At 42.1% G+C, this 57671-nt stretch carries 52 protein-coding genes, 1 rRNA gene and 1 pseudogene (1 of these 54 running past the window's edge); 48 read left to right on the top strand and 6 right to left on the bottom strand.

Going from position 1 to position 57671, the window contains the following annotated elements; translation table 11 throughout:
* Positions 1 to 220 carry the 3' end of a tetratricopeptide repeat protein gene (locus H539_RS0100305; protein WP_026691847.1) on the top strand. Its footprint begins 2246 nt before the window's first position, so only the last 220 of its 2466 coding nucleotides appear in the window; its start codon lies off the left edge, out of view; the stop codon is at positions 218 to 220.
* Between the two features lie 316 nt (positions 221 to 536).
* Here the strand turns inward: H539_RS0100305 and H539_RS0100300 are convergent, their stop codons facing one another.
* The 3 genes and pseudogenes from H539_RS0100300 to H539_RS0100290 all read right to left on the bottom strand — a co-directional run bounded on the left by H539_RS0100300 (position 537) and on the right by H539_RS0100290 (position 2035).
* Positions 537 to 842: a nucleotide pyrophosphohydrolase gene (locus tag H539_RS0100300; RefSeq protein ID WP_026691846.1), complete on the bottom strand. Its 306-nt coding sequence runs from the start codon at positions 840 to 842 to the stop codon at positions 537 to 539.
* Positions 839 to 1084, bottom strand: a pseudogene (locus H539_RS32670) (DNA/RNA helicase domain-containing protein); the annotation flags it as partial. The gene H539_RS0100300 and the pseudogene H539_RS32670, both read right to left, overlap by 4 nt.
* A 126-nt stretch (positions 1085 to 1210) precedes the next feature.
* A complete protein-coding gene (locus H539_RS0100290) occupies positions 1211 to 2035 on the bottom strand; it encodes a hypothetical protein (RefSeq protein ID WP_026691845.1) in 825 nt (274 codons plus the stop codon).
* Positions 2036 to 2431: 396 nt separating this feature from the next.
* On the opposite strand from H539_RS0100290, the gene H539_RS0100285 reads away from it, so the two are divergent.
* The 3 genes from H539_RS0100285 to H539_RS0100275 all read left to right on the top strand — a co-directional run bounded on the left by H539_RS0100285 (position 2432) and on the right by H539_RS0100275 (position 5339).
* A complete protein-coding gene (locus H539_RS0100285) occupies positions 2432 to 3262 on the top strand; it encodes an alpha/beta hydrolase (protein ID WP_026691844.1) in 831 nt (276 codons plus the stop codon).
* Positions 3263 to 3412: 150 nt separating this feature from the next.
* A complete protein-coding gene (locus H539_RS0100280) occupies positions 3413 to 4588 on the top strand; it encodes an ATP-grasp domain-containing protein (RefSeq protein ID WP_026691843.1) in 1176 nt (391 codons plus the stop codon).
* A 10-nt stretch (positions 4589 to 4598) separates the two neighbouring features.
* Positions 4599 to 5339: an esterase family protein gene (locus tag H539_RS0100275; protein ID WP_026691842.1), complete on the top strand. Its 741-nt coding sequence runs from the start codon at positions 4599 to 4601 to the stop codon at positions 5337 to 5339.
* Positions 5340 to 6060: 721 nt separating this feature from the next.
* Here the strand turns inward: H539_RS0100275 and H539_RS0100265 are convergent.
* Both H539_RS0100265 and H539_RS0100255 read right to left on the bottom strand, forming a co-directional pair.
* Positions 6061 to 6405 (bottom strand): hypothetical protein, encoded by a 345-nt coding sequence (locus H539_RS0100265; protein WP_026691840.1) that lies wholly within the window; start codon positions 6403 to 6405, stop codon positions 6061 to 6063.
* 548 nt (positions 6406 to 6953) lie between these two features.
* The gene (locus tag H539_RS0100255; RefSeq protein ID WP_051348368.1) at positions 6954 to 8402 is read right to left on the bottom strand and encodes a sigma-54 interaction domain-containing protein; all 1449 of its coding nucleotides are present in this window, start codon (positions 8400 to 8402) and stop codon (positions 6954 to 6956) included.
* 332 nt (positions 8403 to 8734) lie between these two features.
* On the opposite strand from H539_RS0100255, the gene H539_RS0100250 reads away from it, so the two are divergent.
* The 38 genes from H539_RS0100250 (at position 8735) to H539_RS0100040 (ending at position 51974) form a co-directional block, all read left to right on the top strand.
* Positions 8735 to 9424, top strand: a complete 690-nt coding sequence (locus H539_RS0100250) for a GntR family transcriptional regulator (RefSeq protein ID WP_026691838.1) — start codon at positions 8735 to 8737, stop codon at positions 9422 to 9424.
* A 1-nt stretch (position 9425) separates the two neighbouring features.
* On the top strand, positions 9426 to 10949 hold the full coding sequence (locus H539_RS0100245) for an aldehyde dehydrogenase (RefSeq protein ID WP_342663985.1): 1524 nt from the start codon (positions 9426 to 9428) through the stop codon (positions 10947 to 10949).
* Positions 10950 to 10968: 19 nt separating this feature from the next.
* Entirely contained in the window at positions 10969 to 12186 is a 1218-nt protein-coding gene (locus H539_RS27380; protein ID WP_081415732.1) for an LLM class flavin-dependent oxidoreductase, read from the top strand.
* Positions 12187 to 12238: 52 nt separating this feature from the next.
* The gene (locus H539_RS0100235; protein WP_026691836.1) at positions 12239 to 12652 is read left to right on the top strand and encodes a thioredoxin domain-containing protein; all 414 of its coding nucleotides are present in this window, start codon (positions 12239 to 12241) and stop codon (positions 12650 to 12652) included.
* Between the two features lie 53 nt (positions 12653 to 12705).
* Positions 12706 to 13896, top strand: a complete 1191-nt coding sequence (locus H539_RS27375; RefSeq protein ID WP_081415730.1) for an LLM class flavin-dependent oxidoreductase — start codon at positions 12706 to 12708, stop codon at positions 13894 to 13896.
* Between the two features lie 40 nt (positions 13897 to 13936).
* Positions 13937 to 14350, top strand: coding sequence for a thioredoxin domain-containing protein (locus H539_RS0100225; RefSeq protein ID WP_026691835.1), 414 nt, complete (start codon positions 13937 to 13939; stop codon positions 14348 to 14350).
* Positions 14351 to 14406: 56 nt separating this feature from the next.
* Complete coding sequence (locus H539_RS27370) at positions 14407 to 14967, top strand: NADPH-dependent FMN reductase (RefSeq protein WP_051348367.1); 561 nt, start codon at positions 14407 to 14409, stop codon at positions 14965 to 14967.
* A 13-nt stretch (positions 14968 to 14980) separates the two neighbouring features.
* A complete protein-coding gene (locus H539_RS0100215; protein ID WP_425414689.1) occupies positions 14981 to 15475 on the top strand; it encodes a flavin reductase family protein in 495 nt (164 codons plus the stop codon).
* A gap of 575 nt (positions 15476 to 16050) precedes the next feature.
* A complete protein-coding gene (locus H539_RS27365; RefSeq protein WP_051348366.1) occupies positions 16051 to 16386 on the top strand; it encodes a hypothetical protein in 336 nt (111 codons plus the stop codon).
* Between the two features lie 3 nt (positions 16387 to 16389).
* Entirely contained in the window at positions 16390 to 17619 is a 1230-nt protein-coding gene (locus H539_RS0100200; protein WP_026691833.1) for a CaiB/BaiF CoA transferase family protein, read from the top strand.
* A gap of 276 nt (positions 17620 to 17895) precedes the next feature.
* On the top strand, positions 17896 to 18801 hold the full coding sequence (locus tag H539_RS0100190; RefSeq protein ID WP_026691832.1) for a hydroxymethylglutaryl-CoA lyase: 906 nt from the start codon (positions 17896 to 17898) through the stop codon (positions 18799 to 18801).
* A 60-nt stretch (positions 18802 to 18861) separates the two neighbouring features.
* Positions 18862 to 19848, top strand: coding sequence for a 3,4-dihydroxy-2-butanone-4-phosphate synthase (locus H539_RS29925; protein ID WP_051348365.1), 987 nt, complete (start codon positions 18862 to 18864; stop codon positions 19846 to 19848).
* Between the two features lie 629 nt (positions 19849 to 20477).
* A complete protein-coding gene (locus H539_RS0100175) occupies positions 20478 to 23267 on the top strand; it encodes a bifunctional diguanylate cyclase/phosphodiesterase (RefSeq protein WP_026691831.1) in 2790 nt (929 codons plus the stop codon).
* Between the two features lie 14 nt (positions 23268 to 23281).
* Positions 23282 to 24916, top strand: coding sequence for a thiamine pyrophosphate-binding protein (locus H539_RS0100170; RefSeq protein WP_026691830.1), 1635 nt, complete (start codon positions 23282 to 23284; stop codon positions 24914 to 24916).
* A 224-nt stretch (positions 24917 to 25140) separates the two neighbouring features.
* Entirely contained in the window at positions 25141 to 25815 is a 675-nt protein-coding gene (locus tag H539_RS29920) for a hypothetical protein (protein WP_051348364.1), read from the top strand.
* Positions 25816 to 26018: 203 nt separating this feature from the next.
* A complete protein-coding gene (locus H539_RS29915) occupies positions 26019 to 26597 on the top strand; it encodes a cell wall hydrolase (protein ID WP_051348363.1) in 579 nt (192 codons plus the stop codon).
* A gap of 608 nt (positions 26598 to 27205) precedes the next feature.
* Complete coding sequence (locus H539_RS0100155; RefSeq protein ID WP_026691829.1) at positions 27206 to 27979, top strand: helix-turn-helix domain-containing protein; 774 nt, start codon at positions 27206 to 27208, stop codon at positions 27977 to 27979.
* 15 nt (positions 27980 to 27994) lie between these two features.
* Entirely contained in the window at positions 27995 to 29113 is a 1119-nt protein-coding gene (locus H539_RS27345; protein ID WP_051348362.1) for an XdhC family protein, read from the top strand.
* Positions 29101 to 29715 (top strand): NTP transferase domain-containing protein, encoded by a 615-nt coding sequence (locus H539_RS0100145; protein WP_026691828.1) that lies wholly within the window; start codon positions 29101 to 29103, stop codon positions 29713 to 29715. The genes H539_RS27345 and H539_RS0100145 overlap by 13 nt, the downstream gene beginning before the upstream one ends.
* On the top strand, positions 29716 to 32139 hold the full coding sequence (locus H539_RS0100140; protein ID WP_026691827.1) for a xanthine dehydrogenase family protein molybdopterin-binding subunit: 2424 nt from the start codon (positions 29716 to 29718) through the stop codon (positions 32137 to 32139). It begins immediately after the preceding gene.
* 4 nt (positions 32140 to 32143) lie between these two features.
* On the top strand, positions 32144 to 32593 hold the full coding sequence (locus H539_RS0100135) for an SRPBCC family protein (RefSeq protein ID WP_026691826.1): 450 nt from the start codon (positions 32144 to 32146) through the stop codon (positions 32591 to 32593).
* 20 nt (positions 32594 to 32613) lie between these two features.
* Positions 32614 to 33489 carry an FAD binding domain-containing protein gene (locus tag H539_RS0100130; RefSeq protein ID WP_026691825.1) on the top strand — a complete coding sequence of 292 codons (876 nt, stop codon included), beginning with the start codon at positions 32614 to 32616 and terminating at the stop codon, positions 33487 to 33489.
* Positions 33489 to 33971 carry a (2Fe-2S)-binding protein gene (locus tag H539_RS0100125; protein WP_026691824.1) on the top strand — a complete coding sequence of 161 codons (483 nt, stop codon included), beginning with the start codon at positions 33489 to 33491 and terminating at the stop codon, positions 33969 to 33971. Before H539_RS0100130 ends, H539_RS0100125 begins: the two co-directional genes overlap by 1 nt.
* 15 nt (positions 33972 to 33986) lie before the next feature.
* Entirely contained in the window at positions 33987 to 35546 is a 1560-nt protein-coding gene (locus H539_RS0100120; protein ID WP_026691823.1) for an AMP-binding protein, read from the top strand.
* 18 nt (positions 35547 to 35564) lie between these two features.
* Entirely contained in the window at positions 35565 to 36353 is a 789-nt protein-coding gene (locus tag H539_RS0100115) for an enoyl-CoA hydratase/isomerase family protein (RefSeq protein WP_026691822.1), read from the top strand.
* 124 nt (positions 36354 to 36477) lie between these two features.
* On the top strand, positions 36478 to 37821 hold the full coding sequence (locus H539_RS0100110) for an MFS transporter (RefSeq protein WP_051348360.1): 1344 nt from the start codon (positions 36478 to 36480) through the stop codon (positions 37819 to 37821).
* A gap of 64 nt (positions 37822 to 37885) precedes the next feature.
* Positions 37886 to 39352 (top strand): aldehyde dehydrogenase family protein, encoded by a 1467-nt coding sequence (locus tag H539_RS0100105; protein WP_051348359.1) that lies wholly within the window; start codon positions 37886 to 37888, stop codon positions 39350 to 39352.
* Positions 39353 to 39367: 15 nt separating this feature from the next.
* Positions 39368 to 40546 (top strand): iron-containing alcohol dehydrogenase, encoded by a 1179-nt coding sequence (locus H539_RS0100100; protein ID WP_051348358.1) that lies wholly within the window; start codon positions 39368 to 39370, stop codon positions 40544 to 40546.
* A 31-nt stretch (positions 40547 to 40577) separates the two neighbouring features.
* Positions 40578 to 41411: a R2-like ligand-binding oxidase gene (locus tag H539_RS27340; protein ID WP_051348357.1), complete on the top strand. Its 834-nt coding sequence runs from the start codon at positions 40578 to 40580 to the stop codon at positions 41409 to 41411.
* 11 nt (positions 41412 to 41422) lie between these two features.
* Positions 41423 to 42814 carry a UbiD family decarboxylase gene (locus tag H539_RS27335; RefSeq protein WP_035321686.1) on the top strand — a complete coding sequence of 464 codons (1392 nt, stop codon included), beginning with the start codon at positions 41423 to 41425 and terminating at the stop codon, positions 42812 to 42814.
* A gap of 31 nt (positions 42815 to 42845) precedes the next feature.
* Positions 42846 to 43409 (top strand): UbiX family flavin prenyltransferase, encoded by a 564-nt coding sequence (locus tag H539_RS0100085; protein ID WP_026691818.1) that lies wholly within the window; start codon positions 42846 to 42848, stop codon positions 43407 to 43409.
* A gap of 654 nt (positions 43410 to 44063) precedes the next feature.
* Complete coding sequence (locus H539_RS0100080) at positions 44064 to 45731, top strand: M14 family metallopeptidase (protein ID WP_026691817.1); 1668 nt, start codon at positions 44064 to 44066, stop codon at positions 45729 to 45731.
* Positions 45732 to 46226: 495 nt separating this feature from the next.
* Positions 46227 to 47126, top strand: a complete 900-nt coding sequence (qoxA, locus tag H539_RS0100075) for a cytochrome aa3 quinol oxidase subunit II (RefSeq protein WP_026691816.1) — start codon at positions 46227 to 46229, stop codon at positions 47124 to 47126.
* Between the two features lie 94 nt (positions 47127 to 47220).
* Complete coding sequence (gene qoxB, locus H539_RS0100070) at positions 47221 to 49176, top strand: cytochrome aa3 quinol oxidase subunit I (protein ID WP_026691815.1); 1956 nt, start codon at positions 47221 to 47223, stop codon at positions 49174 to 49176.
* The gene (gene qoxC / locus H539_RS0100065; protein WP_026691814.1) at positions 49173 to 49775 is read left to right on the top strand and encodes a cytochrome aa3 quinol oxidase subunit III; all 603 of its coding nucleotides are present in this window, start codon (positions 49173 to 49175) and stop codon (positions 49773 to 49775) included. The genes qoxB and qoxC overlap by 4 nt, the downstream gene beginning before the upstream one ends.
* On the top strand, positions 49772 to 50056 hold the full coding sequence (gene qoxD / locus H539_RS0100060; RefSeq protein WP_026691813.1) for a cytochrome aa3 quinol oxidase subunit IV: 285 nt from the start codon (positions 49772 to 49774) through the stop codon (positions 50054 to 50056). Before qoxC ends, qoxD begins: the two co-directional genes overlap by 4 nt.
* Positions 50057 to 50184: 128 nt before the next feature.
* Positions 50185 to 50460, top strand: a complete 276-nt coding sequence (locus H539_RS0100055) for a hypothetical protein (RefSeq protein WP_155889905.1) — start codon at positions 50185 to 50187, stop codon at positions 50458 to 50460.
* Between the two features lie 455 nt (positions 50461 to 50915).
* Positions 50916 to 51974, top strand: a complete 1059-nt coding sequence (locus tag H539_RS0100040; RefSeq protein ID WP_026691810.1) for a PrsW family glutamic-type intramembrane protease — start codon at positions 50916 to 50918, stop codon at positions 51972 to 51974.
* Positions 51975 to 52052: 78 nt separating this feature from the next.
* Here H539_RS0100040 and H539_RS0100035 read toward each other — a convergent pair whose 3' ends face one another.
* A complete protein-coding gene (locus H539_RS0100035; RefSeq protein ID WP_026691809.1) occupies positions 52053 to 52592 on the bottom strand; it encodes a helix-turn-helix domain-containing protein in 540 nt (179 codons plus the stop codon).
* A gap of 215 nt (positions 52593 to 52807) precedes the next feature.
* Between H539_RS0100035 and H539_RS0100030 the strand changes: the two genes are divergently transcribed.
* The 6 genes from H539_RS0100030 to H539_RS0100005 all read left to right on the top strand — a co-directional run.
* A complete protein-coding gene (locus tag H539_RS0100030; RefSeq protein WP_026691808.1) occupies positions 52808 to 53461 on the top strand; it encodes an alpha/beta hydrolase in 654 nt (217 codons plus the stop codon).
* Between the two features lie 14 nt (positions 53462 to 53475).
* Positions 53476 to 54261, top strand: coding sequence for a dioxygenase family protein (locus H539_RS0100025; protein WP_026691807.1), 786 nt, complete (start codon positions 53476 to 53478; stop codon positions 54259 to 54261).
* A gap of 23 nt (positions 54262 to 54284) precedes the next feature.
* Positions 54285 to 54716, top strand: coding sequence for a DoxX family protein (locus tag H539_RS0100020; protein WP_026691806.1), 432 nt, complete (start codon positions 54285 to 54287; stop codon positions 54714 to 54716).
* A 252-nt stretch (positions 54717 to 54968) separates the two neighbouring features.
* Positions 54969 to 55886 carry an HNH endonuclease gene (locus H539_RS0100015; RefSeq protein WP_026691805.1) on the top strand — a complete coding sequence of 306 codons (918 nt, stop codon included), beginning with the start codon at positions 54969 to 54971 and terminating at the stop codon, positions 55884 to 55886.
* Between the two features lie 235 nt (positions 55887 to 56121).
* The gene (locus H539_RS0100010; RefSeq protein ID WP_026691804.1) at positions 56122 to 56865 is read left to right on the top strand and encodes a cysteine hydrolase family protein; all 744 of its coding nucleotides are present in this window, start codon (positions 56122 to 56124) and stop codon (positions 56863 to 56865) included.
* A gap of 616 nt (positions 56866 to 57481) precedes the next feature.
* Positions 57482 to 57671, top strand: a 16S ribosomal RNA gene (locus H539_RS0100005); the annotation flags it as partial.

Here is a 57671-nt window from a genome sequence, read left to right as displayed (position 1 = left end):
TATGCAGGAGGAGGGTTCAGGATTAATTCAAGAGTATTACCATATGGCCCCAGCTTTAGTGGAAAAAATTGATTCCCGTAAAGATGCGCTCCAAATCTATCAGTATATATGGAATAAGTATATCCAAAACGGATACAAGCACCTCCTTCAACAGGATTTTCCAAAGGCAAAAGAAATCTATGTTCAGATGGTACTAGAGATACAGCAGCAATATTTGTAGCCTGCCGTTGTTAAAAATTGATTTGCAGTTAGTAGAATTATTTGCATTCAGTCTATCATTTCCTTTCTGACAAGGAAAGGGAAGAGTTATATTTGGAAACGCTCTAGGCGATTAAAGCGAGAGGGAATGACTCCATTTAACATTTCTTAAATTTTTTACAGAATGATAAAACCCAGCTTCTAAAATGGAGCAGGGTTTTATATTATATTAATTGAACACGGAAGGAAGAAAAGATGTTTGTTATTATATACAATTTACGTATCCTTTAAAGCGGTTTTTACACCCCTTTATCCATTTATTGGAAGAAATACCCTGCCTATTTACCAACCGGATACTTCTTCCCATTCTTCACAATCTTTTCCTCTACTATTTTTTTTACATTTAACCCGAGGTCAGAACATAGCATTAATGAATAAATCAGTACATCCGCAATTTCCTCACGGATGTTTTCTTCATTTTCTTTAAGTGCTTCTTCATTGCTGATCCATTGAAAGTCTTCCAGTAGCTCTGCTGCTTCGATGGAAATGGAAATGGCAAGGTCCTTTGGGTTATGATATTGTCTCCAGTTTCTTTCGTCTCTAAATTCATTGAGTTTGTTAATTAAGCCTTGAATATCGCTCATGATTGTTTTCCCCTTTGCAGTTGGAGTAGTCTCTGTCTTAACTTAGGATCTGTCGCATAAATGGTACAGGCCATGGATGACCGTTTCATCAGGACATTGATGGAATTTAAAATAATTTCTTGGTTCTTTTCAGAAGATAAATCCGTTCTTGAAATAAATGCACCTGTATCTTAGTATTTTGAAGGATCAATGACTAGCCGGTCTTAACCTTCATCATAGCTCACGGAAGGGCCAAGGACAACGTTTTTGGAAGGACGTTTGTTTCAATAAAATAATAGCATTTTAGCGGAGCTACTTTCATTAAATAAAAAACGGGCCATCCAGAATATCTGGATGGCCTTATTTGCATGCTGGGTTTTCTCGCCAAACTAAGCTGACTCTCGTTGGTTCCTTCTTGCCCTGCTTTCCTTGTTAACAGATTTGCGATTCCTTTTTGTTTTGGAAATTCTAAAAAACATCACCAGTCCAGCACTGCCAATCAGTACCCACTCAAGTGCAAATTGATTGCTGCTGAAATAGATCCCCGCTGTGGGGAAGACCAGCAAAAGGATGCTTTTGATATAATAATTTGACTTGGAATTGACCATCATCAAAACGGATAGTATGACAAGAACTGAAGGGATTAGGTGGCTCCTCATCAATAAAGTATGATTGGTATACTCACCATAAAGATAATATAGAAACGATGCTAACACTGCGAACAGAGAAAGAAAATACTTAATCCGGGACTGTTTGGCAAACAGAATCCAGACTGCTGCAAAGTTGATACCAACTGATATTGCCAGCTTAATCACCAATTCATTGAAAGTAAAGATGGCGGCCGGGTCTTTCATCAGACCTAAAATATATCTAACGTTGATGAGAACCGCAATGACTGCTGCGATTTTTATAACAAGATTGAGCTTCACTTTGGGCAGTTTCATATTTATTCCCTTAAGGGAAGGTCTGGATTTGGGGACGCGCTTGGAGCTTGTCATGCTTTGCGGAGTAACTCCCACTGTGTCCTCTGAATCTGCCGGTTTGTTTCTCCTCTCCATTCTTGAGTGACTGACCCTGCTTTCCCTTGTTTCCCGTGGATCAGGTCCCCTTTGGTCCGTCTCCCATTCTGTCTGCGGTTCCTCGGTCCGTGTTTGTTCTCTATATTGTTCGCCTTCGACTTTTTCTGTATGCTCGGAATCTGAATATAAGCCCAATGCATTTCACCTCTAATGTTTTTTGTTTAGGCTGTTTTAGCAAACTTTATTGCTATTGGAAGTGGAATGTGTTTTGTCAAAGAAGTTGGTTGAAGCGGAAATCAACTTATCCTCTTTTAAAAACAACAATTAGAAAACAGCTTTGTTTAACACTACCTAGAGATTATACAACTTCATCCGCAGAGTTTCTACCTGTATAAGATTAAAAAAGGTAAATAGGAAAAAATAGCAGTCCGTCGTTTTATTGAAAATGAAAAGCTCTCCACCCTATTTTCATTAAAGTCTTTTTGTTTTAATGGAGAGATGAAGCACTAGAAATGTTAATATAAACAAAAGGTTTAATGGAAAAGAGATTAGTATATTTAATGTAATATCATGGGAGTGAGGAGTGGCAAAATGAACAAATCCTATTTTTATTTAAAACTAGAAACACATCATTTACATATGTCCTATAAAAATGAAGAACGTCGCGTGCGTGTTTTATTGCCGAAAAATTATGATATAGATGAGGCTGAAAGTTATCCGGTCGTCTATATGCATGATGGACAAAATGTTTTCTACAGCAGTGAATCCTATAGCGGGAATTCATGGAAAGTAATTCCGGCAATTAAACAAAACCCCGATCTGCCGAGGATGATTGTTGTTGGGATTGATCATGGAGGGCAAGAGCGAATTAATGAATATACGCCCTGGAAAATTACTGAAAGCCCGCTTCCTGAAGAGTTTGAGCTGGGCGGGAGAGGCGCGGAGTTTGCAGAGTTTGTCATGACAGTGGTGAAGCCTTTTATCGACCAGCATTACCGAACGAAATCTGATAAGTATCATACTGCGATGATTGGCAGTTCCCTTGGAGGAAATATTTCTGCTTTTATGGGAATTGAATATAAAGATCAAATTGGCGGGTTAGGAATTTTTTCTTTAGCCAATTGGATTACAAGTAAAGCCTTTGACAGTTATATTGCAAGAAAAGAGCTGGATCCTGAACAACGCGTGTACATCCAGGTTGGGACACAGGAAGGTGATGAAACCGATCGGAAATTGATGTATGGCAATATGAAGCAGGCATATATCGATGGATCGCTTAAGTATTATAACCAGCTGCTAACAGGATCTGTTCCAATTGAGAGCATTCGTTTGAATATTTTTGCGGATGAAGAACATAATGAAAAAGCCTGGGCAAAACACTTACCAGAATGTTTACGTTTCTTAAGTGAGAAGTGGTCTTGATTGAAGTGAATCATTATATTTAATTGATAGTGAGAGGAAACTCTCACTCTTTTTTTGAATATATTCGCATTTAAATTGATTTAATATTTAAATAACTGTATCATTTGTAAAAACTAAGATTCTTGGATTCTAAGAAAGGAGCCTTTTTTTATGAATTATATTTTGATCTCGCCATATTACCCAGGTAATTTCCAGCCGTTCGCTCATCGTTTAAAAGAAGCAGGTGTCAATGTACTGGGAATTGGCGAAGAGCCATATTACCAGTTAGAATCCAAATTACAAAACTCTTTAACAGAATACTATCGTGTAAATAATTTAGAAGATATAGATGAAGTGAAACGGGCAGTTGCATTTTTATTCTATAAACATGGTCCAATTGACCGCATTGAGTCCAATAATGAGCACTGGCTGGAGCTTGATGCACAGCTGCGTGACCAATTTAATGTGTACGGCAATAAAACGGATGAGTTGAAAAAAGTTAAGTATAAATCTGAAATGAAAAAACTGTTTAGAGAAGCAGATGTACCCGTTGTAGAAGGAAGAGTTGTTAAAAGTAAAAGTGATTTATCTAAAGCTCTTGATGATTTAGGACTGCCAGTTATCGCTAAACCGGATAATGGAGTGGGATCAGCTGCAACCTTCAAATTAGATTCAGAAGAGGCAGTACGACGTTTTGAAGAAGAATGGGGAGAAGCACAGGTATACTTCTTAGAACCATTTGTCGAAGGAGGCGTGCTTTGTACATTTGATGGGCTGGTGGATCAAAAAGGTGATATTGTTTTCCAAACAAGCTTTACATATAATGTGCCAACTCTGGAACTCGTTAGCGGCCAGCTTGATATGGCATATGTGATCCAAAAAGAAATTGATTCAAAGCTCGAAGCATATGGAAAGGCGATCGTAAAAGCTTTTGGCATGAAAGAACGCTTTTTTCATATTGAGTTTTTTAAATTAGAAGATGGGGATTATGTTGCACTTGAATACAATAATCGCCTGGCTGGCGGCTACACGATTGATATGTACAATGCCGCGTACTCTATTGATCTATTTGCTCAGTATGCCTCAATTGTGACAGGAGGAGAATGTAAGGAGTCCAAGGCAGAAAATCAGTTTTGTGTCGGTGTAACACAGCGTGATGCGCATGAGTATAAGCATGGCATGAATGATATTTATGAACGATTTGGCGATCGTGTAAAGTTTGTTCAGCGCATTCCAGATGCGTTTGCGGTACTCCAGGGGAATCAAATTTATGCGATTAATGCAGATTCGCAGGAAGAAGTGGATGAGATTATCCGTTTTGTACATGAACGAATAAATGAGGGATAGGAGATTTTCTATGCATATTGAATACTTAAGCCATTGGAGCGGTGAATTAGGACGTGAAATGCTGTTGAACAGATATGGGCACAGCGGCATGCCGATCCTGGTTTTTCCTTCATCTGGAGGGAAGCACACTGAATATCATGATTTTGGAATGATTGATGCTTGCCAGGATTTTATTGAAACCGGAAAAGTTCAGTTTTTTACATTGTCCAGTATAGATAATGAAAGCTGGCTCCATGATTCAAAAACGCCGCATGACCGTGCTTTGGCTCATGAAGCATATGACCGTTATGTAATATCCGAAGCTATTCCATTTATTAAACATAAAACAGGCTGGTTTGATCCAATGATGACAACAGGGTGCAGCATGGGGGCCTATCATGCATTGAATTTTTTCTTGAGACACCCGGATGTGTTCCAAACAACCGTTGCACTTAGCGGTATTTACGATGCGCGATACTTTTTGGGGGATTACGGAAATGATCCGCTTGTATATCAAAATTCACCGAGTGATTACATATGGAATCAAAATGACGGCTGGTTTATTGATCGCTATCGTTCAGCAACTATCATTATTTGTACAGGGCTGGGTGATTGGGAACAGGATGGGCTGCCTTCATACTTCACATTAAAAGATGCCTTTAATGAAAAACAAATTCCGGTATGGTTTGATGAGTGGGGCGAAGATGTTTCGCATGATTGGATTTGGTGGCGGCACCAAATGCCGTATTATTTAGGGAAAATACTATACTAAAAAGTCAAAAAACATCAGAGTTGAGTGCTGGTGTTTTTTTGTCAATTGCATGGTTTTACCGCGTTTGAGAGAAGAAGGGGGCAGTTGTAACGAGCTGAGGAAACCCAATGTCTCTAAGATTGGGAAACTGATATTGAAACTGTAGAACCCATTTTTTAATTGTATTATGGGTTGTTCCATATATCCTACTACGGATCCCGTAACCGCCTTGATCAAATTTGAACAATTTCTAATTTCTTTTCGGCTGTAAATTTGGCTATAAAACACCCCGTAAATGTTACGAGGCAGTTCAAATGCCCCTGCTTTTTTCCTTTCCTTTTTTATGATTCATCTTTCAAAAATATGAGAGACCTTTAATAATTACATGTAGGTCCGGCTAGACCCGTACTATTATTTTCCTGCAATTCATTCACATCTATAAAAATATCTTTTATGAAAGGTTTCAAAAGATGGTCATCTGGTATCCCTAATTTTTGATTCATCCTCACAATAAAAATTTCCCATTGCTCCTGAGATGACGGACCTTTTACGGTTTCATCTCCAATAAAATAGATCATGACCAAAAAGGCAGGGACACTGTTCATTACCCTTAAAAAATACAAATGGGCTAGCCTGTTTGCATATTGATAATAAGTTTCTGTCCAAATATCGCTTGGCTCGGCACCTATATATTTTTGTGTTTCCCTTAATGACTGAGCGATAAGCTGCTTGGAGATGGGGGCTACTGAAGAGGATGGGGTGATATGAGCTCTTTCAGGTTTGCTTTAGCTTCAATTATGAAAACTCCATTTTCCCCGTATTTGGCTAATGCATCCCATCGGGGACCATTTGTCGGCCAAAACTCCTTTAATTTACTTGCCACTTTTCCATCTAGAGCGACCCTTTCAATAAAATCAACATCACTATATTCGGCATATTCGTCTTTTTCAAGAGGAGAAACCCAAATTATGTTTTCGTCTGTTACTAGTGAAAGTTTTTTGTTGATAACATGCACATGCTCATTAATTAAGGTTTGAATTAGTTTTAGGCTGCCTTTGCCGTCACTTCTTTGTTTATACCGACCCATATTTATCCCTCACTTATAAAAGAATATAGTTCTCTTTTAGTTATAACTTTCCTTATAAAATTATCTCTTTAGAAATAATGTTTTGCAGTAATTTGAACATTTAGAAGTAAAAGCTAAGTTGATCTATATTGCAGCTTCTTTTATTAAGTTCTGTTTAATTTGGAAGGGGCTGGATAAATCTTATTAATCTGGTAAATGTAAACCCATCTTTTAAAGTGGTTATAGGATATATCAAGTGTTTTTAATATGGAATAAAGAGTAAGCGCTGCGACTCGCTAAAAGGAGGAAGTCATTCAAGCTCAAGTTTCTTTTGTACATAAGCAGAAGCACAAGCAGGAGTTCCGCTAAACGATATTCGGGCAAAGGGGAATAAGTAAATGATATACCGAAAGCTGATGGAATCGAATTTGAAGATTGTACATGATGAATGCCCTTTTGTAGTGGTTTTTTCAGAAATCCTATTGTTCCCATAACTTTTAATCTTCAATACCTATTTCAGATCCAAACATGACTAATGTAATTTTAATGTCTAGATTAACATTGATCTATCAAAATTGTAATTCTAAATCTTCAATTTCATCTTTGTATTTTTTCAAACGTTCATAAAAAGAACGCCGGGATATACCTAACATTTTTATAGCATCTGATCGATTATGGTTTGAGCGTTTTAATGCTTCTTTCATTAATTTTATTTCTAATTCAGTGATATTTTGAGAAAAGTCCAACGAAGATGGTAGAGGAGAAAGGCTTGGTACTATTTCTTCATTGTTTTGCTGTGGTTCAGTATAAGGTAAGTCTTCAATATCCTTATATAGGTTTTTGGGTAGATCCATGATTTCTATTACATTTGTATCTGTTAAAAAAATGGCCTGTTCTAATACATTTCTTAATTCCCGTACATTCCCAGGAAAAGAGTAGTTTAGCAGAACATCAAAAGCCTCCTGGCTTAGTTTTATATCCTTATTATATTTCCAGTTAATTTCCTTGAGAAAATGGTGAATAAGAACCTCAATATCCTTTTTTCTCTTGTTCAAAGGGGGAATTGTTATCGTGAAACCATTAATTCTGTAAAGCAAATCTTCACGGAATGTTTCACTGATTATCATAGCTTCTAGATCACGATTAGTGGCTGCGATAACTCTTACATTGATTGGAATAACTTCACTGCCTCCAACTCGGATAATTTCTTTTTGCTGCAGAACCCGTAAGAGCTTTGCCTGTAGGTGATAGCTCATATCCCCGATTTCATCCAAAAATATCGTGCCGCCATTAGCCAATTCAAACTTTCCTTTACTGCCATTACGCTTGGCACCTGTGAAAGCGCCTTCATTATATCCAAAAAGCTCACTTTCTAATAATGATTCTGGTATAGCTGCACAGTTAATCGCAATAAAAGGTTTTGATTTTCGATTTGACCAATGATGAATGCTTTTGGCCATTACTTCTTTTCCAACTCCGCTTTCTCCTCGAATTAAAATTGAGAGATCCGAACGTGAAAGCTTTTTTACTTTTTTAAGATCAGCTGCCAGCTGGCTGTCTTGTGAAATGAAAAAATCATTTTCAGCTGGAGGAAGGGAGGGATCCAAGAGTAATTCATTATGTAAGTCATGACCATTCTGTTGGAAAGGGAAGTTAAGGCAAATTTTAAGTGCAGTTATGTCCTCTTCGTCCCGGTAAGTTGCAATAGCGCCAATGATCTTTCCGCGGTTCTCTATAGGGGCAGCATCTATGAGGAAGTCTTTCCCTATTATTTTGCTAATCCTGTTAACCTTCGGGCTTTTAGTAACCAGCGCCTCGTAAATGACTGAATTAGGAACGAAGCTTTCTATATGCTTTCCAATCCATACATTCAATGTAAGGTTCATTTTTCTTTGAGCAGCCTGATTAATGAACACGAATTTTCCTCTTTTATCTATTATTACTACTCCGTAATTCATAGAGTTGAAAATAATATCGAGATTATCTGGATCCAAATCACTTGTTTTGAGAACCGACAAAATATCACCACCTCTATTTTTGTTATCAAAAAAGTATTATAAATTTTGAATATTGTCAATATTGGCACATTTGTCTATTTTTTAGACAAAAAATGTGTTTCTTTATTATACAAATACTGAAATATCTATTTTGTATACAGTATATCATCTACGTTGTCTTGTCTTGAAAAATTGAATAAAAAAATAAAAATCCCTTAAACCAAAGTACTTTTACAACAATTTATAATAAAATTTTCCGCTGAATAAGAGTTGGCATGGTTTTTGCACTTTAAAAAGGTGAGTAGTCGACAGATTACAATATTCAAAATGATACAGGGGGTGATGAGTCGGACATGCATCCGGTTAAACGAGTTGACCCGCTTTACCAGCAAATTTATAAACGACTAGAGGCAGAAATATTAGAAGGGAAAATCATGCCCGGCGAAAGATTGATCGACACAAAAATAGCATCCGACCTGGGTGTGAGCAGAAGTCCGGTTAGAGAGGCATTTAGAAAATTGGAACGCGATGGACTTCTTGTTAATGATGAAGGGAATATTTCAGTTTTTACTCCTACTTTACAGGATGCAAAAGAGCTATATCAAGTCCGAATTGGATTGGAAGCAATCGCGGCGTATTGGGCTGCCAAAAACATGAAGGAAGATGAACTCGAATGCTTAAGCCAGGTATTAATCTGGACAGAGCAAGCTATAGAGCAAAAAAATACGCAAAAAATTATAGCTCTCAATACAAAATTTCATGAATCGATCATTACTTATTCAAGAAACAATCAGCTCAAAAAGATGATGGACAATATCCGTTCATTAATTCAAATTTGCAGAAACACCATTATTAAACAATATAACCGAAGTGATAGTTTTTTAGCAGAACATTATAGTATTTTCCGGGCTTTGAGCATTCATGAGCCAGAATTAGCTGCAAAAAAAATGGAACAGCATATCCAGCGTGATATGAAACATTTTGAGGATTCATACATTTGCCAAAACCAAATGGAATCCATAACAAACAGAGGAGGTTTTTAAATTGACTACAATAACAAAAACGGTTTATCAGCTGCCTTATACTGAAGTAAAAGATTATAAAATGTTCATTAATAACGAATGGGTGGAAAGCGCTTCCGGAAAAAGGCTTGAATCTGTCAACCCGTTTACAGGAAAGGTTTGGGCAACAGCACCAGCAGGTGAAAAAGAAGATATTGATCTTGCTGTAAAGGCAGCTAAAGCGGCATTTGAGACGGGTGAATGGTCTACATACACAGGTGCCCAGCGCGGTGCATTGCTCCGCAGACTTGGTGATTTGATCGCAGAAAATGCAGAGCATCTGGCTATTAGTGAAGTAGTTGACAATGGTAAATTGATTCGGGAAATGATCGGTCAAACAAAGTCCCTCCCAGGCTGGTGCTACTACTTTGCTGGTATGGCAGACAAAATTCATGGGGAAAGCATTCCGGTTGATGTACCCAATATGATTAATTATACGGTTCGCGAGCCTCTTGGTGTCATAGGCGCAATAGTTCCATGGAATTCACCATTGCTATTAACCCTATGGAAATTATGCCCGGCTTTAGCAGCAGGAAATACGGTTGTTGTTAAACCATCAGAAGTAACTCCTGCATCCCTATTAGAGTTGGCAAAATTAATTAAAGAAGCTGGCTTCCCGGCTGGAGTTGTAAATTTTGTCACCGGTTTTGGCCAAACAGCAGGTGAGGCATTGTCCAGGCATCCTGATGTTCGTAAAATAGCCTTTACTGGTTCTACAGCAACTGGCAGACTGATCACGAAAAACTCTGCAGACCACTTTGCCCGTGTAACATTAGAGCTAGGCGGTAAATCCCCAAATATTATTTATGAGGATGCCGACCTTTCAAATGCAGTCAATGGCGTTTTAGCGGGTGTATTCGCAGCTTCTGGCCAAACCTGTATGGCTGGGTCACGAGTGCTTGTCCATGAAAATATCTATGATCAGTTTGTCGAAAAGCTTGTTGCTAGAACAAGCCAAATCAAACTTGGAAATCCGCTTGATATGGAATCTGAAATGGGAACCGTAGCTTTTAAGGGACAATATGAAAAAGTCCTTCGTTATATCAAAATTGCAGAGGATGAAGGTGCTACTCTTCTGCACGGAGGTAACCACCCAGCTGCACCTGAATTGAAAGACGGATTCTTTGTAGAGCCCACGATCTTTGGCGATGTGACAAATGACATGAGGATTGCCCAGGAAGAAGTTTTTGGCCCTGTTGTAGTTCTAATCCGCTTTAAAGATGAAGCAGAAGCCATATCCATTGCAAACGATACGGAATTTGGTTTAGCGGCCGCTGTTTGGACAAAAGATGTTCAACGTGCCCACCGAATGGCTTCTAAAATTAACGCGGGTACTGTATGGATCAATAATTATCGAAAAGTTTCTTATTCCTCACCGTTTGGAGGATACAAATCCAGCGGTATTGGAAGAGAAAATGGCTTTAATGTCATGAATGAATATACACAGGTTAAGAGTGTCTGGGTAGATACTGGCAACATCATTACAGATCCATTTAAAATTTTGTAATGGATAAAGGAGGAAGAAAATGAGCCGCTTTGATCTTTTCAAAGAAGCAGGGAATCCAATGTTTAATGATAATCAGCTAAAGCTGGGCATATTTGGCCCAAATGTAAATAACTCCTGTGCTATGACTCTGGCAGAAACTTCGTTTAAGCCCAACTTCGAAACCAATGTCAAGATTGCCAAAATGATGGAGGCTGCAGGCTACGAGTGTATCGTACCTGTAGCCAGGTGGCGCGGATTTGGCGGGCCAAGTAATTTTAATGGGGAATGTATGGAAACCTACACATGGGCAGCTTCGATTGCTGCTGTTACGGAAAAAATTTATCTCTTCTGCACATCCCATCTGCCGACCATTCATCCGATTGTTGCATCTAAAATGATTTCTACTATTGATGGCATTTCTAAAGGCAGAATAGGATTAAACACTGTTAACGGCTGGTTTCCAAATGAGATGGGAATGTTCTCTGGAAAGAAACTGGAGCATGATAAAGGATATGAATTCGCAGCAGAATGGCTGAACATAGTCCTGAAAATGTGGTCCGAACAGTTTTTTGATCATAAAGGAGAATTCTTTGAAATTAAAGATGGATGGCAGGAGCCGAAACCAAGCCAGAGCCCTCGGCCTGTACTGATAAATGCGGGCTCGTCAAAAGCAGGAATGAATTTTGCAGCAAAATACGTCGATTTCCACTTCTCCTTCATTGAGTCCATGGAACAGGCCAGGGAATGGACAAATACCATGAAGAAGCTTGCCTGGGAAGAATACAAGAGAGAAATTAATACGTTTACAACCAGCTTTGTAGTCTGCCGTCCTACAGAAAAGGAAGCGTGGGAATATTACAATTATTATGTGAGGGAAAAAGGCGATGACGAAGTAACGGATATCATTTGCCGCCTCTTTAATATCGATACGGCCTCTCAATCTGCTGATTTCAATAAGAAGTTCAGGGAAAACTTTATTGCTGGCTGGGGCGGTTATGCATTAGTCGGAACACCTGAACAAGTAGCCGATAAGTTAATAAACATCTCAAAGTCTGGAGTTTCTGGAACTCTCCTGTCATTTGTGGACTATCTTGAAGAGATGCCATATTTCAACCAAACTGTACTGCCTTTGCTTGAGCAGGCAGGTGTACGTAAATCTATGAAGTCTTCAGAAAAGTCAGCATCAGAACAGATTGAGGCACAATCTTTAAAAGAAACGTCAGAAGAGGCAGCCGTACTAGTATCATCCGTTCGCTAAACTGCGGTCGGTTATGCTCTAATGGCAATCCATGGAAGAAGGAGAGAAATGTATGGACAAATGGGTGTTATATAGCAAGACAGGAAATCCTGCTTCAGATATTGCAAAGGCTTGGTTAAAAAACAACGGGATACCTTCAGAAAACTATAGTATTTTTCAAATAAAAAGAGAACAGATTGATATACTGGCCGACCTCTTGCCCAGTGGCGCTAAGGACCTTGTATATCCTAATACCTTTTCATTTAGTATGATTAACCCCCAGAAAAAAACCGAAAAAGAATATATTCATAAAATTCACAGCGGTGAATTAACAGAAGAAGAAATAAGAGATATTCTTGCAACTTTTCCGGCATTGGTGATATCCCCCATCATTACAGATTATAAAACAGTTTTAGTCGGCTATGATCTGGAAAAAATGGTCTCAACCTTCCGTTATGTCAAAGTGAAAGATATTAGTATGGCATAAACATTTTGTAATTCATGTATCAGTAATTTAATAAAAAAGCAGGGAGCGATATAATGAGCCGGTTTGATGCTTTCAGAGAAGCAGGAAATCCAATGTTTAATGATAATCAGTTAAAGTTGGGGATATTTGGTCCCAATGTTAGTAATTCTTGTTCAATGACTTTAGCAAATACATCATTTAAACCAGATTTTGAGACCAATGTAAAGATTGCAAAAATGATGGAAGATGCGGGATACGAGTGTATTGTACCGGTTGCACGCTGGCGTGGATTTGGCGGTGCCAGTAACTTTAATGGCAACTGTATGGAAACGTATACGTGGGCTGCCGCTATGGCTGCTGTTACTAAAAAAATCTATCTATTCTGTACTTCACATGTTCCTACTATGCATCCGATTGTGGCATCCAAAATGCTGTCGACAATCGACGAAATTTCAAAGGGCAGAATTGGGCTGAACACGGTTACAGGCTGGTTTCCAAAAGAAATGGATATGTTTTCTGGAAAGAAAATGGAACACGACAAAGGATACGAGTATGCCACTGAATGGATGGAAGTCGTCTTGAAAATGTGGTCTGAGCAATTCTTTGACTATAAGGGTGACTTTTTTGAGATCAAGGATGGATGGCAGGAGCCAAAACCATCCCAAAGTCCAAGACCGGTATTAATCAGTGCGGGTACCTCTAAAAAGGGACGTGAATTTTCAGCTAGATTAACAGATTTTAACTTTGGATATATTGAATCCATGGAACATGCCAAGGAATGGACCAATCATATGAAAAAACTAGCTTGGGATGAGTTTAGAAGAGAAATAAATACGTTTACAACTGGTTTTGTTGTATGCCGGCCGACGGAGAAAGAGGCAAAAGAATTCTATGATTATTATGTCCGTGAACAGGGGGATTGGGAGGTCGCCAACATCATTTGTGATATGTTTGGCATTGAATCATCCTCAAACTCTATTGATTTCTTAACCAAGGCCAGAGAGAATTTCATTGGCGGCTGGGGCGGCTGGGCATTCGTCGGAACTCCTGAACAAGTAGCAGATGAGATGATTAAGATTTCGAAAACAGGCATTTCTGGAACATTAGTTTCATTCCTTGATTACGTTGAGGAAATGCCATATTTTAACGAAAATGTATTACCGTTATTAGAACAGGCTGGTGTACGTAAACCAGTTAAACAGGAAGAATCCCCTGAAGAAGCTGAAAGGATCAGTACAGAATTATATTCGCCTGTACAGGTTTAAGTTTGACTAGCAAAGAATAAATGGAATGGAGGCAGGACATATGGATCGATGGGTAGTGTATGCAAAGTCAGGGAATCCATCATCGGATATTGCCAAAGCGTGGCTGAAAAATAATGGTATACCGTTTGAAAGTACTAGTGTTTTCCGTTTAACTAGAGAGGAAATTGACAGGTTAGCCAATCTGGTACCTGGGGGAGTACGAGAACTGATTTACCCGGATGTGTTTTCGTTTTCCATGATCAATCCCCAGAGAAACTTCGAAAGACAATATATTGAAAAAATGAATAGTGGTCAATTGACTGAAGAAGAAATACGGGATTTGCTTGCAGAGGTGCCTTCACTTTGCATTTCTCCAATCATAACAAACTATAAAACTGTTATTGTTGGTTACGACCTAGAAAGTATGGTCTCTGCTTTCAGGTTTGTGAAGGTCAAGGATGTAACCATGGCTTAATTCAGGAATGGATGCAGTAACGAGTAAATAATTTACTAGAGGAAGGAGGGAGATAGGTGCAAATACTTGGTATCTGTGGAAGTTCTGCTTCCAGCAGACGGACACGGGCATTGGTTGAAAGCGCTTTAGAGGGTGCGCGGCTGGAGGATCATGAAGTAACCATTGATGTTGTTGATTTATCCCAGCACGTATTGGAGTTCTGTGACGGGAGAAAAGTAGAAGAATACGGACGTGATACCCAGGAGGTGTTAGAGAAAATTAAAAGGGCTGATGCCTATGTTTTTGGATCCCCCATGTACAGAGGGACGATTACTGGGGCATTGAAAAATTTAATTGATCTCGTCCCTGATGATTTTATTAAGGGAAAGACAGCAGGTCTGGTCGCTACGGGCGGAAGTGATCATCATTATCTTGGTATGGATCTTGGATTTCGGACAGCGATGGCTTTCTTTAGGGTACATACGATTCCAGGTGTCCTGTACCATTCGCGCTTTACAGTGGAGGAAGGAAGAATTGTTGAAGAAAATATAAGAAATCAGGCAGAAAAGTTTGGTTATGACTTGGTCCAATTGACAAAAGTGACTCATGGAATGGTTCTGGGTCCATCATTATATTAAGGGGGTTATGGGGTTGACTAATCTAGAGACAGTAGACACTTTCAAGCAGATTATGGGAAGTTATCCAACTGGCGTGACCATAATTACTACAGTAAATGAAGATGGCAGTCCTGTTGGCCTTACTGTGAACTCATTTGCTTCTGTGTCATTGGACCCGTTGATGGTTTTATGGTGTCTGGATCGTAAATCCACACATTTGAACGCCTTTAAAAATTCTATCGGATTTGCTGTTAATATTTTGGCAGCTGATCAATGTGAATTATGCTGGGCCTTTGCGGGGAAGAGTCTAGACCGTTTTTCAAAAGCAGATTGGTCATACTCTGAGAATAATTTACCGGTCATCTCAGAATCCTTAGGAGTAATGGAATGCAAAACTGTTCAGACAATCGAAGCCGGTGATCATATCATTTTCATTGGCCAAATAATAGATATCGTGAAGCGGGACAAAGAACCGATGCTGTATTTCCGCCGCAATGTGGGATTAATACCTGAGGGCTGGCCTGTTTAATTATAAATTACGGAGCGGATAGTTAAAGTATTAACTATCCGCTCCCTATTCTAGAAAGGAATAGATGTTTATGAATTTTTCCGGTGTTGTCGTATTGGGAAAAAGGATAGGCAGACAAATTGGCTCCCTACAGCAAATTTAGAACCCAATAGACCATATCCAGTTTAACTAAGGCGTATTTGCAGTTTAAATCTACCAAAATGGAATAGTATAGAGGTGTCAAGAATATCGCGGTCAACTATTGAAAAAACGAGTAGTTCAATAAAAAACAAAACGATAGAAGTTCACATTCTTAATTTAATATGGGGATAAGCTGGAAATACAATACTGAATTTAATTTGAAAAGAATATTTAATAAGTTAGAAGAATTAAAGGTCCAAATCTTAGCAGACATCGAAACAGCCAAGGGAACTTCCCCTAAAAATTTCTCAGATATCCTTATGTAAGCGCTTCGGAATGAAAGTAAGGGAAGGGTATTGATTTTAACTGTCGACAGCCGATTGCCGTCTGCAATACCTCTTGATACAGAGGTATGCATATACGCTATGCAGGTTCTACATGAAAGGAGGAACAAAATGAATCTTTATACTGAATTGGTCCATTTACCAGATTTACTCTTTCATCAATACTGTATTAAACAATTTGGAATCAATCGAGGAGTCTATAATACCATTGATGAGTGGTTTTTTGACAAAGGAAACAAAAACATCCTAGAACGAAGACAAAGAATCTTTCACTTTCTAAACTGGTGTTTGCAAAATGGATTAGCTGCTAACGGGAAAATCAAGTTTGGTCCTGGAAACTTATCCAAAAATTTAATGGATTACTCGGAAGGTAATTTTTCATTTGATGTTCCTCTATTCATGCAGAAAGATCAAGCTTTAATTTATAAGATCAGCATGGAGGGATAGTATATGAAGCAAAAACCGTTAACAGGGCTAAAGGTATTGGAAATGGGTCAATTAATTGCTGGTCCTTCAGCAGGAAGGCTTTTTGCCGAATTTGGAGCAGAGGTAATCAAAGTAGAAAATCCAACTGAAGGCGACCCTATTCGTAAATGGAGAGTAGTGGAAGATGGAACAAGTTTGTGGTGGTATGTGCAGGCACGAAATAAAAAATCCATTACCCTCGATTTGAAGCAGGCAGAGGGTCAGGAAATCATCAAAAGGTTAGCGTTGGAAGTCGACATTATCATCGAAAACTTTCGTCCCGGAACGTTGGAAAAATGGGGAATTGGCTATGAACAACTTAAAGAAATCAATCCGGCACTGATTATGGTCCGTATTAGCGGGTATGGCCAAGATGGACCTTACAGGGATAAAGCCGGATTTGGTTCCATTGGAGAAGCAATGGGAGGGTTACGGTACCTTACAGGTTATCCTGACCGCCCGCCAACAAGGGTAGGGATCAGTATAGGGGATTCTATTTCCTCCCTTTACGCTGTCATCGGTGCTTTGATGGCCGTTTATCATCGGGATTTAAAAGGCACTGGACAAGGACAGATTGTTGATGTTGCTTTATATGAATCTGTTTTTAGTTTTATGGAAAGCATGCTTCCCGAATATGACAGGACAGGGGTGATAAGAGAACGGACGGGGAGTACCTTACCCGGAATTACACCTTCCAATACGTATGAATGTAAAGATGGAAAATATATTGTTATCGGTGCGAACGGCGATGGAATATTTAAGCGTCTGATGGAAGTTATCGGACATCCGGAATTTGCAGTTGATCCCAGATTTCAGAACAATGCAGCTCGTTCGGAGCATGCGGAATTCTTGGATTTAACGATCGAGCAATGGACAAAAAAACTTAATCTTGCAGAGGCGGTAAGAAGGCTTGATGAAGCAAAGGTACCTGCAGGGTCCATTTATTCCATTGAGGATATTGTGGCTGATCCTCATTATCATGCACGGCAAATGATTGAAGAAGTATGGGTAGATGGAATTGGGAAGCTAAAGGTCCCGGGAATTGTTCCAAAGTTAAGCGAAACACCGGGCGGCATAGACTGGGCTGGACCCAGACTGGGACAGCATAATGAGGAAATCCTAGTAAACACCCTGAAATTGGAGCAGAAAGAACTCCATTCTTTTATTGAAAAGGGAATAATTGGAGACATAAAAGAAACGAATGTTAAAAGTTAAATGCTTGAACACATCGATATAAGTAAGGCAGTCTGTGAATAAAGGAGGGATTATTGGGATATGGGGATGACGATGTCTGAAAAGATCCTGGCCAGGGCCTCTGGAAGGGCCGAAGTACGGGCTGGAGAGATTGTTAGAAGGCAGAATCATCAACCATACTCAAACTGATGAATACAAGGGAACAAAGTTACCGGAGCATTTAATTGAGATGGTGGAACTCGGAGGGCTTGAACCATACTTAGCAAAAAGATTACTTAGTTAAAAAGGAGAAAATCAGTGAATCTACCAAAAAAGGCTGAAATAATCGAGGTCGGGCCAAGGGACGGTCTTCAAAACGAGTCAGAGTTTATTCCAACTGATCACAAAATTGCCCTTATAAATGCGTTAAATAAGACAGGAATTAAGAGAATGGAAGCAACATCTTTTGTTCATCCAGCCTATGTACCTCAAATGAAGGATGCAAAAGAAGTCCTTCAGGGTATTGTACAGGATCCTAACATTCAATATATGGCCCTTTTACCCAACGAAAAGGGATTTGATAGGGCAGTAGAACAGGGAGTGCAGGCAGTTTCTCTTGTAGTAGGAGCCAGCAACAGTTTTAATCTGAAAAATGTAAAAATGACTAGAGAAGAATCAATCAACCAATTGGAAAAAGTTGTTTTAAAAGCCAGAGCACAAAATATGTTTGTCAGATACAATATTGCTACCGCATTTTGGTGTCCGTTCGAAGGAATGGTGGATGACAAACTGGTTTTAGATATGGTTAAAAAAATTAATCGTTTAGATGTAGATGAAATCGTTTTATGTGACACCATCGGCCGGGCAAATCCTAAACAAGTGTACTCGCTGTTTAAAAGCATTTTGGAGATTCAGCCAGATGCAATGATTACAGGCCATTTTCACGATACTTACGGAATGGGCCAGGCCAATGTGTTAGCTGCCCTCCAATCAGGAGTAACACGGTTCGATGCTTCCATTGGAGGTTTAGGCGGGTGCCCATTTGCACCGGGTGCGGCGGGAAATGTGGCTACGGAGGATGTAGTATTTATGATGAATGAATTAGGGATAGAAACAGGCATCGACATGGAAGCACTGCGATTCAGCTTAAATTTGGTTAGAGAAATGTCCAATCGAAATTTGATGAGCCACTACAATATGATCCTTGAACACTCCTGTGTTTAAAACAAGGGAATTTTCTATTTTGAAAAAATCAAGCTATACGATCAACCAGGAGGGGTCTAAATGGGCAAACTTGGAGAAGTGAAAGAGCATTTAAAAAAAGGGAAGCTGGCAATCTTGGTTGATGATGCGGATACCCAAACAAGTTATTTAATGGGGTTAGCTGAGACAGTGACTGGGCAGCATGTTAACCTTATGGCGAAGATTGGGAAGGGGCTAGTGTATGTTTGTTTAAACAATCGGAAAGCAAAACAGCTCGACTTGCCCCTCATGACTGGGAAGATGAATCCAAGTAAAAATTTCGCTATTTCTATTGATCACCATACCACTACAACCGGAATATCCGCATTTGAACGCGCTATTACGATAAAAGCTGTTGCTAATGAAGATTCAAAACCTGAAGATTTTAGAAGACCTGGCCATGTATTCCCACTTGTATACTCTGATTATGGAATGCTGGATTATATGGGTGTTGTTGAAGCATCGGCGGACTTAGCAAAAATATCTTCAAGTTTTTCAGATACTACTTATTTATGTGAGATTCTTAATAAAGAAGGAGGAATCGCTGCTGATCAAGATGTTGCAGAAATTTCACATGAGTTTGGTATTCCTTCTATTAATATCACGGAAGTTTTTAAATCCCTCTATAAGGATCCCATTTGTACCATAGACGGGCAGGTTATTCATGGACAAAAGCTTGGAAGCAAGCTTGGATTCCCTACAGCAAACCTGGAGTTGTCCACTCCATCTGATTCCTTAAGAAATGGTGTTTATGGTGTAATAGTGAATTGGTGTGGTTCATCCTACTTTGGTGTCATGAATGCAGGGGTGAAACCCACTATTAAAAATAATTTGAAAAAAACTTATGAAATTCATCTCTTAGATTTTTATAATGATATTTATGGAGAGAAAATCAACGTCGAGGTTAAATTTTTTATAAGGGAAGAGAAAAAATTTAATTCACTAAACCAGCTGGTTCAGCAGATAGAAACAGATATACAAACGGCTAAACATAGGTTTGAATTGCAGCAAACGGTTAAAATTGGGTGATCCTGATTGTTGGCTTGGACATCAGCACCTTATATCTGATTGACCGGATCAGCCTGCATTTCCTTTCCGAAAAGAATCAGGAAGAGTAATATCTGGAACCATCGAGGTGATTAAGTTAGAGGGAATGACTCCGTATTATATTTATAAATGATAAAACCCTGCCTCAACTTGGAGCGGGGTTTTTTATGATTATTTTTATCTCACCTATTCGTCAGGGCTCTACATAGGTATTTATGTACATGGATCTATCTACAATTATTTAGCAGCTGAGGATGGTTAATAACCAGGTGAAACATAGAATTTCGTATTTTGGTGAGTTTTATAAAACAAAGGAAAACCACAAATAGGTAAAAATTTCATGTTCTCATTCAAAGGTAGAAAAGTAATATAAAAGATTTTAATAGATAAAGGGAAGGGGTATACTCACTCATCCCTTAAAAAGATTGAAAAAAATATGATGAATTGTGGGGAATTTGAATCAAATCCAAGATGAAATTCTTTTAAATGTAGACCTTTGTCGAAATTAATGGCATTTTTGGTATAATAAGGTTTCGCTAAGACGTATTTTGTCTGGAATGCCTGAAGTGGATTTCTCTATGAATCTATAATCATTACAATAGGAGGAATGTATGCAAGAAGATCAAACGCGCTATTCCAGGCTGGCTAAGATAACCCAATTGATGAATTCAAAGCTGGAATTAAAGAATGTGTTAGAACACGTCGTACTGGCCATCTCAGAAGAGATTATGCGGTGTGATTCGGTAGGCATTTATCTGCCCCAGGAAAATGGAACCTACAGAGGATATGTTGGGAAACCAGACGAGATGAATGGAATCACATTGGACATGCTTGTGATTGATCCCAAGGAGGATCAGCTGGCAAAAGAGGCACTGGAAACCAGAAAAGCGATTTATATACCGGACACGGCGCAGGATGACCGGCCTGATCCAGGTCCGATCCGGGCGTTTCAAATAAAATCGTTATTATGCGTTCCGATTGTAAAAGAAGACTCCATATATGGATTGGTTTATTTATTCGACTATGGAATTCCTATGAATCTCACACAATCCGAAATTCAGTCAGTCGAGGCTTATGTGAATATGGCCGCTGTTGCCATAAGTAACGCAAATACCATTACGAGAAAAGAGAATTTAATCAAAGAAAAGCAATTGCTTTTGGATGTGAATCGGGACCTCTCGCTATGCTCGACCATGCAGGAGGTGCTGGAAACCTGTTTCTCCTATGTCGGCAGGGTGTTGAATAATCCTAACGCTGCAGCTCATATTTTGGATCCCATTGCGGAGAGGAAAATCAAACCGGCAAGCTTAAGCAAAACCAGCAGCTGGTCCGTCGAGGATTGGAAGAAAACGCATGGAGATAATAGCTTCGATCATAATAACGATCCTCTTGTCCAGGAGGTAATTAGGACAAGGGAAGCCATATATGTGCCTGATGTTTATTCAGATCCAAGACCTGATCATGAATTGTGCCGGACGTTTGAGATACAAGGTCTTTATATTATGCCGCTCAATGCAATGGGGAAGGTGCTCGGGACAATACCTGTGGCAAACTTTAATGAGAGTGACAGCAAATATACGAAAGCGGACAGGCAGCTCGCTCAGTCCGTAGTGGACATGACAGCTCTGGCTCTCTCTAATCACCTTTTTTTCGAAAAGCAGGAGCTGATTATACAGGAAAGAACGTCTGAATTAAAAAAGAAAAATGTCGAGCTGGAAAAGGTCGTGCAGAAGCTCCGCCGTCTAAGCCGTGAAAATGAATTAATCTTAAACTCAGCAGGTGAAGGGATCTTCGGCCTGGATTTGAATGGGAATTTCACCTTTTGTAATCCTGCTGCTGTTACCATGCTGGGTTACAGCGATAAAAATGATTTGATCGGCCGGCCATTCAGCGGGATTTATGGAAAATTAAAGGGCAGTAAGGATGGGAAGAAAACGTTTTTCATTCCTAAAAACAAACAGATGACCGACGAATTCTTCATGAAAAGGGACGGAACCAAGTTCCCGGTTGAATTTTTCTCTTCTACGATCAAAGAGAATAACCGAAATGTTGGATATGTGGTTACCTTCAAGGATATTACGCATCGAAAGCAAATGGAAGAGGAGATCAGGTATCATGCGTATTACGACAGTTTAACCGGGCTTCCAAACAGGGTGCTTTTTCAAGACCGACTGAACCAGGCATTAACAGCTGCTTCAAAGCATAACGAACAGCTTGCGGTCATGTTTTTGGATTTAGACCGATTTAAAAATATTAATGATACCTTAGGCCATAGTGTGGGCGATCTCCTCCTGCAGGAAGTAGCGATAAGGCTTCAAAGAATTATTCCAGACGACTGCACGGTCTCAAGGCAGGGCGGGGATGAGTTTACGGTGCTGATTCCCAATATTCAGGATGAAGAAGAGGTTAGAAGTCTGGCTAATAGAATAATTGAGGATTTCTCGCATTCAATCGATTTGAATGGGATTGAGGTATTTATCAATACGAGCATCGGAGTCAGTCTTTTTCCTCGTGATGGAAATCATGCAGACACATTGCTCAAGAACGCGGATACCTCTATGTATAAGGCTAAGGAATCGTTTGGGGGAAATCTGGAGTTTTACAAGCAGGGAATGGAATTCCGGACCCTTGAGAGTGTTAAGCTGGAAAACGACTTATACCGGGCTTTAGAGAATGATGAATTCTGTCTGTACTACCAGCCTCAGATCGATGCGGTTGCCAATAAAATCGTTGGGGTGGAGGCGCTGATAAGATGGGACCATCCGGCAAAAGGAATGATTTCGCCAGGGGAGTTCATCCCGATCGCCGAGGAAACGGGGTTGATCTTCCCAATAGGAAAGTGGATTCTTGGTGAAGCCTGTACCCAAATGAAAAAATGGCTGAATGCAGGATTCCCGATTGAAAAGGTTTCCGTTAATATTTCAGCCCAGCAATTTAATAGAAGAGAATTGATCGAAACGGTAAAAACAACATTAGACGAGACCCATCTGTCACCCAAACACCTGGAATTGGAACTTACAGAAAATGCCATCATCCATAATACAGACGCTACACTGTGCATCATGAAAAAATTAAAGGAATTGGGCATTCGGATTTCCATTGATGACTTTGGGACAGGATATTCTTCGCTTGGTTATCTGAAGAATTTCCCGATAGATACGTTAAAGATTGACCAGACCTTTGTCCGGGACATCATCTGCGATCCCAATAATGCGGCCATTACCAATACCATCATTGCTCTTGCCCGTAATTTACATCTCGACGTGATTGCAGAAGGAGTAGAATCGGAGGAGCAAATCCGCTTTTTACTAAACAATCACTGTTACTACATGCAGGGCTATTACTTCAGCCGTCCAATCGCGGCCAGCGAAATTGAGGCTAAGTATTTTCTAAATGTATAGAGGAGGAACTATAAATGAAAGCGGTAAGACCAGTTCTGCAATTTCTCCAGGGCGGCGGGGTTGAATACATATTTGGCATTCCTGCCGGTTCGGTGAATGCGTTCTTTGATGAATTATATGATATGCCTGATATCATGCCCATTATCACCAAACATGAAGGCGCGGCTTCTTACATGGCAGCCTCCTACGCGAAATATAAGAACTCTCTGGGAGTGTGCATCGGAAGCAGCGGGCCTGGGGGTACGAATCTAGTGACAGGGGCAGCGAACGCTATGAGGGAGCATCTGCCCGTACTCTTTCTAACAGGTGCTGTACCGGTAAGTACAGAAGGTTTAAATGCATCACAGGAGCTGGATGCTGAACCTGTGTTTAGATCCATCACGAAATATAGTGTGACCGTTCGGGAAGGGAAGGAATTGGTGAAAGAAGTAGCCAAAGCGGTGGAAATTGCGCTGTCCGGGGTTCCAGGACCGGTTCATGTTGCCATGCCGATCGATGTTCAGCTTGAAAGCATTCCGGAAACGGAAATCCCTCCTTATCCAAAAAGGGTGCCGCTCGTACCGGAGACCAGCACAATAAAGAAGGCCGCTAAAAAGCTACATGACTCTAAAGATGGGTTTATTTTGGCCGGCCAGGGCATAAGGGGCTCACAGGATCAGCTGCTGCAGCTGGCTGACATGCTTGGATGGCCGATCATCACCACTCCCCAGGCTAAGGGAAGCATTCCTTCAGACCACCCATTGAATGCGGGTGTGTTTGGCTTTGCAGCTCAAGAGCCGGCTTCTGACCTCATCAACAATGGTTCGGGCGAGACAATCCTGGTTGTCGGCTCAAGCCTCGGCGAAACAGCCACAAGCAATTATAGCAGCAAGCTGTCCGATAACCGGTCTATTATTCAGCTTGATTTCGATGAAAGTGTTTTTCACCGCAGATATCACACCGACATCCCAGTTTTAGGGGACATCTCTCTAAGTCTGGAAATGCTGACTAATGAATTAAACGAGCTCGGAAGAAAGCAAAGCTCATTCACGCTTAAACCAAGCGAAGAGGTTAAGGTTAATCAGGAGTTTAACACCCAAAATATCCTTTTCAAGCTGCAGGAATACCTGCCTTCGACAACCCGCTATACGGTTGATATCGGGGAATTTATGTCCTATGTCATTCACTATATGAAAGTCTTCGAACAAGATACGTTTGATATAAACGTTCATTTTGGGGCGATGGGAAGCGGAATCAGTGCTGCACTTGGTTCTAAGCTTGCGGACCCCGAACGTCCGGTAGTCTCTATTACAGGCGATGGCTGTTTCTTTATGCACGGCATGGAATTGATTACCGCAAAAGAATATAATCTGCCGATTTTATTTATTGTGATTAATAACGCCAGACTTGGAATGGTGTACCATGGACATAACCTTCAGTATAAGCGGTCACATGCAAGGTTTGAACAAAACCCGGTGAATATTTCAGACATGGCCAGATCAATGGGCATACCATCTGCCAGAGTGGAAAGTCTCAAAGATATTAACATGGACCTTCTTGCCCCTCTGCAGACTAATGAAGGCCCTGCTCTTATTGAAATTGCCTTAGTGGATAATAATGTTCCCCCGATGGGAGACAGAGTCAAGTTTCTTTCGTCTTTTGGGAAGTAACTCTTAGAGAACGAGGCTCTGATTCACGGTGTTTGAAAAATAAGCAGAAAAATCCGTTTAAATAAGAAATATGCATATTCCCTTAAAAATAAAGGGAGTTTTTCCGCTTATGTGATCTAAATCCATGGGTTTGGTCTTAACTAGAGCAAGTTAAGCGTAATTCTCCGCTTACTAATAAATGATAACAGAGCCTAGAATTAAATAGCCGAGGAGCTGCACTTTTTATGAAATCAAATGAAAATGATCGGACAACGGCAAAAGTGAATAGAATGGATTGCCGCTTACCCGCAAGTCCATCAGGAAGCGATATTACCAGAGTGGTCAAAGATATTTTTGAGATTGATTTAGACAGAATTTCTTCAGAATATCACGGAAGTGTGGTCTTGAAATACCCTGAAGAGATCATGGAAGGCATCCTTAAAGAAATAGGGACGGGGTCTAATAAAACCGAGATCGATCAGAAAATCATGGCTATGAAAAAAGCAGAAGCCATGGATTTGTTTTTGAGATCAAGACAGAATAAGCTAACGGGGCCAGAAATCAGGAAGGTCATTAATGATATCTTTGGCATCAATCTCGATGGGATTTCCTCCTTGGAGAACGGCCGTATTTCTTTATATTCTAAAGGGCAGTGGATTCTAAGGAATGATAACGATTTATTTGTTGTGTGGACCGGAAAAAATGATAAGGATGCAAAAATCTATCCAACTGCTGCCTTTACTACAGAGACAGGTTCTAACACAATTCCTCAATCACTAAAGGAAAAGCTTTTCGATCTTGGTTACCAATACAAGGAAGACGGAAGCTGCTATTATGAAGATCCAAATGATGAAACCGTTCCTGACGCATTTAAAGGGAAGACGATGGGAATCCTCTTAGATACAATAAAATCCCTTTAATGCATGAGTCTTATGTAACGTTCTGTATACTATAGACAAGCCAATGGTGATTTTTCACCGTTGGCTTTTATTATGACAATGATACCTATTACATATCACAGGAAAAAAGTAGACGCATTTCCATGGTAAGAATTTGGGGGTGATTTGAGCAGTGCTCTCATGTTAGCATGTATGGAGTAAATCTTATGCAAGGGAGACGAACGATGAGAATAAAGCAAAGCGCTGCTCTATTTCTTGTAACGGCCTTATTACTCACGCTGACGATCCCAGGTTCATTTAGAGGGAACTCCTCGAGTCAGGAAAAAACAGTAATGGCAGTTGACCAAAAGAAAAGAGAAGCTTCAAAACATACACCTCGTAATGCGGCAGAAAAAAAGAAGGCCGCTGCCCCTAAAAAAGCTGCACCCAAAGGACCAGAAATCAAACTATCCGTGCCAGAAAAAAAGCTTCTTGAACGCCTTGTGCAAGCAGAAGCTAAAGGGGAACCCTATAAAGGCAAAGTGGCTGTAGCGGAAGTGGTGATTAACCGTGTCCAGAGCGGCCAATTCCCGGATACAGTAAAGGAAGTCATTTACCAGAAGAAGCAGTTCCAGCCAGTTTCAAACGGACAGATTAATAAGCCGGCCGGACAGGATGCCAAAAAGGCAGTGAATGAAGCTCTTTATAGCAATTCAAAGATTACCACCGCATTATATTTCTTTAATCCCGATGCTACAAATGATGGATTCATGCATTCTAGGCCGGTTGAAAAGAGAATAGGAAATCATCTTTTCACCTCCTGATAAATAAAACCATTTCAACTTAAGGATAAAATAAGGAACAGGATATATTATATAGAAACACTCGATACTCTCTATGTAGAGCCCGTCTAATTTTTGGATGGGCTATTTTTTATACCTATATAAATACGGCTTCGAACCACTAAGGATTGCTGTAGCGTGGCTCGTATTTCTAGAACAATGACTGTATCATTGTTTGTATTTGATTATTATTTTCATCTTTTTTACCTATTTTACAAAAACTACATTCTACAGGCCCGAGGAGTGAGGGCGTATCTCGAAGCCGTACATCCACCGCAAATGCATTCACTTCTAAACTTAATATTTACAAGTTCTTCTCTTTTCTCCCCATAGTAAACCCTTAAATCAGTATTACCTTATCCCAGCTGAGACAGAAGCACGAAAGAATCGATTTTTTTAGTTAAAAGGGATAATAGGAAATATTTAAAAGTGATATAGCAAAAATTTAAAACCAATGAAAAGATATATCAAATAGGATAAAATTAATTAGAAAATTTTAAAAAGTGAGATAAATTTAAAAAAGATAAAATAAAAAAATGAAACCGCTGTCAATCTATGTTTATTAAGATTTTGTTAGGAGGAGAGAATGATTGGCTGAATTGCTTATTGTTGATAATGACCAAATGGCGAGGCAAGAGGTAAGCTGCAAAATAAGGGAAAGTAAATATCATTTTCTATCCATTTATGAAGCAAGTACCGTTCAACGAGGATCGCTGCTTCTTAAGCAAAATCAGCCAAGTGCCCTAATTATGGACTTATCTTTACCTGATATGGATGGGATTCAATTTGGCCGGACAGCTCTCCAATTGTATCCTACTTTACCCATTATCGTTCTCACTCAGTTGAAAATGTTTGAATTAGTACAAAAGGCAATGAACTCTGGTTTTTCTTCTTATTTATTGAAACCGGTTTCAAAAAATGAACTAATAGAAACGTTTGACAGGGTCCTTGCGCCAGAAATCAGCTCTCAGGTTCATTATGGGATTAATCATTCGTCGGGAGAGTTTGTAACAGATTTAAAGAATCCGATCGACAGTGCTATCCAATATATACAAATGAACTATGGAGAATCTTTAACGCTAAAAGCCATCTCTAATAGGGTATACCTTAGCCCATCTTATTTTAGCAGGTTATTTAAGGAAGAAACGGGAATGACCTTTGTTGAGTATGTAATGTTTGTAAGAGTTCAAAAAGCCAAGGGGATGCTTCGTTTGTCTTCACTTCCAGTTGAAGTAATTGCCAATAATACAGGCTTTGCCAATTCCAGTTATTTTGCCACTGCCTTCAAAAAATTAGTGGGAAAAACGCCCACAGAGTACCGGGAACAATTTCATTTGGATCCTAGTGTGACAATTACAAGCTGAAAGGGAGGTGAAAAGATGAACTCCATTTACAAGGAGTTACAAAGATGTAAACGTAACGGTTTAAGAGGCGTTGTTGGGACTATTATTTCGACAGAAGGATCAACCTATCAAAAAACCGGGGCCAAATGCTTTATTAGTGAAGATGGAGTCTTAACAGGCCTTTTAAGCGGGGGCTGTGTAGAAGGGGACTTACAGGAGTACGTACATGACATACTGGCGTCGGGGCTTCCAAGGATTGTTCATTATGATTTTCAGGATGATGGGGATATTGTGTGGGGATTAGGCTTAGGCTGCAACGGAAAACTCAATGTTTTTTTGGAGCCTTATGTTCCTGAAGAAAACAAAAGCAGGGCAAATATAATAGAATCCTTTTTTTTAGCTGCTCAAACGAAACCCATCCACAGAATCACCATAGTGGAGTGTAACGACACATCGCTGCTTGGAACATCTTGGATGGTTGAACCTGCAGCTAAGGAATTGCCCGCACTTCCATTCCAGGAAATCCTGCAGGACTACCAGAGCAGAAGACAAACAAAAAAGAATAGCCTTGCCACTATTGCGGGCAATTCCAAGCTTCTGGTTTTCTATGAGTTTACTGAACCACCCCCTAATCTAATCATCTTTGGTGCCGGCCCTGACGCCATTCCGTTAGTGAAAATAGCGAAAACATTGAATTGGCATATCACAGTATTAGATTATAGAGCAGCGTTTGCTAATAAAAAGAATTTCCCCGAAGCGGATCGGCTGATCGTCTATCCTTCGGGAGAGATTCCGGAAATCGAAATCAACCAAAACTCATATATCATCCTAATGACACACAACTTTCTGCAAGACCAAGCCATATTAGAGCGCATTTTAAAAATGGCACCTGCATATATAGGCGTGCTAGGGCCGAGAAAAAGAACAGATCAATTGATTGGAACCACTATGACTCCTGGAACATGCCCGGGTCTGCATGTGATTCATAGCCCGATTGGTCTGGATTTGGGTTCGAAAACCCCAGAAGAAATTGCGTTAAGTATGGCAGCCGAAATAATGGCTGCTTACCGTGGCGGGACTGGCCGCAGATTGAGCGAAGTAAAGGGTGCACTTTTTGGTGTTGAGAAGGAGCGTGAAGTCCTATCGATATCGTAACAAAAAAGATTTGGGGAATTATTCTTGCGGCGGGATTTTCCAGACGAATGGGAACCGCAAAGCTATTACTTCCCTATAAAGGCAAATCCATATTGGGCCATGTGATGGAGCAGAGCCTAAACTCGAAGTTGTCCGGAATCTCGGTCGTAGTAAATCCTCAGATCCCTGAATTGGTAAAGGAAGCTTATTTACCAGGTATCGATAAGGTCATCTTAAATGAACAGGCTTCAAAGGGACTTTCAGCTTCCATAAAGTCAGGATTACTCTCGGTACCGGCCGATACTGCGGGGGTCATGTTCTTGCTCGGTGATATGCCGTTAATAACATTACATGAAATTAACAAAGTGATCGAAGATTACTCTGCACAGAAGGATGCACCATTGATCGTTCAGTCAAGCTATAAAAATCAAAAAGGACACCCGGTTTTATTTGATAGGCGTCTGTTTCCTGAATTTTACTTTGTAGATGGTGATGAAGGCGGTAAATCCATTATCAATAAGTATAAACGCCAGGTTTACTATTCAAATATGGAAACAAGCATGGCTTCTGATATTGACACAGATGTAGACTACCAAAAATTACTTCGGGAGGAGGTCTGTTAGATGAAGAATGTTATTGGCAGCTCGGTAACCCGAGTAGAAGATGCAAGATTGCTAACAGGGCAAGGGACGTATATTGATGATATTGGCGTACCCCCAAATACAGCTCATGCAGCAATAGTGCGCAGTACGTACCCCCACGCCATCATAAAGTCCATCGATGTGTCGGAAGCCTTATTGGTGCCTGGGGTTAAAGGAGTTATAACTGGCAGAGAAATCGAAGCCTACCTGAATCCCTTTAGTGTCGGTGTCAGTGCACCTGTTAACTATTATCCCATTGCCATAGATAAAGTAAGGTATGTGGGAGAACCAGTTGCCGTCATCGTGGCAAAAGACAGGTATGTAGCTGAAGATGCAGCCGAATTGGTAAGAGTAAAATACGAGCCGCTGCAGCCAATAGTTGATATAGAAAAGACGATGGACCAAGATGCGCCTTTGCTGCATGAGAATGTTGGTTCCAATATCGCAAACCATCGTTCCTTTCATTATGGAGATGTCGACCGTGCATTTAATGAGGCCGACCTAATCGTCAAACATAAATTCCATTTTCCAAAATATTCGGCTACTCCTGTGGAAACGTATGGGATCATTGCACAATATGAAAATAGTTCAGACCGATATACCATTCATGCCAACTTTCACGGACCGTTTATCATTCAGTCCGTTATGGCAGGAGCTTTAAAAATCCCTAGTAATCGGCTTAGAATCATTATTCCAAAAGACATCGGCGGAAGTTATGGAATTAAGGCAGGTACCTTTCCGTATATGGTTTTATTAGCCGTTGCCAGCCGGATCGCCGGATGCCCTGTCAAATGGATTGAAGACAGACAGGAACATTTGTCAGCAAGCTCCAGTGGAACAGACCGGGTGACCTATATCGAAGCTGCGGTGAATGAGGATGGGAAAGTTCTTGGCCTTAAGATGAAGATGATGGATAATGTCGGCGCCTATATTCGTGCACCAGAACCAGCATGCCTTTACCGGACCCATGCAAATACCACCGGTGCATATGATATTCCTAACCTGAAGATCGATGGGTATGTAGTGATGACAAATAAATTGCCGACAGGATTGATTAGGGGATATGGAGGCCAGGAACTCTACTTTCCATTGGAACGGATTATGCAAATGATAGCGTTTAAACTACATTTAGATCCCGTAGATGTCATCCAAAAGAATTTGATAAAGACCCGTCAATTTCCCTACCAGACGGCATCAGGCGGAATTTATGACAGCGGGGATTACGAGAGGGCGCTTCAACTGGCGCTGGATACCGGCCGGTACAAGGAATTCAGGAAAAAGCAGGAAGAAGCCAGAGGTAAGGGCAGGATTTTTGGGGTAGGGCTCGCTTGCATTGTAGAACCTTCAGGCTCAAATATGGGGTACATTACCATTGCCTTAACCCCTGATGAACGGGCCGCGTCTCTGCCGAAGTCCGGCTGTACCGAAGCAGCGACCGTTTCCATGGATCCTATGGGATTTGTAAATGTCAGAATCAGTACGGCGCCGACAGGCCAGGGCCATGAGACGGTGACCGCCCAAATCGTAGCGGATGTGCTTCAGATTCCGAAGGAACAAATTAATGTAGTAGCTGAACTCGACACATCTACAAGTCCGTGGTCCATTGCTTCTGGAAGCTATTCCAGCCGTTTTGCATCACTTGGTTCAAGTGCTGTTTATCTGGCCGCTCAGAAAGTAAAGAAGAAATTATTACAAATAGGTGCTCATCATCTCCAGGTACCTGAAGAGGACCTTTACTTTGAGAATGCTGCCATCCTATCAAAAAGTGATTCTTCCATAAGGTGGCCATTGAAAAGAGCAGCTGGATCAGCGCATTGGAACCCTTTGTCCCTTCCTGAGGGAATGGAACCCGGAATCTATGAAACGTACTATTACACCGCAAAAATAGCTGAACCACCGGATCAGAATGATTTAATAAATTCTTCTATCACCTATGGATTTGTTGCGGATATGGTCACAGTAGAAATAGATCCAGAGACAGGTCAAGTGGAAATCCTGGACTATATTACAATCCATGATGCAGGTAAATTGTTGAATCCCTTAATTGTGGACGGGCAGATATATGGAGGGCTGGTCCATGGACTAGGCGGGGCGCTTTACGAAGAACTTGCCTATGATGAAAAAGGTCAATTCTTAACAGGCACCTTTATGGATTACCTCTGTCCAACTGCACCGGAAATTCCGAATATTACCATTAGGCATATTGAAACTCCATCTCCGGTTACTCCACTTGGAGCAAAAGGGCTGGGTGAAGGAAATACCATGAGTGCTCCTGTGGCAATTGCTAATGCGGTAAGCGATGCATTGAAACCCTTTGGCGTAACGATTGATTCACTTCCACTAAGCCCAAATAAAATTTGGAAATTACTTTCTGAACAAAAGGCTGCCAATACATTAAAGAGGTGAGGATATGAATGGACAAGGAACATTAAAATTAGATGCGGGAATTGAAAAGTCATGGGAAATATTACTCGACCCGCATGTCTTAGAAAAATGCATAATGGGCTGTAAGAAGCTCGTATTAGTTTCGGAAAATACCTATAATGCCGAGCTTTCGATAGGGATTGCAGCCGTGAAAGGAAAATATGAATCTACGATTGAGATTGCGGATCTTGAGGAACCTAAGCATTACAAGCTTATCGTCAAAGGCGAAGGCGGGCCTGGTAATGTGGAAGCGACCGGGATTATCGATCTTACCCCTATTGATGAATCCTCAACTGAGCTTGCCTATTCGTATGAGGCAGAAGTTGGTGGAAAGGTAGCCATGATTGGCCAGCGTATGCTGGGTGGAGTGGCCAAATTAATCATTCAGGACTTTTTCAAAAAACTGGCCAGAGAGTTAAAGCGAATTGAAGCGTAAGCGAGAAGGGAGGATTCTACTTGAAACCAGCAAAATTTGATTATTACCGTCCTACAACAGTTGAATCTGCACTTTCTCTGCTCGATGAATCCGGGTTTGACGGAAAAATCATCGCTGGGGGGCAGAGCCTGGTTCCCATAATGAATATGCGGCTCTCCACACCTGATTGTTTAATCGATATCAATCATTTAAACGATTTGGATTTTATCGAACTGGATAACGAAAAAATCAAAATTGGAACTCTAACGAGACAAAGCCGTGTGGAAGCGTCTGCAAAGATAAAGGAAAAATGCGGCCTTTTGAGTGAAGCTGTCCCTTTCATCGGTCATGTTCAGACGAGAAACAGGGGCACCTTTGGGGGGAGCCTCGTTCATGCAGATCCAAGTGCAGAAATACCCCTTTCTTTGATGGCTTCAGGCGGATCCGTGCTGATCGCCTCTAAGGACGAATCAAGAGAGGTGAAGGTGGAAGATTTCTTCGTAACCTATTTGACGACAGACCTTCTGCCTACTGAACTTCTGACGGAGGTCCATATTCCAGTCTGGGAAGGCAGGATCGGTCATTCCTTTCAGGAAATATCCCGCAGGCACGGTGATTTTGCTTTGGTTGCTTCTGCCTGTCAGCTGTGCTTAGATGACCAGGATAAAATAAGCAGAGTCAGGCTTGCCCTGGGTGGTGTGGAAGCTGTGCCCCTCTTAGTGGAAGAGGTAAACCAAATCATGGCGGGAGAAAAGATTTCTGAAATGCTGCTGGATAAGGTGGCGGAAATTGTAAAATCAGCGGTGGATCCAGAATCCGATCTTCATGCATCGTCGGAATATCGAAGACATCTCGCCACCGTATTGACAAAACGAACCCTGCAAACCGCTTACAATCGGGCAAGGAGGTCAATGTGATGGGCGTACACCAGGTTAAACTTACGATCAATGGAAAAACGGTTGTGGAAGGAGTTGAATCACGCACCCTTTTAAGTGACTTCATCCGAGATGGCTGTGGGCTTACAGGGACCCATGTAGGGTGTGAGCATGGTGTATGCGGTTCCTGCACCGTCATTGTGGATGGTGCGGCTGTTCGAAGCTGTTTAATGTTTGCCGTACAGGCAGATGGTCTTGAGATCGAGACGGTAGAAGGACTTAGCCAAAATGGAGAGCTGGGGCCGCTGCAGAAGAACTTTAAAGAGTGCCACGGATTGCAATGTGGTTTTTGCACACCGGGAATACTCATGTCTGCAACTGACTATCTATCGAAACATCCTGAACCAACCACCAGGGAATTGAAAGAAATGCTATCTGGACATCTGTGCAGGTGCACGGGTTATGATGGAATTCTAAAAGCTATCCAAAAAACCGTTGAGGAAAATAAAGAGACAATCTCTTAGAAGGGAGTTGAATCTATGAACTTATCAACCATGTTTGATTTTGTGGTAGAAAGGCATCCAAACCGGCTTGCTCTAGTAGAAGGACAAAAGAGATACACGTATAACCATCTCAATAATGAAATCACAAAGGTCGCGGCGTCCCTGCAGCGAATGGGGATTAAACAGCAAGATCGGGTAATCATTGTCTTAAAAAACAGACTTGAAAACGTCGTGATATATTGGGCGATTCAAAAGCTCGGCGCTGTGTACACCCCTATCAATCATAGACTATCGGCTAAAGAAGTAGAGTATTGTGTGAACGATGCAGAAGCAAGAGCGGTCGTCTACGAAGTCTCCAGCCAGGATGCTGTCCTGAATGCATCCTTAGAAGGAAATCCCATTTTAATAGGATTAGGCGGCGCAGAGGGTGCTGATATTTATTACGAAGAGCTGGTGGATCGAAGTCCAGGCAGCTTTAAGAAACCAATGATTTATGATGAAGACATCGCTCTGATGCTTTATACCTCAGGAACAACAGGCCTGCCAAAGGGTGTCCCAAGAAGCCATAAGAATGAATACTCGGCCGCTATTGCCCATATCATTCAAAATCAATATACCGATGGGGAGAGCACATTAGGTACCATGCCCTTATATCATACGATGGGGATGCGTTCCTTGCTTGCAGTCGCCTTTTTGAATGGGAAATACGTAGTGCTGCCCGATTTCGATGCAAAGGAGGCTCTGGAACTGTTAAGCGAAGAAGAAATAACCTCTCTTTACCTGGTTCCCACTCTCTATCATGACATCTTAAGCCATGATGATTTTGAAAGCTATCCTTTAGACAAGCTTGAGAAAATTGGGTATGCCGGGGCTTCAATGACGACCGCGCTTACGGAAAGATGCATGAAGTTATTAAAGCCTAAAGTGTTCGTCAATCATTATGGAAGCACGGAAATCTATACGTTTACCATTTGTCCTTATGTCGAAAAGAAACCAGGCTGTGCTGGGAAACCCGGCCTGCACCAATGTGTGCGGCTTGTTAAACCCGATGCCGGGGGGAATTCACTGCCGCATCATAAGATCGGTAAAGGGGAAATTGGGGAAATCATCATAAATCTCAATTCGGATGAGGCGTTTAAGGGATATTGGAATAAACCAGAGGCGACCCAAAAGGCCATACGTGAGGGCTGGTATTTTACGGGAGATCTCGGGGTCATCGATGATGACGGGGATTTGTATGTGGTCGGAAGAGTGGATGACATGATTATCTCAGGAGGAGAGAATATTCATCCGCTTGAGGTAGAAGATGTTCTTTCCAAACATCCTAAGGTTTCAGAGGTTGCCGTTGTCGGAGAAGAAGATGACCGCTGGGGACAAATCGTAGCTGCCTTTATCGTGCCCTCGGATCCAACGATCACTGTTCAGGAGCTGGATGAATATTGCAAAAGCGATCCAAGTATTTCCAATTTTAAAAGGCCCCGGAACTATGTGTTCTTAAAACAGATTCCAAAAAGCCCAGTTGGTAAGATTCTTCGTCGAAAGATAAGGGATGGAGAATTTGAGTTATATTTTAATAAAAATCAAATCGTAGGATAAGCGAAAGGGGAATTCTAAATGGAAATTACAACAAAATATGACCATATCAGAGTTGAAAAAGACAGGGAGAAACAAATCGCTACCATTGTATTCGATCGTCCCGAAAAAATGAATTATATCAGTATGACAGCCCGAGGACAATTCTCGGAAATCTTCGATGAATTAAATAAGGATGAAAATGTAAGGGTTATCATTATTAAAGGGGAAGGAGACAAAGCTTTCAGTGCCGGGGGCAGTATCCCGCAATTCATGGAAACTCATCCAGAAGAACTATCCCGTTTACGAATAAATGTGGCAGCACCAGAACGTTCTCCTAAACCCGTTATTGCTCAGCTTCAAGGCTTTACCTTTGGAGTTGGATTTGAAATCGCCATGGCATGTGATTTCCGGATTGCTGCAGATGACACACTTATGGGTCTGCCAGAAATGAATCTAGGCATGATACCAGGCAGCGGCGGTACTCAGCGCGTGGCGAAAGCAGTCGGACTAACGAGAGCCAAAGATATGATTATGAGAGCGAGAAGAATTCCTGCTGAGGAGGGATATCAATGGGGACTGCTGACAAAAGTCGTTGCGAAGGAGGATCTGGAATCAGAAGTTCAAAAGCTCGCGGAGGAGCTGATAAGATTTTCACCATTGGCCCAACGAGTTTGTAAAGAAGTATTAAACGCAGCAGAAGAAGGTCCGCTCAGCACTGGATTAGAAATCGAGGGCAGGGCATATGGAATGCTGAGAAGTACTCATGATTTTAAAGAGGGAGTAGATGCATTCGTCGAAAAGCGGAAACCACACTTTATTGGTAAATAACTACTTGACAGATACCCCCCACGCTGCCTGTGGGGGATTATCATAAAACACTATCCGTTACGGGCTTTAACAGAACATCATTAGTCTCTAGGTCGTTGAAAAAAAAGTATGGAGGGAAGAACTTATGTCCAACTCGATCCATTCAGAGGTTGTAGCAAACGTGCCCATTCAAAAGGGCAATAACCGTCAACTTGTATCAGCGACTATGGCATCACTTTTAGGGTGGTCCTTTGACCTTTATGATCTTTTCATTCTATTATATGTAACCCCTACCATTGGATCTTTATTTTTTCCGAGCAGCAACCCAACCCTATCGCTTGCTGCCGTTTATGCTTCCTTTGCTGTTACATTGCTCATGAGGCCGCTCGGATCAGCTATTTTTGGATCTTATGCAGACAAAAATGGAAGAAAAAAAGCGATGACTGTAGCCATAGTCGGTGTCGGAGTGAGTACCGCTGTCTTTGGACTATTGCCAACTGTACCTCAAATTGGCGTATTCGCGACCATCATCTTCCTGGTTCTGCGCCTCTGCCAGGGAATATTTGTTGGAGGTGTGGTTGCCTCAAGTCATACGATTGGAACTGAATCTGCCCCTCCTAAATTAAGAGGTTTAATGTCCGGCCTGATAGGCGGAGGAGGAGCAGGTCTAGGCGCGTTGTTCGCTTCTATCGCATTCACGGTCGTTTCATCTTTTTTTCCTGGTGAGGCATTTAGTGAATGGGGATGGAGAGTCATGTTTTTCACCGGTATATTGGGAGCTATTGCTGGACTCTTTGTCTTCCGGACCCTGGATGAGTCACCTCTATGGAAAGGGCTCCAGGAAGAGAAAAAAGGTAAAGCTGTGAGTCATACGATCGAACAAAAGCCAGTAAAGACCTTGTTCACTACCTACTCTAAGGTTTTATTGGTAAACTTGATGATTGTAATTGGCGGTGGCACCGGTTATTATCTCACAGCAGGTTTTATACCTACCTTCCTGACCATCATTAATGATGTATCGCCGGGTACGAAGTCAGGAATCCTGATTGCTTCAAGCGTTGTAACGATTATTTCTGCGCTTCTTGTAGGACATCTAAGTGAAATAATCGGGAGAAAGAAGACGTTTCTTGCTATCGGTGTAGTAAATATCATCGGGCTACCATTCTTCTACCTTTCATTAGCTGATGCAGCAACTACTCCTTCCATTTATTTCTACACCATGTGCGTAGTATTCCTTGGGAATGCTGCTTATGCTCCTGTTCTGATTTTTCTAAATGAGCGTTTTCCCACTTCCATTCGATCAACCGGTACGGGAATTTCCTGGAATATGGGGTTTGCCGTGGGAGGTATGATGCCTACTTTTGTAACATTGGCAAGTGGGTCAGTAAAAAATATTCCACATACTTTAATGTATTTCTTTATCGGTATTTTCCTGCTTTATCTAATTGGAAGCGCTGTCATTAAAGAAACCAAGGGTAACTTAAATTAGCTATGTAGAGGAATAAAACCCATTCCTTTCGTATTTATGGAGTCCAGTTAGGAGGAGGAGAAAAATGACTGCTGTGGTAGATCAAAAAACCCCCGTTTATTACAACTATATAGGAGGAAATTGGGTTGAATCTTCGTCGCATGAGAGGATTGAATCATTTAATCCTGCAACGGGGGAGCTGGTAAGCTATTCCCAAAAGTCAAACTTGCACGATGTGAGGGAAACGATCGATTCTGTGCACCAAAATTACGTTACGAGTGATTGGTCCGTCAATCCAAAGCGCCGCTATGAAGCCCTGACTGGTTTGGCTCAAAAAATGACAGAGAAAATGGATGAACTGTCACGAATTTTGACATTGGAGCAGGGGAAAACCATTCGAGAGTCCCGGGTCGAGATATCCAGCTGTATTGATACCTTAAAATATTTTGCCGGTGCGGCCCGTACTGTTTTTGGACGATCCATTCAACTGGAGCCCAATAATCTTGGAGTCATCGTGAAAGAACCCATCGGGGTTGTGGGAATCATCTCACCCTGGAACTGGCCGGCTCTTTTAATGGTGCGGGAACTTGCACCTGCGCTTGCAGCTGGTAATGGCGTGATTGTAAAACCTGCAAGTTTGACTCCATCCATATCGGTGGAAATCTTTAAATTGATCGATGAGGTTCCTGAATTCCCAAAAGGGATTGCCAGTATCATTACAGGCCCTGGCAGCTCAATAGGGGCTGCAATGGCGATGAGCGAAAAAATTGACATGATCAGTTTTACCGGGGATACATCAACTGGAAGAGCCATCATGGAAATGGGCGCAAAGACCATTAAGAAAATTGCACTCGAGCTTGGCGGCAAGTCCCCAAATGTTGTATTTGCCGATGCAAATCTGGATAAAGCCATTCCGATCATTGGCAAGTCTATTTTTATTTCCGCAGGACAAATTTGTATGGCTGGGTCAAGAGTGTTAATACACGAATCGATCAAAGATGAAGTAATAGCCCGGCTAAAGGAATATGCAGAAGGGCTCCGGGTAGAAAACGGGATTTTGGAAAGTGCAGATATGGGACCGCTTTCTTCAAAAAGCCAGCTGGAAATCGTAGAGAAGTATTGTGAAATTGGCAAAGAGGAGGGCAGAATCATAACAGGCGGTTATCGATTGACCGGAGGGGACTATGATAAGGGATACTTCTTCAGCCCGACGATCATAGATGGACTTCCTGCTGATTCCCGAGTCGTAAAAGAGGAGATATTCGGCCCTGTCCTTGCGGTCCAAACTTTCTCGTCAGATGAAGAAGCGCTGAAAATAGCGAATGACAGTGACTTCGGGCTGTCAGCAGGTGTCTGGACCTCGGATTTGAATCGGGCAGTGAAAATGTCCCGGGGGATTAAGGCGGGTACTGTCTGGATCAATACGTACAATAAAAATTTTCCGGAAGCTGAATTTGGCGGCTACAAGCAAAGTGGTTTAGGGCGAACCAGAGGGATAGATGGACTGATGGAATATTGCGAAACGAAACATGTTCACATCGAAACGGATTAAGAAAGGTGGAAGAGTATGAGTGTAAGCGGCACATCTAAAGCAATAGATGTTGAATTCTCCTTTCATCTCCCGACCTTGATTGAATTCGGGTTTGGCAAAGCTTCTCTTCTTGGAGAGAGGCTTCTGAAATTAGGTGTGGGGAATGTGTTCTTGGTCAGTGATAAGGGAGTCGCATCTGCCGGGCTCCTGCAAAAATTAGAACAATCCTTACAAACGTCGGATATACATTTTAAAACCTACTTAGAGGTTGAGCCCGACCCTAGCCTGGAGACCATCGATCTGGGTGCGGAGGCTTTTAACTCAGGCAAGTATGACTGCATCGTGGCAGTCGGCGGTGGAAGTGCCATCGATACGGCAAAAGGAATCCGGGTAGTAGCGGGTAATGGCGGAAGCATTGGCGACTTTGCAGGTGTTGATAAGATCGGTAAAGCACCTCAGATTCCGTTGATTGCTGTACCGACTACGTCAGGAACTGGAAGTGAAGTAACCATTTTTGGAGTCTATTCCGACTGGGTGAAAAATGTGAAGGTGACCGTTACCAGCCAGTATATGGCGCCTACCATTGCGCTGGTTGATCCTGAGCTTACGATGAGATTACCTCGGAAGATGACAGCGGCATCAGGGATCGATGCACTGGCACACGGAATTGAATCCTATTTCTCATTGAGGTCCACATCTGCATCTAGAGCTCTGTCTTTAGAGGCAATAAACATAGTAGGAAACCACCTTCGCCAATCGGTAGCTAACGGGGAAGATAAAGAGGCCAGGTGTGGAATGTCTCATGGAAGTCTGCTTGCTGGAATGGCTTTTAACAATGGGTTTCTTGGTCTGGCCCATGCCATTGGAAGTGCGCTGTCAGGCCATTGTCATGTTCCGCATGGAGTCGCGATCGGTTTATTGCTTCCGCATGTGGTGGAATTTAACTCGTCCGAGTGTCCTGATCAGGCTGCTGAGATTGCTAAAATACTGGGAGTAAAGGCAGAGGATGAAAGGCAGCTGGCAGAACAAGCTTCTCACGCTGTCGGTGATCTGGTTAAAGACATTGGTCTTCCAACCCGGCTGAGAGATATGAATGTCCCCGAAGAAAAACTGGCTGACATTGCACGGGATTCCTTTCAAAGCGGGATGATGAAATTCAATCCGCGCAGAGCTTCCGAATCAGAAGTGCTTGAGCTGTTACATCGTGTGTATTGAATTCTCCAAATCATTATAGGAGGAATGGAATATGAGCGAAGAATTGATTAGTGGACTTGATAAAAGTACAGCCGAAGTGGCTTGGAATCTATATCGGAAGGCAATCCGTTTTGGAACATGGGATCCTGCATCTATCGATTTAAATCAGGATAAAAAAGATTTTGAATCACTCGACCAGGACTTGAAGGATTATCTCATTCATTTCTGTACAGGGTTTCTGGATGCCGAAGAGAACGTTGCTTTAAAGTTTTGTCCATGGATCATGCTCGGGGCCACTACGGAAGAGCAGGCGTTCCTCAGCACGCAATTACTGGAGGAATTTAAACATACAGAGTTTTTTATGCGATATTTCAGTGAAGTATTGGGCCGCGAGCGCATCCCGGGTGTTAAAAATCTGGTACAGCAGAAATTAGACAGCCGTGCAAGACAGATGCTGGATGCACTCGAAGCAGGAGAGGAAGAACGTGAAGCAGCCCTTGTGGAAGGACTGACTCATTATCAGGGAATCATCGAAGGTGTCCAGGCTATGTCAGGATATGATGTCTTTGAAGCGGTTTATGGAAGCAAAGGATTGTTTCCTGGACTGGCTGAAGGATTTGCGAGAATTAAAGAGGACGAGGGACGACATGTTGGTTTCGGGCTTCGCATGTTAAAGCTTTTGGCTAAAAATCCGAAGCATGCCGAGAGGATCCGTGCCATTTACGATGAATACCTGCCATTTATCCTGATTCGTTACGACCAGGAAATCGTTGTGGATGGCCGTATTGTGCCAACACCGCCAGAAGTCAGGGGCCGTGAGCGGTTGACCAAGTTATTTGACAGACGTTTGAAAGATATATTTGGCAGTAGTCTGGTAAACAGTTAGGAGTTGATGTTATGAGGGCAAAGTCACTTCGCACCTGGCTTGAATATCTTCAAAAAACCGGCAGACTGGCAGTCATCGATAAAGAAGTCAGTCTAGAGTTTGAGGCTGCTGCACTTACGAAAAAACTCGATGGAAAGCAGGCAGCCTTTTTTACAAATGTTGAAGACTATGAGATTCCTCTTGTATCTGGTATATGTTCAACCCGGGAGCAATTTGCAGAAGCCCTCGAGACCGACCAATATGAAATCCTCTCCAAATTTTCCCGGGCGGTCGCTTCCCCTGTTGAATGCCGTCATGTAAAAAAAGAGGCTGCCCCGGTAAAGGAAAACATTATATTGGATGAGATTGATTTAAATATATTTCCTATACCAGTTCATCATGAAAAAGATTCAGGCAAGTATATCACGGCTGGACTTTTTATCGTTCGGGATCCTGTCACAAGGAAACAGAATGTTTCTATACACCGCCTTCAGATTTCGGGGAAGGACAAATTAGGGGTCCTGCTTTTACCACGCCACACGTACCACCTATTTAAACAGGCAGAAGAGGAAGGCAGGCCGCTTGAGTGTGCGATTGCTATAGGTGTCGATCCCGTTACGCTCCTTTCTTCACAAGCCAGTACACCCTTTGGAGTTGATGAGCTTGAAGTAGCAAGTGCACTCCGAAATGAACCGCTCGAACTGGTCAGATGCGAAACAGTGGACATTGATGTACCTGCCTATGCTGAGATTGTGCTAGAGGGTAAGATTCTGCCTAAAGTACGCGAACCGGAAGGGCCGTTTGGTGAATTCCCAAAATACTACGGCCCAAGAGGGGATAAAGAAGTAGTACAAATTACCGGGATTACGCACCGGAACCATCCGATTTTCTATACGATTGTCCCTGCCGGGTACGAACATTTGCTTTTAGGAGGGATCCCTCGGGAAGCGAGCCTCATCGAAAGCGTACGCCAAACGGTTCCATCCGTAAAGGCAGTGCATATGAGCCTTGGAGGAACATGCCGGTATCATGCGGTCATCTCCATTAGAAAAAGAAATGAAGGCGAGGGAAAAAATACGATAATTGCTGCATTGGCGAACAGCTTCGATATAAAGCACGTAGTCGTGGTCGATGAAGAGGTTGATGTATTTAATATGGAAGAAGTGGAGTGGGCCGTCGCCACACGTTTTCAAGCAGAAAAGGATTTGGTCGTGATTAAAGGTGCCCAAGGTTCCAAATTGGATCCCTCCACTGACGAAGGATTTGGATCCAAAATGGGGTTCGACTGTACAATCCCTTTAGATAGCGAGCTTATGAGATATCAACGCATTCATATTCCGGGTTTTGAAGAAATGGACATTCATGACTATATAAACAAAGATGCCTCAGGATTACAATCGCAGCATTTAGAAAAGGAGATATAGTTCAAAGTTCAATAAAGATCGGGGGATATGAATGAAAATTATTGTGGGAATATCAGGGGCAAGCGGTGCGATTTTTGGGATCCGTATACTTGAAGCTTTAAAGGAAGTACATATAGAAAGCCACCTGGTTCTTAGTGACACTGCAAGGACGACTATTCCATACGAAACTGATTACAGCATAGAAGAAGTAATAGAACTGGCTGCGAAAGTCTACGACAATAAGAATCTTGGAGCAGCTATATCCAGTGGATCGTTTAAAGTGGATGGAATGATTGTAGCACCTTGTTCCATTAAGACACTTTCCGGCATTGCTAACAGCTATAATTCCGATCTCCTCACCAGGGCAGCCGATGTAAGCTTAAAGGAACGAAGAAAATTAGTCTTAATGGTCAGGGAGACTCCTCTTCACCTGGGACACTTAAACCAAATGACGATAGTTACACAAATGGGCGGGGTAATTCTCCCGCCTGTACCCTCATTTTACCACCTGCCAAAAACAGTTGGCGACATCATTGACCAGAGTGTCCAAAAAGCTTTAGATCAATTTGGCATCGAGGTCAACCTTTTTAATAGGTGGGCTGGTATTAGCTATTAGGCAATAACTATCTCTAATGAATGAGTTGCATGGGAAAAAGGGAGCGTTTAAAATCGAGTACTCAGTTTTCTCGAGGGCTAATATTAGGGGTGAATTGTCAAAGTACTTCCTGACATCACTTAGAAGATGATTATCCATTTAAATACACCCAAGTCACCCATGGAATCCAAGATACTTAAGAAATCTAGGTGTTTGACAATAAAAAAGCTGGGGTTACGCAGCTAACAAAGTACGTGATAAGCGCTATATGATGACTTAAAAAAGATAGGCAGCTTCTTGGACCATGTGGTTCTCGAGGCTGCCTGTATTATTTTCCTTCACTATTTTTTCATTTTTTAAGTGTAAATTACCGGGCAAACAAAGTATCGAGCAGACCAAACAGAGAGATTCGTATGTAATGAGCTTAAAGTTAATCAGTTCATTTATCCAGCAGGGATTTCAATTATAATTTTTGCTCCTCTAAGTTTGAGTACTATTTTTTATACTCATATTATTAAAGGTCTAGGTCCATCTACTCATACAAACAGCAATGAGGCATGGACGCTAGGTTTATCGTACCGTTTCATCGACAATCAACTAGTTTTTGGTATTAAAAGGAAGAGGTATATGCTAATTTACAGAAAAGTCAGAATACTATATTTAAGGAGGGAATTTATGAAAAAAGTATTTCAAGTAACGTCAATCGCCATGGTACTTTCCATTTCTGCAGGACTCGCTCAACCGTCTTCCGGCATCATAGGCACGTCATCGGCTGCAGAGTTCGTCCCCTACTATGGTACAGGCCCAAGTTATGTTCAACCCGAAAACATCGGATACCTTTTCCCGAAGCCAAATGTCATGTTCAACACTCCAGCATTTCAGGAAGGCCGATTACCATTCACAAGCCAGGAAGAAATGATGAACTTTTTGAAATCTCTCACCAAAAGAACGAAAACAGCCAAGCTGACGGTTCTCGGTAAGTCTATTCAGGGCAGGGATATTCCGCTGCTGCTCTTTAGCGAGAACCATGATAAGCTTGGAAAAAAGAATAGGAAAAAGCCGCTGGTTTGGGTACAAGCTCAGATCCACGGCAATGAACCGGCAGCAGGAGAATCTGCACTCGTCCTTGCCCAGAGGATTGCAGAGGGCAAATTGGGGAACGTTCTCGATAAAGTGGATATCGCCATCGTGCCACGCATCAATCCTGATGGTTCGTACGATTTTAAACGAACAGCAGCCAATAATGATGATGCTAACAGGGATTACATGAAGGTAGAGCTTCCGGAGGTACAGACCATACTCCGTGCTGTTAATGAGTATAAACCGGATGTCGTGCTCGATGCCCATGAATACACGGTAAACTCCTCCCCGCTCAAAAATTTTGGAGAAAAAGGATCATTGCCATCCTATGACCTTCTCATATCTTCTGCCAAGAACTTGAATATTCCGGAAAGGATACGTGAGACATCTGACAACCTCCTGCTTTCCAAAGTGCATAAGTCGCTGGATAAAGAAAACTTAAGCTATCACGATTACTATACATTAGCCATGCAGGGCAGCGACCTTGTTGCCACAGAAGGAAGTACCGAGACCCGGATCGGACGGAATGCACTTGGAATGAAGAACACGTTAACCTATTTAATCGAAACGCGAGGGATCAACATCGGACGCGCTGATTTTGAACGGCGCGTATATGCACAGGTTGCTGCTCAGTCTTCCTTTATTCTCCATACCGCCCAAAATGCTGGCAAGGTCTTAGATGCAGTTTCCAAGGCACGTTCTGAAGTAGTAAAAAAAGGAATAAATGTGAATGATGATGACAAAGTGGTCGTGACTAGCGAAAACAAACGGATGGCGGGACAAAAACTTAAGGTCGTGGACCTTGCAAAAGCAGTTAAAACAGATATTCCGATTGTCTGGGAAGATTCCACGGAGGCATATGCAACTCTGGAGCGGGAAAGACCTGCAGCTTATATCCTTCCTCCTGGACCTCAATCGGATGTGACGGCAAGCAAGCTGAAACTTCTCGGTGTACAGACGGAGAAGTTAAATAAGCCGGCTGCTATCAAAGTAGAAAGCTACAAAGTAAACAGCAGTACAACTCAGGACGAATTGAATACAGTCACCACCAGCGTTACAGAAAAGACGCAAACTTTCCCGTCTGGAAGCTATATGATCTCTATGGCTCAGCCAAACGCGAACTTTGCCGTCCTTGCTCTGGAACCTGAATCAGTAGACAGTTATGTATCCTATAATTTTATCTCTGCCAAAACAGGTGAAGAGCTTCCTATATATCGGTATATGGGGAATAAACACCATACACACGACCGGAACCAACATTAAATAGATACAAAAAGAGGGATGACCCAAGCCATTGGGTCATCCTTTGTTATTCATAGGATCAACTATACTATTGTTTCCGAGAGATTCTCCACCTGGATTCAATCAGATGAAGAAAAAGAAATAACACGAAAAAAACTATTTAAAGAAGAGAACCCTTTGAAGCTTACGGATACAGTAATGATTTATAACTTGATAAATATATGCTTGCAAAGACCAAGCAAACGGTGCTTCTTTAGAAAATAGTTTCTAAAGCGAAAGATGTAGTAAATGATAACGAACCTTCCGAATTGCCATAATATGTACAGCTTTATTCCTAGACTTAGCTGCCCTTAAAAGGCGGCTTTTTTAAATTTTTGGAAAAGACGCTAAACAGAACTCGATGTGGGCCTAATCCTATCTTTATTTGAGCAAGTAAGAAGAGAATACTCATAATTTTACCTATTTAGAGCAAATTAGAAACAAAATTCCCTGAAAACGAGGAGACAGAGTACAATCATGAAAACCACCAGGTCGATTTTCGTTTGCTTTATTTTATCTGCTTTTCTTACTGGATGTGATTTGGTCGTTCTGGATCCGAAAGGACCACAGGCAGAGACACAGGCCGATGTAATTTGGCTATCGATTGGTATTATGTCGGTCATTGTCCTTGTGGTGTGTGCCATATTGGTTTATGTCCTGGTCAAATACCGGGATTCTAAGCTGCCGAAGGACTATGAACCGCCTTATATTGAAGGTAATCATATCGTGGAGACGATCATTGTTGCGGTACCTGTTCTGATTGTCATTTTCTTTTCCGTTGTGACGATTATCACGAATAATAAAGTGGAAGCAACCCCAGAGAAGTATAAAGGGCAGGATCCTTTAATCGTTTATGCGTCCTCATCCAATTGGAAATGGCATTTTAGCTACCCCGAGTACAATATTGAAACCGTGAATTATTTGTATCTTCCAACGAAACGGCCGTTGGAATTTAAACTCTATTCGTATGGGCCGATTACGAGCTTTTGGATTCCGCAGCTGGGAGGCCAGAAATATGCGATGTCTGATATGGTGACGACCCTGCACCTGGCCGCCGATGATGTAGCGGCCATGGAGGGTAGAAATGCCAATTTCAGTGGGGAAGGCTTCGCCGAAAATACCTTTTACGTCGAAACCATGAAACAAGTCGAGTTTAAGAAATGGGTCAGGGATGTGAAAGGAAGAGCAGCTCCTATTACAGAGAAAACCTTTAACAAATTATTAAAGCCCGGCCATCTTGGACAGCTGACGTATACGGGCACTCATTTAGGGTTCTCGCCGCCTCCGATGGAACACTCGGGGCAGCCTAATGATGAACATATGTCGGATAGTGATGCAAAAGGTAAGCATCTCGATCATCCTCATAGTCATGAATGAAGTTAACACAATGCTCGAGACGGACCCTCTTGTTCGGGCGGGAAACTCCGAGTAACAGGCATCCAGACTATTTGTAGAAAGGAATCAAAAACAAATGGGTTATTTCTCTAGATTTATGGTCCCTCATGCCAGCCCTGCGATTTATGCGTCGATGGTTGCGATCGCTGTGACAATGTTCCTCCTGGTTGTGGGTCTAACGTATTTTAAAAAGTGGATTTATTTATGGAGTGAATGGCTGACAACCGTCGATCATAAAAGAATCGGGATTATGTATCTGATTTCGGCTTTGCTGATGCTATTCCGCGGCGGGGTGGATGCCCTGATGATGCGTGCGCAGCTCGCTGTTCCAGAAAACAAATTATTGGCTTCACAGCATTACAATGAGGTTTTTTCAGCGCACGGGGTCATCATGATTATGTTTATGGCCATGCCGTACATTATCGGCTTTATGAACTTCGTGGTGCCCCTGCAGATTGGGGCCCGGGATGTTGCATTCCCGAGGCTGAACGCGATCAGTTTTTGGCTGTTCTTTATGGGGGCCATGCTTTTCAATCTTTCGTTTGTCATTGGCGGCTCGCCTGATGCAGGCTGGTCTTCTTATTTCCCGCTTGCCGGAAATGAGTTCAGCCCGTCTGTCGGAACCAATTTTTATATGATCAGTCTTCAGATTGCCGGAATCGGTACCTTGATGACCGGGATTAATTTTATGACGACCATATTGAAAATGAGGGCCCCTGGCATGACGTCAATGAGGATGCCCATGTTTACATGGTCCATTTTTGTCACGAGCGTCATCATCATTTTCGCTTTTCCGGTTTTCACCGTAGCCTTGCTGATGGGGGCCCTCGACCGCCTGGCTTTTACGAAGTTTTTCACCATCACGGATGGCGGGATGGACATGCTGTGGGCCAATCTTTTCTGGGTCTGGGGACATCCTGAAGTGTACATATTGATTCTGCCTGCGTTTGGTCTGTTTAGTGAGATCATCCCGACCTTTTCGAAGCGGAATATTTATGGCTATAAATCCATGGTAGCTTCCATGATAATCATCTCTCTTTACTCCTTCATGGTTTGGACTCATCACTTCTTCACGATGGGGCAGCAGGCTTATGTGAATAGTATTTTCTCCATCACCACGATGGTCATTGCCATTCCCACCGGGATTAAGATCTTTAACTGGCTGTTCACGATGTGGAGAGGGCGGATCCGGTTTACGGTGCCGATGCTCTATTCGCTCGCCTTCATCCCTCTCTTCACCATCGGGGGAGTTACCGGGGTGATGCTCGCCATGTCGGCGGCAGATTATCAATATCATAATACGCAATTTTTGGTCGCTCATTTTCACAATGTCATCATACCGGGTGTCGTCTATGCGGTGCTGGGTGCGTCGACCTACTATTGGCCCAAGATGTTTGGATTCACGCTGAACGAACGGATCGGGAAAATGGCATTCTGGGTTCTGAATGTTGGCTTTTGCCTCGCTTTCTTCCCGATGTATATCACAGGCTTGGATGGGCAGGTACGCCGGATGTATACCTATTCCGCGGATACAGGCTTTGGGCCGTGGAATTTCGTTTCGACGATAGGCTCGGCGCTAATGGCCCTCAGTTATGTGCTGATCGTCTATATGATTTACTACAGCATACGCCACTCCCCGCGGGAGGGAGCCAGCAGCGACCCTTGGGATGCACGGACCCTTGAATGGGCGACTCATAGTCCCGTTCCGGAATATAACTTTGCTATCATCCCGGAAGTGAACTCGAGAGAACCTTTTTGGGATGCCAAATATAAAGGTCTTTCCATATTCAAAGGAGAGTACAATAAAATCCATATGCCTAATAACACGGGTGCCCCGTTTATTATGTCCTGTCTGTTCTTTGTGTTTGGCTTCTCGCTCGTCTTTAGCATGTGGTATGTGGCTGGCGCTGCGCTGATTGGTATCTTTGTTTGTATGGCACAGCGTTCCTTTCAGATCGATCACGGACATTACATTCCTTTAGAAGGAGTGAAAGAAACAGAAGCAAACTATGGAGGAGGATCAGATAAATGAATATAGATCACAGCAAACCTCTTGAATACAGCACAGAACAAAACCGGCTGAATATCCTGGGCTTCTGGATTTTTCTCGGAGCCGAGATCATGCTGTTTGGCACCCTTTTTGCCTCCTTTTTCACTCTGGTGGACCGCATAGGAAGCGGTCCTGCCGGAGAGGAAATATTTGAAATGGGGCCTGTCCTTCTGGAAACCTTCTTTCTACTGACAAGCAGCTTTGTCATCGGTCTTGTCGTTCACGCGATGCGGATCGGAAACAAGAAAGCGATGATCACATTTTTTGTGATCACCCTTCTTCTCGGTCTCGGATTCTTATTCTTGGAAATTAATGAATTCATGACCTATTACCATGAAGGAGCCACACTCCAGACAAGCGCTTTTACATCGATCCTGTTTACCACACTAGGGACGCATGGGGCCCATGTGACGCTGGGAATTTTTTGGGGGACCTTCATCATTATTCAAGTCGCAAGGCGGGGTTTTACTCCCGAAACGGCCAATAAGACCTTCATTTTCTCTCTATATTGGCACTTCCTGGATGTTGTCTGGATATTTATCTTTACCTTTATCTACTTGAAAGGAATGACAGGAGTATGAGGCAATTGTTCCCGGCTAAACAAGTAGGGGGCTATGTGTTTTCACTGGTTTTGACTTTGCTCGCTTTATCGGTTTACTACTTTCATATGTCAAAAACACTAGCCATGACCATTTTTCTCTTGACCGCATTCATACAAGCAGCCGTCCAAATTGTCCTGTTCATGCACGCACGCGAGATCGAAGACAGCAAATCTGTCTTCGCCACTCTCTACTACGCGATTTTTATCGTATTGATTACGGTATTCGGTACACTGGTTTGCATGGTTTGGGGAATGGCCTGACCACCGCTTAGATGACCGCGATTGTTCGATTTGAGCAGTCGCTTTTTAAGCATTAGAACGGCGTTTTGGCTGTGTGGGATTAGGCAAAGGCTGAAGCAAGAATGGACTTTGGCTTAGCAAAAAAGAGGGTGCTGGAGCAAAAAAACAGGGCAGCAGAGCAAAAACCCCTGTGGTCTGAGCAAAAAATTGGATGCTGTGAGCAAAGCCAAGGGCTGGAGCAAAAAAGAGCCTCGGCTGAGGAAAAAGTGAGGATGCTTGAGCAAAGAACCAGGGAAGCTGAGCAAATAACTGGGTTTTGTGAGCAAAACCAAAGGCTGGAGCAAAAATGGCTATTGGCTGAGCAAAAAAAGAAGTTGCTTGAGCAAAAAACCGGGGCAGCGGAGCAAAAACCCCTGTGCTCTTAGCAAAAATTGTATGCTGTGAGCATAGCCAAGGACTAGAGCAAAAAAGAGCCTCGGCTGATCAAAAAGTGAGGAAGCTTGAGCAAAAAAACGGGGAAGCAGAGCAAAAACCCCTGAGGTCTGAGCAAAAAACTAGATGCTGTGAGCAAAGCCAAAGGCTGGAGCAAAAAAGAGGCGTGGCTGAGTAAAAAAGGGGGATGCTCGAGCAAAAAAGGGGAACAGCTGAGCAAAAAACTGGTTCCATGAGCAAAACCAAAAGCTGGAGCAAAAAAGAGCTGGGGCTGAGCAAAAATCAGAATATATGAGCAAAAATCCCTGTGCCTCGAGCAAAAACTGTGATCCCATGAGCAAAACCAAAGCTGAAATAATGCTGTTGGCTGAGCAGAAAAGCTGGAAACCAGACCATTTTCACATAAGAAAATAATCAATGGAATACGAGATAAGAGGGGGGCGATGCTTTGAAATGTTCGCAATGCGCGTATGCAAATCCTGAGGCTGTGAAGTTCTGCTTAAACTGCGGCGAAAAGTTCTTCAAGACTGGCAAGCAGGAGGATGACACGAGCTATTTTTATGAATTTGCTCATTATGTGGATATGGTTCCGAAATTCGAGAGATCAGTGGAGCCGAAATTTCAAAATATTTTTTCACGTGTGTTCCGCAAACACAGTGAGCTGGAAGCGGAACGGCTGTTCATCGTGGGCACAGCCCTTACGACGCCGCAGCTTTCGGAGGTGAAGGATACCTGGCCAAAACCGTGGCTGTTTGCGAGGGTGTTTATGATTACGCTCCTTGCCTTCGCGGGTCTTTACATGGGTGTAAGTGTTTTTCAAAATGCGAATTTTATCCCCGGCCTTATTATTGTGGGTGCGTTTGCAGTTCCCATTGCCACGCTGATCTTTTTTTGGGAAATGAATGCGCCGCAAAACATTGCCATTTATCGGGTGATGTACTTCGTATTAATCGGCGGAATTCTTTCGCTGCTGGCCTCACTGGTGTTTTACGATTTTCTAAGAGGCCATATCAATCCATTTACCATTGGAATTGCAGAGGAAATGGCCAAAGCCATAACGGTGTTAATCTTTGTCCGCAAGAAAAAATACAGATATATCCTGAACGGCCTTCTGATTGGTGCTGCAGTCGGGGCGGGGTTTGCCGCCTTTGAAACAGCTGGATATGCGTTCAGGGCACTGTTAACCGATCAGGGAGCGGCATTCTACAACACGATCCTCTGGCGCGGCATCTTTTCTCCTGGAGGGCACATCGCCTGGGCGGCTCTGACAGGTGCCGCCATCTGCCGGGTGAAAGAAGACAAGCCCTTAACCTTACGCATGCTGTTCCGTTTTAAATTTTTGCGTGTGTTTCTGTTAGTAGTAATCATGCACGCTTTGTGGGATACTTCGATACCTGGAATCATGCCTTTCGGTTATATATTTCTAATGGCCGCTTCCTGGGTTGTTGTGTTCCTGATGCTCAGGGCTGGTCTTAAGCAGGTGGGGGAGAGGAAATTACAGATATAATAGTGGGTGGGAGAATCAATGTGAAAAAATAGCGGCCAGGCTATGGCCGCTATTTTAATGTATAGGACGGCAGCTTCCTTAGAGAATATCACTAAGCTCCGTATCCGAATGAACCGAAATCAAAATTACCCCTTTCTCATCCCCAATATTTTTAACGAAATGCGGTACGCTTGCGTTCCAGCTGAAGGTATCTCCTTCTTCGACGATGGCAGAGTCTTCGCCTTGTTCTGCAAGGAATTTCCCCTCTAACACGAGGTGGCACTCCTCTCCTTCATGGGCATTGGCTTCACCCATTGAGGCACCGGCAGGAAATTCTACCAGCATCATTCTTAATCCGCCTTTGGACGTTAGGTGCTCAATTTTTAGGTTGTTATAGGAAGAGTACGTCCTCTCGGTCTTTCTTATCACTTTCATATGCTGCTTCTTGTCTAACAATAGGTAGGGCAGCGGAATCCCTAAAAAGCTTGCAATGGTTTGCAAGGTGTTGATGGAAGGGGAGGTGTTGTTGTTTTCGACATTGCTGATAAAGCCCTTTGACAATCCCGTCCCCTCACACATTTGGGCAATGGTGATTTTTTTTCGATTTCGTATCGCCCGGATTTTTGTTCCTATTTCCAAAATAGTCACCTCTGAAGTTTTCTAATACAAAACATATTTCTATCATAGCAAATAAAAAGTTGACATTCTATAGGATAACTTGTTACTATATACAAAACAATTATTCGTATGAAGAAACAAATTGATAAGACTAAACGTCTTTATTTTTTTACCATTAAGTTTCTTAATATGAATCTATTGTTTTTATATGTAAACAAAATGTTAGGATGATTCAAATGGATTCAACCCTGATCTACGAGCTTCGCCGGCCGAAGCAGATCGAGCCGGATAAAAAATACACCGCTCTTTTCGTCATGCATGGAATGGGGAGCAATGAGAAAGACATGCTGTCTCTAGTGAACGGGCTGGAAGAGCGGTTTTTCATATTCAGTATCCGCGGTCCTCTTGAACAGCCGCCTGGATTTGCCTTCTTTAGGATTCAAGGGTTTGGGAAACCGCACCGAGAATCATTTGACCAGGCTGTTCAAAGACTAACTGGTTTTATAGATTTTGCTGCCGAAACGTATCCTATTTACGAAGGCTCCATGTATTTACTCGGCTTTAGTCAGGGAGCCATTTTATCCATGACACTCGGCTTGATGCTGGGTAACCGGATAAAGGGTATTATCGCTCTCAGCGGGTACATTCCCGATTTTGTTAAGGATGAGTACAGCATAAAACCGGTTCATCAACTATCCCTATTTATTTCCCATGGAGAAATGGATGGGGTCCTGCCATTCGAATGGGGAGTGGCGAATAAGGAGCTTTTTCAAAAACTAGGTGCATATGTAACGTTCAAAACATATCAGGAAGGTCATACCGTATCACTCCAGAATTTCCAGGATTTTAGGACATGGCTGCTAGATTTCCCTGGAGGACTAACACATTAAAAGGAGAGGTTTTCATGCATCCGTCTTTATTTATTGCTCATGGCGCTCCATTACTGGCCATTGAAAATAATGAGTATACTCAGTTTCTAAATCACTTAGGGAAAACATTGCCACGACCAAAGGCGATTGTTTTATTCTCTGCTCACTGGGAGTCACATGTTCAAAAGGTGGGCAATGTCCAAGAATATAGCACCATCCATGATTTTGGAGGATTTCCCGAAGAGCTGTTCCGCATTCAATATCCAGCCAACGGGAATGAGGAATTGGCGAAAAGCATTCAAGAGTTGTTTAAGCGGCAAGACGTTTCTTTCGATGTGGATACCGAACGGGGCTTGGATCATGGAGCATGGGTCGTTCTTAGACTGATGTATCCGGATGCTGATATTCCTGTCATTTCAATGTCGGTCAATCCTAATCTTTCTCCAGCCGATCAGTTTAAGATTGGAAAAGCTTTAACAGCATTGAGGGAGCAGGATGTATTAATCATCGCCAGCGGCGGAACGGTCCATAATTTAAGAGCATTGAATTGGGCAAAGGATGGAACCGGGGAAGTAGATGACTGGGCCCTTCATTTCGATGAGTGGCTGGCAGGTAATATGGAAAAGTGGGATATAGAATCACTGTTCCACTATGATTCATTAGCACCCGGCGCACAGTTCGCGGTACCGCCATATGGAAAAGAGCACTTCATTCCGCTTTTCTATGCGATGGGTGCTGCAGATGACGAGAGAAAAGCAAAGCTGTTACACCGCAGTTTTCGCTATGGAAACCTCAGTCACAGCGTTTGGCAATTTGGTTAATAAATAAGGAGAGGAATATAAAAATGAAAAATAAATTAGAAGTAAGTACACTGCTTTTGAGATTCGTATTAGGAATTAGTTTCTTTATCCACGGATTTGTGAAGTTCCATGATGGAATTGGAAATATTGTTTCATGGTTTGAAAGCATGGGGCTCCCCGGCGGTTTGGCATATGTCACGGCAGCCATTGAAATGGTCGGAGGAATCGCCATTGTCCTTGGTTTAGGCACTAGAATTGTATCCATTTTACTTTCCCTCTTAATGATCGGAGCCATCATCAAAGTAAAATTAGCTGTCGGCTTCTTAGGGAATGGACAGATGGCAGGGTATGAACTGGATGTGGCTTACCTGGTCATAGCGGTATTCCTTGCGGTTAATGGAAGCAGATTATTGGCTCTTGATTCATTGTTTTTCAAAGGGCAGTCGGTTCCAGACGAAAACAATGAAGCAGCCTAGATAGATTGGAAGAAAGCATTACTTCTTTAAGGAGTAGTGCTTTCTTTTTTTGATTATTACTCAAATTGCGAGCACACTTTTAACAAAAAAGATGTCAAAGTTGATATACTTAAGGTCTTGTTAGTTGAAAATAGTCATAGAGGAATGTTTATTTGGACTTATTAGGTCTATTTACATAATATACAGCATGGGCAAATGCTTTTAAATATTTGTAGGAAGCAGTTACTGTACAGAGATTTAGGAGGAAGTTTATTGAGCAGTTTCATCGTGATGCAAGGCCATACATATGAAATCGATCGAGATTTGGGGATTATCTGGATCCCGAAAACCGATAAGGGTGGAAATACTCCTCATTCCTGGGGACGGATGAAAGAGGTCAAAAAAGGGGATCAGATTTTCCACTATGTAAAAGGAAACATTGTGGCGATTAGTATTGCCAGAGGAGGGTGTATAGAAGCTGTAAAACCCTCTACGGAAGATGAAGAAAGCGGGAATACCGATGGATATTTAGTTCATCTCAGCTACCATGAATTGGAGAAACCGGTTCATGTACGGGATCATTTTGATCAAATCGCTCCTTTATTGCCCCTCAAGTACTCACCTTTCCAGCCAAATTCGGACGGAAACCAGGGATATTTATATCCCTGCCACGAAGAGTTAGCCATCAAGCTTCTGGAGCTAATGAGCGAGCTGAATATTTATCTGGTAAGTGATGAACAATTGGAGTTTTCGATAGAAGAAGTAAAAAGAACGGAGCATAATACGTTAATTCCCGTGCTGGCGGAAACAGAATCGGAAGTACAAACGAAATTAAGGCTAGGGCAGCAGAAATTCAGACGAGACTTAATGCCGCTGTGGAATGGCCAATGCGTCTTATGCGGGATAAGCCTGCCAGAATTATTGCAGGCAAGCCATGCAAAGCCTTGGAAGGATAGTACGAATTCGGAACGAATCGATCCATACAACGGCGTGCTGCTTTGTTCGAATCACCATGCATTATATCAGAACGGCTTTATAGCCTTCGATGGGCAGGGGCGTTTGCATATTTCTTCTGAGATCAGCGAGGAGGATTATGTCACTTTTGGGATAGAGCCGAAGACAAGGATTAAGATTTATCCGGATAATAAGGTGTACGTTAAGTGGCATAAGAGGAATGTTTTTAGGAAATAGAGAGAAGAACTTTGCCCTGAATAATGGCTACTTTAGAAAAGTTCCTTATTCAGGGTTTTTCTATGTCTATATGTAGGAATCCGTTATAATTAATGCAAAGATATGAGCAGAGGTAATCAATTGAGGAAGAGGGATTTTTAACCTGAGCAACTGAGATTATTAGAGGCAAACCACAATGTGATAAATGTTTCCCAAAAAGCGATCAAATAAAATAGTATTGGAGGAGGAGCGTAAAATGAAGGTGGGAAATAAACACAATTATTGGCTGGTTAAAGAGGACGTCATTGACATAAGTCGAGGCTCAAAAAGCTCTGTAACTATATCGGTTGAAGACAATAAACAATTGACATTGGATCCGTCCCGAGCAGCATTCATTATTATTGATATGCAGAATTTCTTCTGTTCTCCTGTACTAGGGAGATCTAAAGAGGCTCTCAGTCTTTCACCAGCCATTACTGGGGCTGTGGATAGCTGTCGTAAAATAGGGATGTCGATTGCCTGGGTGAATTGGGGGAATCGCTTGGATACGGCAAATTTACCGCCAAGCTTACTATATGCATTCAAAGGAGGAAAGGAGAAACAACCGGGAATTGGTGAATTGCTGCCTGATAATCTGGGGGCATCTCTGGTTAAAGATTCGTGGTCAGCTGATGTGATAGAAGAGTTAAAGGGATCTATTCAACCCGAAGATTGGTGGATTGACAAATACAGGGTAAGTGGTTTTCCAGGGACAATTCTGGATCAGACTCTCCGCGCAAATGGAATCAATACACTATTTTTTGCTGGGGTAAACACAGATCAGTGTGTAATGGGAACGATTATGGACGCCGCATTCCTAGGCTATGATTGCATTCTTTTAAGAGACTGTACAGCCACCACTTCACCGTCCTATGCGTTAGAGGCAACCTTTTACAATATGAAGGCGATAGGCGGGTTCATAACCAGTTCAAGCAATCTGGAACCTGTAACCAATTCATAAATGAGGTGAGTATGGGGACACTTTTTATAGGTTGATAATAGCCAGGCATCTGTCTGGCTTAGCCTCTGGATACAGATCAATATTTTGACGTATTTCTTCTATATAAAGATGTAAGCATAAGCCCCTGTTTACTGAAGGGACTATACATTTTAATCAGCATCTCCATGATTAACTTGAAGATGCAGCTTTATTTAGTATACGTTCACCAAAAATTATTAACCTGAATACATGGGCATATTCCCATCGTGACCTGTTCAGTGGGAATCCCCTCCTGTGAGGGAGCAGGTACTGCCAGGCAATAAACGAACAGCCTGGTGCCGGTCTTTTTAATTCTTGACCTTCATGTATAAAAAAGGTGTTGACTTAGTTAGTCAGCCCGTGATACTATTAGAAAGCTGTTCGAGAGGCAGTGATGATCAACCAGACAGGTTAAAAAAAGATATTGACTTGTTCATTCGAACATGATATACTAATTAAGTTGTCGTTGAGACATTGACTATTCTTGACCAACACGAACTGCTCTTTGAAAACTGAACGAAACAAGACGCCAACGTTATTTTCTTTCGAGAAAATACAAAAACAAGTTTTAAACACTTTTATGAGCTACATCAAACATTCTTCGGAGAGTTTGATCCTGGCTCAGGACGAACGCTGGCGGCGTGCCTAATACATGCAAGTCGAGCGGATCGATGGAAGCTTGCTTCCTGAGATCAGCGGCGGACGGGTGAGTAACACGTGGGCAACCTGCCCCTAAGATCGGGATAACTTCGGGAAACCGGAGCTAATACCGGATATGACTTTTCTTC

Origin of the sequence: Peribacillus kribbensis DSM 17871, from assembly GCF_000430765.1 — a bacterium.
GTDB lineage: Bacteria > Bacillota > Bacilli > Bacillales > DSM-1321 > Paraperibacillus > Paraperibacillus kribbensis.
This window is presented reverse-complemented; position numbering and strand designations above follow the sequence as displayed.

Coding starts and splice junctions, on each gene's coding strand:
- H539_RS0100120 (WP_026691823.1), top strand. CDS start 33,987: ATGAACTTATCAACCATGTTTGATTTTGTGGTAGAAAGGCATCCAAAC.
- H539_RS0100085 (WP_026691818.1), top strand. CDS start 42,846: ATGAAAATTATTGTGGGAATATCAGGGGCAAGCGGTGCGATTTTTGGG.
- H539_RS27375 (WP_081415730.1), top strand. CDS start 12,706: ATGAGCCGGTTTGATGCTTTCAGAGAAGCAGGAAATCCAATGTTTAAT.
- qoxA (WP_026691816.1), top strand. CDS start 46,227: ATGAAAACCACCAGGTCGATTTTCGTTTGCTTTATTTTATCTGCTTTT.
- H539_RS0100020 (WP_026691806.1), top strand. CDS start 54,285: ATGAAAAATAAATTAGAAGTAAGTACACTGCTTTTGAGATTCGTATTA.
- H539_RS0100200 (WP_026691833.1), top strand. CDS start 16,390: ATGAAGCAAAAACCGTTAACAGGGCTAAAGGTATTGGAAATGGGTCAA.
- H539_RS29920 (WP_051348364.1), top strand. CDS start 25,141: ATGAAATCAAATGAAAATGATCGGACAACGGCAAAAGTGAATAGAATG.
- H539_RS0100175 (WP_026691831.1), top strand. CDS start 20,478: ATGCAAGAAGATCAAACGCGCTATTCCAGGCTGGCTAAGATAACCCAA.
- H539_RS0100025 (WP_026691807.1), top strand. CDS start 53,476: ATGCATCCGTCTTTATTTATTGCTCATGGCGCTCCATTACTGGCCATT.
- H539_RS0100250 (WP_026691838.1), top strand. CDS start 8,735: ATGCATCCGGTTAAACGAGTTGACCCGCTTTACCAGCAAATTTATAAA.
- H539_RS29925 (WP_051348365.1), top strand. CDS start 18,862: ATGGGCAAACTTGGAGAAGTGAAAGAGCATTTAAAAAAAGGGAAGCTG.
- H539_RS0100100 (WP_051348358.1), top strand. CDS start 39,368: ATGAGTGTAAGCGGCACATCTAAAGCAATAGATGTTGAATTCTCCTTT.
- H539_RS0100140 (WP_026691827.1), top strand. CDS start 29,716: ATGAAGAATGTTATTGGCAGCTCGGTAACCCGAGTAGAAGATGCAAGA.
- H539_RS27345 (WP_051348362.1), top strand. CDS start 27,995: ATGAACTCCATTTACAAGGAGTTACAAAGATGTAAACGTAACGGTTTA.
- H539_RS0100225 (WP_026691835.1), top strand. CDS start 13,937: ATGGATCGATGGGTAGTGTATGCAAAGTCAGGGAATCCATCATCGGAT.
- H539_RS0100280 (WP_026691843.1), top strand. CDS start 3,413: ATGAATTATATTTTGATCTCGCCATATTACCCAGGTAATTTCCAGCCG.
- H539_RS27380 (WP_081415732.1), top strand. CDS start 10,969: ATGAGCCGCTTTGATCTTTTCAAAGAAGCAGGGAATCCAATGTTTAAT.
- H539_RS0100010 (WP_026691804.1), top strand. CDS start 56,122: ATGAAGGTGGGAAATAAACACAATTATTGGCTGGTTAAAGAGGACGTC.
- H539_RS0100265 (WP_026691840.1), bottom strand. CDS start 6,405: ATGGGTCGGTATAAACAAAGAAGTGACGGCAAAGGCAGCCTAAAACTA.
- H539_RS0100135 (WP_026691826.1), top strand. CDS start 32,144: ATGAATGGACAAGGAACATTAAAATTAGATGCGGGAATTGAAAAGTCA.
- H539_RS0100110 (WP_051348360.1), top strand. CDS start 36,478: ATGTCCAACTCGATCCATTCAGAGGTTGTAGCAAACGTGCCCATTCAA.
- H539_RS0100170 (WP_026691830.1), top strand. CDS start 23,282: ATGAAAGCGGTAAGACCAGTTCTGCAATTTCTCCAGGGCGGCGGGGTT.
- H539_RS0100030 (WP_026691808.1), top strand. CDS start 52,808: ATGGATTCAACCCTGATCTACGAGCTTCGCCGGCCGAAGCAGATCGAG.
- H539_RS27365 (WP_051348366.1), top strand. CDS start 16,051: ATGAATCTTTATACTGAATTGGTCCATTTACCAGATTTACTCTTTCAT.
- H539_RS0100275 (WP_026691842.1), top strand. CDS start 4,599: ATGCATATTGAATACTTAAGCCATTGGAGCGGTGAATTAGGACGTGAA.
- qoxB (WP_026691815.1), top strand. CDS start 47,221: ATGGGTTATTTCTCTAGATTTATGGTCCCTCATGCCAGCCCTGCGATT.
- H539_RS0100285 (WP_026691844.1), top strand. CDS start 2,432: ATGAACAAATCCTATTTTTATTTAAAACTAGAAACACATCATTTACAT.
- H539_RS0100300 (WP_026691846.1), bottom strand. CDS start 842: ATGAGCGATATTCAAGGCTTAATTAACAAACTCAATGAATTTAGAGAC.
- H539_RS0100115 (WP_026691822.1), top strand. CDS start 35,565: ATGGAAATTACAACAAAATATGACCATATCAGAGTTGAAAAAGACAGG.
- H539_RS27340 (WP_051348357.1), top strand. CDS start 40,578: ATGAGCGAAGAATTGATTAGTGGACTTGATAAAAGTACAGCCGAAGTG.
- H539_RS27335 (WP_035321686.1), top strand. CDS start 41,423: ATGAGGGCAAAGTCACTTCGCACCTGGCTTGAATATCTTCAAAAAACC.
- H539_RS0100105 (WP_051348359.1), top strand. CDS start 37,886: ATGACTGCTGTGGTAGATCAAAAAACCCCCGTTTATTACAACTATATA.
- qoxD (WP_026691813.1), top strand. CDS start 49,772: ATGAGGCAATTGTTCCCGGCTAAACAAGTAGGGGGCTATGTGTTTTCA.
- qoxC (WP_026691814.1), top strand. CDS start 49,173: ATGAATATAGATCACAGCAAACCTCTTGAATACAGCACAGAACAAAAC.
- H539_RS0100235 (WP_026691836.1), top strand. CDS start 12,239: ATGGACAAATGGGTGTTATATAGCAAGACAGGAAATCCTGCTTCAGAT.
- H539_RS29915 (WP_051348363.1), top strand. CDS start 26,019: ATGAGAATAAAGCAAAGCGCTGCTCTATTTCTTGTAACGGCCTTATTA.
- H539_RS0100080 (WP_026691817.1), top strand. CDS start 44,064: ATGAAAAAAGTATTTCAAGTAACGTCAATCGCCATGGTACTTTCCATT.
- H539_RS0100125 (WP_026691824.1), top strand. CDS start 33,489: ATGGGCGTACACCAGGTTAAACTTACGATCAATGGAAAAACGGTTGTG.